This is a genomic window from Krasilnikoviella flava (genome assembly GCF_900167525.1).
Lineage (GTDB): Bacteria > Actinomycetota > Actinomycetes > Actinomycetales > Cellulomonadaceae > Isoptericola > Isoptericola flavus.
In genome coordinates this window covers 168787-224048 of record NZ_FUZQ01000005.1, presented here as the reverse complement: position 1 = coordinate 224048, position 55262 = coordinate 168787, and the positions used below count along the sequence as shown (strand labels likewise).

The window sequence follows — 55262 nt, the reverse complement described above, 5'->3', positions numbered from 1 at the left end:
TGGTCGTCTCCGGCCGAGTGGGCCTGGCCAAGCCCGACCCCGCGATCTTCCGGCACCTCGCCGCCACGCACGACGTCGACCCCGCCCGCGCCGTCTTCGTCGACGACAGCCCCGCCAACGTCGCCGCCGCCGCCAGCCTGGGGTTCCACGCCGTCCGCTTCACCGGCACGCCCACGCTGCGCACAGCGCTGCGCGCACGAGGTCTTCCGGTGGCCCCGCCGGAGTGACACCGGCCGGCCCGGTCTCCGGCCCGGTCTCCGACCCCCGGCGCCCGACTACGATCGGGTGGTGCGCCTGCTCTTCGCCGGAACCCCCGAACCCGCCGTCCCGTCCCTGCGCGTCCTCCTGGCGTCCCGTCACGAGGTCGTCGCCGTCCTGACCCGGGCGGACGCCCCCGCCGGGCGCGGCCGCCGCGTCGTGCCGAACCCGGTCCGTCTCGCGGCCGAGGAGGCCGGGATCCCGGTCCTCACCGAGCGACCGCGGGGGGAGGAGTTCCTCGCCCGGCTGCGGGAGCTCGACGTCGACGCCGCGCCCGTCGTCGCCTACGGGCACCTGCTGCGCCCCGACGTGCTCGCCATCCCCCGGCTCGGCTGGGTCAACCTCCACTTCTCGGTGCTGCCCGCCTGGCGCGGCGCCGCCCCCGTGCAGCACGCCGTCCTCGCCGGCGACGAGGTCACCGGGGCCACCACGTTCCTGCTCGACGAGGGCATGGACACCGGCCCCGTGCTCGGCACCGCCACCGAGACCATCCGACCCCGCGACACCTCGGGCGATCTCCTCGGCCGACTGGCCACCAGCGGCGCCGACCTGCTCGTCGCGACCCTGGACGCCCTCGAGGACGGCACCCTCGCCCCTCAGCCGCAGCCCGCCGACGGCGCGTCCCTCGCCCCCAAGGTCACGACCGACGACGCCCGCGTCCGCTGGGACGACCCCGCCCTCGCCGTCGACCGCCGCGTGCGCGCCGTCACCCCCGCCCCGGGGGCGTGGACCACCCTGCCGCCCACGTCCGGACCCGACGCCGCCCCCGGCGCCCGCCTCGGCATCGGCCCCGTCACGCCGCGCCCCGACGTCACCGACCTCGCCCCCGGCCAGGTGCGCGCCGGCAAGAAGGAGGTCCTCGTCGGGACCGCCACGCACGCCGTCGCCCTCGGGCAGGTGCAGCCCGTCGGCAAGAAGCCCATGGCTGCCGCCGACTGGGCACGCGGCGCCCGCGGCCTGTTCACCGGGGACGCCGACCTGCGTCTCGGGCAGGACGCCCGATGAGCGCCGACGGCCGCGAGCGCGGCCCGCGCCGGGACGACCACCGCGACAGCAAGGGCCGCCAACGCGGCGGTGCCCGCGCCCGGGGGGAGACGCAGCGCAGCGCCCAGGCACCCGGCGAGCGCCGCCGCCGCACCGACCCGGCGCGCACCGCCGCCTACGACGTGCTGCGACAGGTGGACGGCTCGGACGCGTACGCCAACCTCGTCCTGCCGCCCCTGCTGCGCGAGCGCCGCATCGCGGGCCGCGACGCCGCGTTCGCCACCGAGCTCGCGTACGGCACGCTGCGCCTGCGCGGCCGCTACGACGCGATCCTTGCGCGCTGCGTCTCGCGCCCCCTCGACCAGCTCGACCCGGAGGTGCTCGACGTCCTCCGTCTCGGTGCCCACCAGGTCCTGGGCATGCGGGTCCCCGCCCACGCTGCCGTCTCCGAGACGGTCGCCCTCGCCCGCGACCGCGTGGGCGCCGGGCCCGCCCAGATGGTCAACGCCGTCCTGCGCGCCGTCGGCCGCACTCCGCTCGACGGCTGGCTCGCGACCCTCACCGACGAGGCGCCCGACGCCGTCACCGGGCTCGCCACGGTCGGGTCGCACCCCGTGTGGATCACGCGGGCCCTGCGGGAGGCGCTCGTGGGCCACGGACGCAGCCCCGACGAGATCGCCGACCTGCTCGACGCCGACAACACCGCCCCCCGGGTCACCCTCGTCGCGCGGCCAGGGCTCGCCGGGCCCGACGTGCTCCAGCAGCAGGCCGAGGACACCGACGTGCGTCTGGAGCCGGGGCACTGGGCTCCCACCGCGCTCGTCCTCGCCGGGGGGAGCGACCCCGCCGGGCTGGCCGCCGTCGCCGACGCCCGGGCGGGCGTGCAGGACGAGGGCTCCCAGCTCGTGACCCTCGCGCTCGCGGGCGCCCCGCTCGACGGCGCCGACGCGCGCTGGCTCGACCTGTGCGCCGGTCCGGGCGGGAAGGCCGCGCTGCTCGCCGCACTGGCGGGGGAGCGGGGCGCCTCGCTCGTCGCCAACGAGCTGCAGCCGCACCGCGCGCGCTTGGTGGAGCGGGCACTGCGCGCCGTGCCCGAGGGCGTGGTGGAGCGGGTGCGCACGGGCGACGGCCGCGAGGTCGGCGCGGATGAGCCGGCCGCCTACGACCGGGTGCTGGTCGACGCACCGTGCACCGGGCTCGGTGCCCTGCGTCGTCGTCCCGAGTCCCGGTGGCGTCGTACCCCGGCCGACCTGGGCACGCTGAGCGCGCTCCAGCGTGAGCTGCTGGGGTCGGCGCTCGACGCGGTGCGCCCGGGCGGCGTCGTGGCCTACGTGACGTGCTCGCCCCACCTGGCGGAGACGCGGCTGGTGGTGGACGACGTGCTGCGCCGTCGCGACGACGCCGAGCGGATGGACGCGCGCGCTGCGGTGCGGGCCGTGCTCGTGCCGGGCGCCGACCTCGACCTCGGGGCCGCCGACGGCGGGGCGCACGGACTGGACGTGCAGCTCTGGCCGCACGCGCACGGCACGGACGCGATGCACCTCACGCTGCTGCGCCGCACCCGCTGACGCCGGCTGCCGGCGCCTCGCGGGTCAGGCGAGGGTGCGCTGCAGCAGCATCGTGCTGACGGTGCGGCCGTGCTTCACGCCGACGTCGCGCAGCACGCCCGCCACCTCGAAGCCCAGCCGGCGGTGCAGCGGCAGCGAGCCGGCCGCGGCGGGGTCGTCGGCCACGACGGCGACGACCTGCCGCACTCCGGCCAGGGCGCACGCGTCGAGCAGTGCCGAGAGGAGCCGGGTGCCGACGCCTCGCCCCTGGACGGCGGGGGCGAGGTAGATCGTGTTCTCCACCGTGTAGCGGTACGCGGCCTTGGGGCGCCACGGTGCGGCGTACGCATACCCGACCACGGCGCCGTCGAGCTCGGCCACGAGGAACGGCAGGCCGCGGGCGTCGAGGTCGGCGAGGCGCTGCCGCCAGGCGGTGGCGTCGGGGGCCTGCTCGTCGAACGTGACGGCCGTGCTTGTCACGTACGGCTCGAGGATCGAGGCGATCGTCGGCAGGTCGTCGGCGACGGCGGCACGCACGAGCGGGCCCGGTGTCGTCGTCGGGCCCGTGGGGGAGGGGAGCGGTGGCACGGGGCGAGCGTAGTGGCTGCCGCGCCTACGCTGGGCGCATGCCTGCGCTGATCAACCCGAGCATCCTGTCCGCCGACTTCGCGAACCTCGAACGCGACCTGGGGGCCATCGCCACTGCCGACTACGCGCACGTGGACGTCATGGACAACCACTTCGTGCCGAACCTCACGCTCGGCCTGCCGATCTTCGAGCGTCTCGCCCAGGTGTCGCCGGTGCCGCTCGACGCGCACCTGATGATCGACGACCCGGACCGCTGGGCGCCGGCGTACGCGGAGGCGGGGGCGGCGTCGGTGACGTTCCATGCGGAGGCCGCGGCTGCGCCGGTGCGCCTCGCGCGCGAGCTGCGGCGGCTGGGTGCCCGGGCGGGGGTGGCGCTGCGGCCGGCGACCCCGGTGGAGCCGTTCCTCGACCTCCTGCCGGAGGTCGACATGATCCTCGTCATGACGGTCGAGCCGGGCTTCGGCGGTCAGTCCTTCATCGACGGCACGCTGCCGAAGATCCGGCGCGCCCGCCAGGCGGTGGGGGAGTCGGGGCTGGACGTGTGGATCCAGGTCGACGGGGGAGTGTCGCGGGACACGATCGAGCGCGCCGCTGACGCTGGGGCGAACGTCTTCGTGGCGGGCTCGGCGGTCTACGGGGCGGACGACGTCCCCGGGGAGATCGCCGCCCTGCGGGACCTGGCATCGACGCACACGCACTGAGAACGCGCGGGCGGGACCGTCTCTCTCGTCTGCTCTTCTCTCGGAAAAATAGTGTGCCAAGCGTCCTGAACGGGTGGGACTCACCGTCCCGAGGACCGGAACCCTGCCCAGAACCCCGGGTCCCGGCGTCTAGGCTGGGCGGGTGAAGACGTTCGACTCCCTGTTCGCCGAGCTGACCGAGAAGGCCACCACCCGTCCCGCCGGGTCGGGGACCGTGGCCGAGCTGGACGCCGGCGTGCACGCGATCGGCAAGAAGATCGTGGAAGAGGCCGCCGAGGTCTGGATGGCCGCCGAGCACGAGACCGACGAGGCCGCCGCGGAGGAGATCTCCCAGCTGCTGTACCACCTGCAGGTGCTCATGCTGGCCAAGGGTCTGACGCTCGAGGACGTGTACGCGCATCTGTGAGCGCCCGGGCCGGGGCCGTACCACCTGGTGCGGCCCCGCTCGTCCGTTGCGCGCGCCCTGACGCCCGTCACGCCCCGACCTGATCAGAACGAGGTAACCGCAGTGCTCCGCATCGCCGTCCCCAACAAGGGATCCCTGTCCGTCCCGGCCTCCGACATGCTGCGCGAGGCGGGCTACCGCCAGCGGCGCGACACCCGCGAGCTCGTGCTCGCCGACCCGGACAACGGGGCCGAATTCTTCTTCCTGCGCCCGCGTGACGTCGCGGTCTACGTGGGGTCCGGCACCGTCGACGTCGGCATCACCGGCCGGGACCTGATGCTCGACTCGGAGGCCGACGCCGTCGAGCACCTCCCGCTGGGCTTCGCCGCGTCCACGTTCCGCTTCGCGGCGCCCGCGGGCACGATCACGGACGTCGAGCAGATCGCGGGGCGCAGGGTGGCGTCGTCGTACGACACCCTGGTCCGTTCGTATCTCCGGGAGCGGGGGATCGAGCCGGCGGCGGTGGTGCACCTGGACGGCGCGGTGGAGAGCTCCGTGCGCCTCGGGGTGGCGGACGTCATCGCCGATGTCGTCGAGACGGGCACGACGCTGCGCGCGGCCGGGCTCGAGGTCTTCGGTGAGCCGATCCTGCGCTCCGAGGCGCTGCTCATCCGCCGCAGCGACGTGGGGGAGCCCGCCGGCCTCGATGTCCTCACGCGCCGGCTGCAGGGCGTGATCACGGCGCACGAGTACGTGCTCATGGACTACGACGTGCCGATCGAGCTCGTCGACGCAGCCGTCGCGGTGACGCCCGGCTTCGAGTCGCCGACCGTGTCGCCGCTGCACAACGGCGAGTCGGCGGCAGTGCGGTCGATGGTCAAGCGGAGCGAGACCAACCGCGTGATGGACGCGTTGTACGAGGTGGGGGCGCGAGGCATCATCGTGACCTCCATCCACGCCAGCCGGCTCTGAGACCGTGCCGTCGGGCCGCCTGCCCGGCACCCGCCCTGTCGAGCGAGGACTGACAGTGGCAGCGTGGTGGGCATGAGGGACCCCCGAGTGCCGCGCGACGGCGTCGGCGCCGGGCCGGCGGCCGACCGGTTCCGCACGTTCCGGCCGCTCTGGGGGCAGGTCTCCGCCTGGTTCGTCTGGGTCGTCGCCGCCGTGGGCAGCGTGGTGGTGGGGCTGGCCGCGAACGGTCCGCTCGGTGCCGCCGCCGTGAACAAGGCGTCGTTCGTCGCCTTCGCCCTCGCCGTCACGTGGCTCCTGTGGCGCCTCGGCGGAGTGCACGCGGTGCCCTCGCCGGAGGGCCTGCGGGTGCGCAACCTCATCCGGTCGAGGACCCTCGCGTGGCCCGAGGTCGTCGAGGTGCGCATGGGCCCGAACGACCCGTGGGTGCGGCTCGATCTCGCCGACGGCGGCACCATCGCCGTGATGGGGATCCAGCGGGCCGACGGGGAGCGCGGCATGGCCGAGGCCCGGCGGCTGCGAGCCCTCGTGGTGAGCCTCGGTGAGGCACCCGACCGCACCTGACCGGCGCATCCGGGGACGCGAACGCCCGCGAGCCGTGCGGCTCGCGGGCGTCGCTGTGTCCTGGGCCTCGACCCCGGGCGGTGTCAGACCGTGCGGGCCGGACGACGGTCGGTGCGCGGGCGCTCCGTGCGCGGGGCACGGCGCTCGGGCGCGCCCTTGTCGAGGGAGATGCGGAGCGCCTTGCCGGCCACGTGGGCACGGCCGATGCGGTTCATGTCCGCGTCGTCGAGCGTGCGGCTGATGTCGACCAGGGAGAAGTTCCCGAAGATGTCGATCTTGCCGATGTCGCCGCCCGACAGGCCGCCCTCGTTCGTGAGCGCCCCGACGATGCCGCGCGGCTGCGCGCCGTGGGTGTGCCCGACGGAGATCCGGTAGCGCGTGCCGGCGGCGGGACGGCGGATGCCGCGCCCGCGGTCGTCACGGTCGGAGCGGGGGTGGCGGCCGGTGCGGTCGCCGTCGCGCTCGGTGCGCTCCGCGCGGTGGGTCTCGCGCGTGCGGCCGCCCTTCGCCTCGGCGCGCTCGCGCTCGTGCTCCTCCTGGGCGGCGCGCTGCTGCGGGCCGTCGTCCCCGACCGCGAGCGCCAGGAGGGCGGCCGCGACCTGCAGGGCGTCGTCGTCGCCCCCGGCGGCGACGGGGCTCTCCGTGGCGTCGTCCGAGGCCTCGACCGAGGCGTCGGCCGTGGCGACCCGCTCGCGGAGCATCCGGGCGTACAGGTCGAGACGGCCGGCCTCGATGCGCGAGCCGACGGCGTCGAGCAGGCGGCTGGCCCGGTGCGCGGAGACGTCCCGGGGCGAGGGGATCTCGACCTCGGTGAGGGAGGCACGGATGGTGCGCTCGATGTGCTTGAGCTTGCCGCGCTCGTGCGGGGTGACGAACGACAGCGCGCGGCCGGTGCGGCCGGCGCGGCCGGTGCGGCCGATGCGGTGCACGTAGGCCTCGGCCTCGCGGGGGATGTCGAAGTTGACGACGAGGCCGATGCGGTCGACGTCGAGGCCGCGGGCGGCGACGTCGGTGGCGACGAGGACGTCGAGGGCACCCGAGCGGAGGCGCTCGACGATCCTCTCGCGCTCCTTCTGGGCGACGTCGCCGGAGATGGTGGCGGCGGAGGTGCCGCGCTCCACCAGGGCGGCGCCCACCTCCTCGGCGTCCTTACGGGTGCGGGTGAAGACGATGGTCGCGTCGGCGTCGGAGGTGGCGAGCACGCGCACCAGGGAGCCGATCTTGTGCCGGAAGGGCACGACGGCGTAGTTCTGCTCGACGGTCGACACCGTGGAGGACTGGCGGGAGACGGCGATCGCGACGGGGTTGTTGAGGTGCGTCGCCGCGACGGAGCGGATCGCGGGCGGCATGGTCGCGGAGAAGAGCGCGACCTGACGCTCGGCGGGCGCCTGGCCGAAGATCGTCTCGACGTCCTCGGCGAAGCCCATGCGCAGCATCTCGTCGGCCTCGTCGAGCACGAGGAACTTGACGCCGTCGAGCGACATGGAACCGCGCTCGAGGTGGTCCATGACGCGGCCGGGGGTGCCGACGACGACGTGGACGCCCTCGCGCAGGGCGCGCTGCTGCGGCTGGTAGGGGGAGCCGCCGTACACGGAGGTGACGCGCACCCGGGGGAGGTGGGAGGCGAAGGACTCGACGGCCTCGGCGACCTGGAGCGCGAGCTCGCGGGTGGGGGCGAGGACGAGGGCCTGCACGTGGCCGCCGGCGACGTCGGCGTCGGGGTCGAGCGCGGCGAGCAGGGGGATTCCGAAGGCGGCGGTCTTGCCGGTGCCGGTCTGGGCGACGCCGGTGATGTCGCGGCCGGCGAGGAGCTCGGGGATGGCCTGCGCCTGGATGGGCGAGGGCGTGGTGAACCCGAGGTCGTCGACGGCCGCCTGCAGTGCGGCGGGCAGGCCGAGGTCCGCGAAGGTGGGACCGGTGGGGGCCGTCTGCTCGGGGGCGGACTGCTCGGAGATGGTCTGCTCGGTGGGCAGGGTGGAGTCAGGGATGCTCAAGGCGGTCACCGTTCTGTGGGTGGTGGGGGAAGGAGTCCTGCGTCGCCGAGATGGCGACGCGGTCGCTCTGTCCCGGACACACACCAGCCCCGTCTGAGACGGGGCGCAACGAACACGCGGGAGGCACGACGAACTCCGAAGGTTCCTCCAGTCTACCGGCCGGTTCGGGGTGCCGTCCGGCAGGGGCCGGTGAGTTCGGCCACTGAGCACGGGGGCCGTGCGTAGGATGTGCCCGTGCAGGAGGGCCAGGAGATCAGCAGCCGGGTCTTCACGATCCCGAACCTGGTGAGCTTGCTGCGTCTGGCACTGGTGCCGGTCTTCGCGGTGCTGATCGTGGTGGGCGAGGACGTGTGGGCCCTGGGCGTCCTGGCCTTCTCCGGCTTCACTGACTGGCTCGACGGCGTGCTGGCGCGCCGGCTGCACCAGGTGACGCGCCTGGGCCAGATGCTCGACCCGGCGGCGGACCGCCTCTTCATCTTCGTCACCCTGGCCGTGCTGACCTGGCGTGACGTGATCCCCCTGTGGCTCCTCGTCGTGATCGTGGCGCGGGACGTGATGCTCGTGTGCCTGCTCCCGCTGCTCGCTCGGCACGGGTACGGCACGCTGCCGGTGAGCCTCGTGGGCAAGGCCGGGACCTTCGCCCTCCTGTACGCGTTCCCGCTGCTGCTCCTGGCGACCGTGCCGGGCGCGGTCGGCGGCGTCGCGCACGTCGTGGGCTGGGCGTTCACCTGGTGGGGCGTGGGCCTCTATTGGGTGGCCGGCGTGCAGTACGTGCGGCAGGCGCGGGAGCTGGCGGGGTCCGCGAGCGCCGGGGGTGCCGTGTGACCGCCCCTGTGCGTGCGCCCGGGCAGCGTCGCCCGGACGAGTCGATGACCCTGCTGGTCGAGGTGATGGAGAAGCCTCTGGACCCGGGGTACGCGGAGGAGGCCGAGCGTCGTGCGGAGGCGGCACGAGCCGGGCACCCCGCGCGCCGGCGAGGGCTGGCCGTCGTGCTCCTGCTGCTGCTCGCGGCTCTGCTGGGGCTGCTGACGGTCTCGGCGGCCCGGCAGCTGCGAGCGCCGCAGGCGGACGTCGCCGCGGCGCGCGAGGTGCTGGAGAACCAGATCGTGGACCGGCGGGCCGAGGTGGAGTCGTTGCAGGGCCGGTCGGTGGCGTTGAGCGACGAGATCGAGGGTCTGCAGCACACCGCCCTCGCCAGCGAGGACCCGGGGTTGCTGCAGACCCTGCAGCGTGACGGCGTGGTGAGCGGCTCGGCCGCCGTCTCGGGCCCGGGCCTGGTCGTGTCGCTGTCGGACGGTGACGCCGCGCAGTCCGAGGCCGACCCCGACGCGAGCGCCCGGGTGCGGGACGCGGACGTGCAGACCGTGGTGAACGCCCTGTGGGCGGCGGGCGCGGAGGCGATCTCGGTGGACGACCAGCGGCTCACGTCGCTCTCGGCGATCCGGAACGCGGGGGACGCCATCCTGGTGGACCTGGTGCCGCTGCCGGGGCCGACGTACGTGATCCGTGCGATCGGCGACGCCGACGACATGCAGACCGCGTACGCTCGCTCCGGCGCCCCGGCGTACCTGCAGCTGTTGGGGTCGCGCTACGGGATCCAGTCGAGCGTCACCCCGCAGAGCGACCTGTCGCTGCCGGGCGTGGGGAACCAGACTCTGCGCTACGCGACGCCGTCGGGTGCGGGGCAGTCCGCGCCGGGCAGCGACCCGCAGGAGACATCGTCGTCGGACACCGAGGAGGAACGCTCATGATCGCCGCGATCGGGCTCGTGATCGGCGTGATCGCCGGTCTCGTGCTGCAGCCGACCGTACCGGTGGCGCTGCAGCCCTATCTGCCGATCGCGGTCGTGGCCGCGCTGGACGCCCTGTTCGGGGGCCTGCGGGCCAAGCTCGACGGTCTCTTCGACGACAAGGTCTTCCTGGTGTCGTTCCTGTCGAACGTGGTGGTCGCGGCGTTCATCGTGTTCCTCGGCGACCAGCTGGGCGTGGGTGCGCAGCTGTCGACCGCGGTCGTGGTGGTGCTGGGCATCCGGATCTTCTCGAACGCGGCGGCGATCCGCCGCCACCTGTTCAAGGCGTGAGCGGCGGATGACCGACCAGACGGGCGAGCGCCCCGACGTCCCCGGCGACGAGGACGCGCCGCCGAGCACGCCGTCGCCGGAGGTCCCGGAGCTGGACGCCGCCGTGGACGGCGGGCCGACCGACGAGCCCCGGGGGCCGGAGGAGCCTGGCGACGGTGCGGACGACCAGGAGGCCCCCGCGGACGACGCGGCCCCGGTACCCGATGCGTCCGGGGCCCCGGACGCGACCCGTGACACGGCGCACGAGAGCGACGCCCCGACGGCGGACGACACCGATGTTCCGGACACGCCGTCGGCCGACCCCGAGCAGGCCGCGGACGACGCCCGGGGAGCGCATGAGCCCACCGTTGAGACCACGGACGAGGTCACCGACGAGGCCGACCGACCCAGCCCCGGCGGAGGGGCCGAGCCGGAGGACCACGCCCCGGTGCAGGGTGGGTCGTCCCCGAAGACCCCGGCCGTCCCCGGGCCCACGGACGGCGGCCGGGCTTCCTCCGCGACGACGGGGACGACGGACGCCGGACCGGTCGCGACGGAAGGGGCCGCGGAGCCCGCGGCCGCCGTGGAGATCGAAGAGCCCGACGTCGAACCCGGGAGCGCCGCCACGACGGCGTCCCCGACGAGCGGGTGGCGCCGGTTGGGTGCGGCGCTGCGTCCCCGGGCCAGCCGGTCCCAGGTGCTCGCGGGCGTGCTGTGTGCCGCACTGGGGTTCGCGCTCGTCGTCCAGGTGCAGCAGTCCGCGTCGGACCAGCTGTCGTCGGCGCGGCAGGAGGACCTGGTGCGCCTGCTGGACGAGGTCACGGACCGTGCGCAGCAGCTGGGCGACGAGGTGTCCGGGCTGGAGTCGACGCGTGACGAGCTGGAGTCCGGGTCGGGGCAGGCAAGGTCGGCGCTCGAGCTCGCGGAGCAGCGGGCGGAGTCCGAGGGCATCCTGTCGGGCCGGCTGCCGGCGCAGGGTCCGGGGGTGCACGTCACGATCCAGGACCCGGGCGGGTCGCTGAAGGCGTCACAGATGTTCAACGTGCTGGAGGAGCTGCGGAACGCGGGGGCGGAGGTCGTCGAGCTCAACGGGGTACGGCTCGTCACGTCCACCTGGTTCGAGGACGAGCGTGCCGCGATCGTCGTCGACGGGACCGCGCTGTCCTCACCGTACGAGTGGACCGTGATCGGCGACCCCGAGACGATGGACCGTGCGCTGGAGATCCCCGGCGGCGCCCTGGCGACGGTGCGCACGGCGGGCGCCGAGGCGTCGACCACCCGCGAGGACGAGGTGAAGATCACGGCGGTCACGCCACCGCAGGACCCCGAGTTCGCCCAGCCGGAGCGCGAGCACGGCTGACGTGCTCCGACGGGGCGGGACGGCCGGCGTCGGGCTTCCCGCCCGCGCCCTGGTCGGGGTAGGTTTGTCGGACGACGGCGCACGTCGGACGCACAGCCGGCCATCGGTGGTCACCGGTGGGCACCGGGTCAACGGGGTCCGCTCCGGCCGGCAGCGTCGCCCGACCCACCGGCCCCACCTCACAGGAGGACTGATGACGGACCCCCGCTCTCTTCCGCCCCACCAGGCGTCCGCGGACACCACCGCGCACCTGGGGCGCGTGGGCGCGCCCGCGGAGGAGCAGGCGTTCCGGATCCCGCTCACGGCGGAGGAGGCTGCCGCCGTCGCGGCGCTGCCGCGTCACTCGGCGCTCCTGGTGGTGCAGTACGGCTCCGGCGCGGTCGGGGAGCGCTTCCTGCTCGACTCCGACCGTGCGGTCGCGGGCCGCAGCGAGCAGGCGGACATCTTCCTGGACGACGTGACCGTGTCGCGCAAGCACGCGGAGTTCGCCCGGGAGGGCGACCGGTTCGTCGTCCGCGACATCGGCTCCCTCAACGGCACGTACGTGAACCGGGAGCGCATCGACGCGACGCCGCTGACGACCGGCGACGAGGTGCAGATCGGTAAGTTCCGCATGTCGTTCCACGCCAGCCCGCAGGCGCCGCGGGACCCGCAGGCGCCCGCGTCGTGACGGCGGCGCAGGCCGCGCACGGCGAGGAGCCGGCCGGCGCGCCCGAACCCTGGCCGCGGGGGATCTCCCGTCAGGCGACGATGCGGATCTCGGACGTGCTCGCCCAGCTGGGGTCGGAGTTCCCGTCCGTCTCGCACTCCAAGCTGCGGTTCCTCGAGGACCAGGGGCTGATCGACCCGCTGCGCACGCCGTCGGGCTACCGCCAGTACAGCCCGGCCGACGTGGAGCGGCTGCGTTTCGTCCTCACGGAACAACGCGACTCGTACCTGCCGCTGAAGGTCATCAAGGAGCGCCTGGCGGAGATGGACGCGGGGGAGCCCGCCCCCGGGCCGGCGCCGCGGCTCGCCGACGGCGGTGACGTGACCGAGACGGCCCGTCGCCGGTGGACGGCGGAGACCGTGGCGGAGGCGACGGGCACGTCGGCCGGCTTCGTGCGGGACCTCGTCTCCGCGGGCGTGCTGCAGGCCCGCGGAGGCGACCGGCTGGACGCCGGCGCTCCCGACGTCGTGCGGATCGCGGTCCGCCTCGCGGAGCACGGGATCGAGCCCCGGCACCTGCGGTCGCTGCGAGCCTCGGCGGACCGGCACGTCGGGCTGGTGGACCAGCTCGTGGCGCCGTACCGCAGTCAGCAGACCCCGTCGGCGCGCGCCCAGGGTGCGGAGCTGGCGGCAGAGGTGGGGGAGCTGCTCGCGCGCCTGCACTCGACGTGGGTGCGTCAGGGGTCGGGCGACCTCGTCTGACGGGACCTCCGGGACCGGCGTTTCACCGGCATCTGGCCGGTCTTGATCCGCTTCGCCCCCGGGGGCGACGTGCGGGACGTTCCGGACGTACCGTGGATCGGTGGAACCCGACGAGCCGAGCGACGCACCGATGGTCCCGGTCGAGGTCCTCGGCGTGCGTCAGCAGCAGCACGATCAGGAGATCGTGGTCCTGTTGCTGGACGCCGCCGCGAACCTCGCCGTCCCCATCGTCATCGGTGCGCGGGAGGCGTCGGCGATCGCGATGGCGCAGGCCGGTCTCGTCACGCCCCGCCCCATGACGCACGACCTGTTGCGGGACCTGCTCGGCGCCGTGGGGGTGGAGCTCGAGCAGGTCGAGATCGTCGCCCTCGACGGCGGCGTGTTCTTCGCCGAGCTGGTCCTGTCCAACGGCAGCCGCTTGGACTCGCGGGCGTCCGACGCGATCGCGCTGGCCGTGCGGACCGGCAGCCCGGTGCTGTGCTCGGCGGAGGTGGTGGCCGTGGCCGGGGTCGAGGTGGTCGACGTCGAACAGCAGCGGGAGGTCGAGAAGTTCCGCGACTTCCTCGACCACGTGACCGCCGCGGACTTCACCACGCCCGGCGGGCCGCCCGAACCGGGGCCGCCGCCCGACGACGTCCCGCCCTGACGGCAGCAGACCCCGGGAGGCGCCACGCCGGGAAAACCTTCGACCTCCGGTCGACGGTCGGGCTCGGCTACGGTAGGGGCGAACCTTCAAGTCGTGGTCGAAAGTTGAGGGTCGGCGCGAGGTCCCCGGACGTCAGGATGGCGCGACACGCGGTCGCGCTCGACGCCGACGTCGTTGACGGCTCCCCAGGGGCGTCTTAGCGTGGAGTCCAACACCAGGAGGCACAGTGAACAGCAGCGGTGAGGCAAGCGTCCCCACGGGTGCTTCGGTGCCGCACGGCGCCCAGGGGCTCCTCTTCGGCGAGGACCTCACAGAGCAGGACGCCGCCACCGGGTACCGCGGCACCACGGCATGCCGGGTCGCGGGGATCACCTACCGCCAGCTCGACTACTGGGCGCGCACGGGGCTCGTCGAGCCATCCATCCGGCCCGCGACCGGGTCCGGCACGCACCGCCTGTACAGCTTCCGCGACATCCTCGTGCTCAAGGTCGTCAAGCGGCTCCTCGACACCGGGGTCTCGCTGCACCAGATCCGCAGTGCCGTCACCCACCTGCGCGAGCGCGGCGTGGAGGACCTGGCGCAGATCACGCTCATGAGCGACGGCGCCTCCGTGTACGAGTGCACGTCACCCGACGAGGTCGTGGACCTCGTCCAGGGCGGCCAGGGCGTGTTCGGCATCGCCGTCGGACGCGTGTGGCGCGACATCGAGGGCACGCTCTCGGAGATGCCCACGGAGTCGCTCGACGACGAGGAGCCCGCGCCCCACGAGGACGACGAGCTCGCCGCCCGGCGGCGGGCCCGCACCGCTGGCTGACCCCGCTCGCGGGGTCAGAGGAGCGGGCGCAGCGGCGACATCAGCCGCTCGGCGACCTTCGACAGCGGGTGCCGGTGCTGCCACTCGGCGAGCGTGAGCTCGCGGGAGTTCGACTGGTCCATCCGGAACGCGTCCTCGAGCTGCGCGGCCAGGCCGTTGTCGACGACCTCGAGGTTGATCTCGTAGTTCCCGGTCAGGCTCAGGCGGTCGATGTTGGCCGTGCCGACCGTGGTCCAGCGACCGTCGATCGTCGCCGTCTTCGCGTGGATCATCGCCCCCTGGTAGAGGAAGATCCGCACCCCGCCGCGCAGCAGCGTCGAGTAGTGCCCCCGAGCCAGCCAGTCCGCGACCACATGGTTCGACCGCTCCGGCACCAGGACCCGCACGTCCACCCCGCGTGCCGCCGCGGCGAGGAGGCCGGCCTGGATGTCCTCGTCCGGGATGAAGTACGCCTGCGTGATGTAGATGTGGGAGCACGCCCGGTCCATCGCGTCGAGATAGATCCCGCGGATGGGGAAGACGAGCTCTGACGGCGCGTTACGCGCCGCGCGCAGCCCCGGCAGCCACAGCGGCGAGCCGACGTCCTGCAGCACCGGCAGGTGCGGCCCGCGCCACCGGTTCCAGAAGTCGACGAACGCGTTGCGCAGCTCCCATGCCGACGGGCCGGTAAGGCGCAGGTGGGTGTCGCGCCACTGCGTCGCGTACAGGGAGCCGATGTTGTAGCCGCCGACGAACGCGGTCTCGTCGTCGACGACGAGGATCTTGCGGTGGTCGCGGCCCGAACGTCGCACGTCGAGCATCAGCAGGCCCGGCCGCATCGCGGGGAAGCGCAGCACGTGCACGCCCGGCAGGTCGTAGAAGCGCCGGGAGATCACGAGGTTCGCGAACCCGTCGTACACGACGTAGACGCTCACCCCGCGCGCAGACGCCTCCACGAGAGCCTGCTTGAACTGTCGGCCGACCTCGTCGTCCTTCCAGATGTACGTCTCGAGGAAGATCTCGCGCTGCGCCCCGCGGATCGCCTCGAGCATCCCCGCGTAGAGGTCCGCGCCGTACGTGTAGAGGGTCGCCGTGGTGTCCTCGACCTCGGTGGACGACGGCGGGGCCGTCGGGAACGGCTCGTCCAGGGGGTACTGGTGGCGCCGGAAGCGTTCGAGGCCCATGACCGTCGCGGCGGCGGCGACCGGGACCGCCGCGGCGAGAACGGCCCCGCGGGTCGCGTAGCGGCGCAGGGCGGGCCAGTCGAACTGGACACGGACGGGCTTGCGGAGGCGGGGGAAGCGAGGCGGCACGAGCCTCACCGTAGCCACGCGCCGCCCGAGCCGCTCGCCGAACTGTCGGGTACGTCGGTGATGTCACCCGCCCGGCGGAGGCCCTGCCACGGTCGCCTCGGGCGCGGTGAGGCCGGCCGAGAGAGGGTGCGACCGGATCGCGGCGGCCAGCTCCCCCTCGATGCGATCCAGGTACACGCCCGTGGTCGCGATCGACCGGTGCCCGAGGAGCTCGGCCACGACCTTGACGTCCCAGCCCTCGGCCACGAGCAGGGTGGCGGTGGTGTGCCGCAGCGCGTGCGGCGTCGCGGGACGACGGTAGGGGGCCGGCATCCGCTCGACCGCCCGCGCTAGGAGGGCCCGTACCGTCTGGGTGTCGACGCGCCGCCCGCGCCAGGTGAGCAGGAGGGCGCGCTGGGCGTCGGGGTCGTCCGGCCGCCTGTCGGCGAGGCGCGGCCGGAGCTCACGCAGGTACTCCTCGAGCGCGGCCGCCAGCGGCGCCGAGAGCGCGACCGTGCGGATCGATCCGCCCTTGCCGACGATGCGCCAGCGCGTCTCCTCCGGCTCGCGCGTGAAGTCCGCGACGTCGGCGCGGGCGAGCTCCGACACCCGCGGACCGAGGACGAGGAGCAGGGCGACGACGAGACGGTCGCGCAGCGCGAGCGCCTGGTCGGACCGCGGCGAGCGCACAGGCCCGGCACGCGACGGGCCCGCGGCAGGGGCCACCGCGGACGCCTGCAGGAGTGCGCCGGCGGCCGACGCGGAGAGCGCGGTCCTTTCGACCCGCAGACGGTCGCGGGACCGGGCGGGCGGCGCCGCCCACTGCATCGGGTCCGCCTGCACCCAGCACTGCCGGGCGGCGTGGGCGAAGAACCTGCTGATCGACTGCCGGAAGCGGTTGACCGTGGCCACCGACCGGCCCGGCGCGCCCTTGCGGGAAGGGTCGGAGAAGCGGCCGTCAGGGCTGGCCTGGTAGCGAACCAGCGCGTCGTCGACGTCCTCCCCGGTGACGTCGTCGAGCACGCGCCCGCTCCCCACGAGCTCGGCGAACTCCCGGACGTCGCGCTCGTAGCTGCGGGCGGTGGCGGGGGAGAGGACCCCGCGGACGCTCTCCACCTGCACCGACGTGAGATAGCGGTCGGCGGCCTCGGCGACGGCGAGGCGATTCAGGCGAGGAGGAGCGACCACGGCGACAGGCTAGGCGGGCGCACCGACACGGCCACCCGCGCCCCGTCGTGCCACCGGCTCCGCCACCGACGCCCGGGGACGTCAGGCCGCGACGCCGACGCCGGACACCCCGCTCGTGCCGGCAGCGCCGGGGTGGGCCGCGAGCGCCGAGGGGTCGCCCGGGAGCAGGTCGCCGCGCCAGGTGACGTGCTGGTCCTGGCGCACGATGACGAACCGGGTCGTGTAGGAGTCGGGGACAGCGTCGTCGGGCACCACGACCACGTCGATCGGCAGCCTCGCGGACCGGGCGGCTCCCACCCAGTCCGCCAGCCCGCCGTCCAGCGCGCCGGGCCCGCCCGCGACGACGAGGCAGTATCACGGTCCCAGCCGGTCGTGGAGGGAGACGCGTCGCCGTCGGGAACGATGATCGGGGAGCCGGTGTACGAGTAGCCGAAGTTCAGCCCGGTGGCGGCGAACTGCTGCACATTGAGGTCGTACACCAGCTCGCCGAGCTCCTGGCGTGCGGCTGCGCCCGCAGCGCACGCGTCGAGGACGGCCTCGTCGGCCCACCCCGTCACGACGGCGCCGAGGAGCCACGCGAGGTCGAGCCCATCGGCGATCCCGGCATTCATGCCGTACCCCCCGTACGGCACCCACAGGTGGGCGGCGCTCGCGGAAGGTGTCGGCGACGAGCCGCCGGGCGACCCAGTCCTCCTGCGACAGCGTCTCGAACGTGAACTCGTCGTCCACCCCGAGGATGTCCCGGATCCGGATCGCTCGGTCCCGGTCGACCGAGGCGTGCGCCGCCTCCTCGGTGAAGCCGGCGCCGATAGCGGAGGCGCCCTGGAACGCCAGGAAGGAGCCGGTGAAGCGCACCGACGTCGGGAACAGCTCCGCGAGGAACGCCGCGAGCGGGCCGAGGATGATGCCCTGGATCGCCCGGCCGCCCACCACGGCGACCGCGAAGCTCACGTTCTCGCCCGTCGCGACGAGCACCACCAGGGGGTACGCGAACAGGGCGACGGCGACAATGCCGACGGCGATCACGGGACGCCGGCCGAACCGGTCGCTGAGCCGCGCCGACAGGATGGCGCAGGCGAAGAGCGCGACCGCCGAGAGCACCTTGGCGTTGAGCGCGAACGTCTGGTCCGCGCCGTGCGCGGTGGCATAGCTCAGCCCCCAGACGCTGGCCATGCCGGAGATCGTCAGCTGTGACATCGCGACGAGCCGACCGAGGAGCAGGACCCACGGCGACCGGGTCAGCACCTGCACGAGCGGCACCCGACGATCCTCCGCCTCGCGGTCGAAGCTGCGGAACAACGGGCTCTCGACAACCTTGGGGCGCACGAAGAGGCCGATGAGCATCAGAACGATGCGCCCAACGGACGCGCGACGTATCCCGCCGCGAGCGTCCCGAACGAAGCGAGGGTGGCCCGCGCCGAGTCCAGGCCGGCGACGGCGGGCCGGCAGTGTACGAGCACGCCAGGGAGATCGCGGAGAGCCTGCAGGACATCCGCCGCGTCGAGGCCGCCACGCGCGGCGACCTGACGGGCACCCTGCGCCTCGGCCTTTTCACCACCCTCTCCCCGTGGCTCTTCCCGCCGATCGCCGAGCACTTCGACCGAGCCTTCCCCGACGTCGACCTCGTCGAGGGCGGCTCGACGCAGCCTTCCTGTACGAGAACCACGTGAGCGCACCGCTGGAGACCCACCGCCTCGCCGCCGTCCGTCTGCAGCTGGCGCTCGCGGCCACACACCCCCTCGCGGCGTACGACGCGGTGCCGCTCGCTCGTCGCACGCGGGCTGGGTGACACGATCATCATGGGCCGCCCGTACGGCGACCTCACCTGCGAGGGGATGCCCGTCGTCTACCGGCCCATCGCCGACGACCTGCCCGCGAACGCCCTGGTGCGCGCGACGCCCAAGGGAGGGCGGCCCACCGCGAAGCGCCGCGCGCTGCGTTCCCTCTGCGACGCGGGCGTCGGGGAGCAGGTCCCGGTGGGCCCGGGTGAGCCCAACAGCCGCGTGGGCCGGCTCTCCTGACCTGCGCCGACGAGTGGGCGGGTCAGAGGTCGAAGAGGGTGGGGTGCTCCAGGTGGACACCCTCCCGCTCGAGCATCCGGAGCTTGGTGCGCCGGCCACCGCGCGCGGAGAAGCCGCCGACCTGCTTGCCCGCCGCGAGCACGCGGTGGCACGGGACGATCGGGGGGAACGGATTGCGACCGAGGGCCTGACCCACGGCCTGGGCGGCCCCGGGCGCCCCGAGCCGCGCCGCCACCTCGCCGTACGTGAGCGTGGCCCCGGGCGGGATCATGCGCACCACGTGGTAGACGCGGCGGTCGAAGGCGGGCACGACGTCGAGGTCGAGCGCGATGCCGGACAGGTCTCCGGTCCCGGACTCCAGCAGCGTCGTGACCTCCGCCATGGCGGTCACGATCACGGCGTCGGGCGTGGTCTCCCGGGCGGCCGGGTACCAGCGGGCGACGGCGTCGCGGGTACGGTCTGCCGACCCGTGGGGGAGGGCGGAGCCCACGATCGTGCCCGGCGCGCGCCACACGAGGGCGCAGTGCCCGATCACCGTGGGGAAGACGCAGAACGCGAGCCCCGCCGGGGGAGTGGCCATGCGTTCACCGTAGACGCCCGGTCCGACAGCGCTGTCGACGACGAGGGCGACGGCAGACGTGAGGTCGGCGGTGCCGTCGGACGGCGACGGGACCAGGGGAGCGGTCCCGGCAGGGACGGCGATGGCGACGGCGACGTCGCAGAGACGGCGGAGAGGGGCACCCGACCCGGGATGCGCGAGACCACTGTGTTGTGTCATACACAATGGTTTGGGGCCTATGTCCGTTCTATCCTAGCGCGAGGCGCGCCATGTGGCGAGAGCTGTCATGGAGCCCGTCCGCCGCGCCGCCCGCATGACGGAGCGACCGGCCACGGCTGCCAGCGTCAGCGGATCGCGCCTCGATGGGCTCCTACGCGGCCCTCAACGGGGGATAGGGCAAACGCGGGGCCACCTGACGCGGTCGACACCTGCACCGGCGCACACATGCCGGGTGGCGCTGCGACGTGGTGCGCGGTGCGGATCGTCGTCGACGTGTCGTCGACTCGACGCCACCAGGTGTGGCGCCGGTGGCGTCCAGGCACGTTGCGGCAGCACGCCGACCCTTGAGGTCCAGCAGTTCGTCGAGCTGCCCAGCGCGTCATGGACGACGTCCGGGCATCAGCGAACGCTGCAGCGTGGGAGCTCACCGGCCGTGCTCGACCCGCCTGTCGACCGACCTGACGGAGCCTCGCGGTCAGTGGTCGTTCCGTGTCGGTCGACCGCCTCGAGGGAGGGGCTCCGGGGCCGGCTCGTCCCACGTAATGACATAATGTGCATTATCGGTTAGCGACTGGTGCGAGTGGCATCCGATACGTCGGGCTCCCGTGCGGCGACGACGATCGCGGCGTCCGGCCCGGCAGGATCGGGTCCATGTCTGACGACCGCCTGCTCGTTCACGAGCTGATCAACCTCCACGGACACCTCGTCGACGAGGCGGCATTCGAACGCCTCGACGACGTGTTCACCGCAGACGTCGTGTACGACGTCACCGCGTTCGGCGGCGGCGAGCTGATCGGGCCGGCAGCGATCGCGGATGCTGGCCGGACCCTCGGGGCCGGCAACCCGGTGGGTCACCACGTCACCAACATCGTCGTCACGACTCTTGGGCGTGACGACGCCACGGCGGTGAGCAAGGGCATCGGCGTCATGACGGACGGAACCGTGGGTTCGGTCGTCTACGAGGACTCCCTCGTTCGGACCTAGAGCGGGTGGCGGATCGCTCGTCGCCGGATCCTGCCGCGCACGGAACCGTTGCACTCCAGCGGCGCGTAAGGGTCGACGAGGACGTCGAGTTCTTGCATCTGAAGACGTGGCTGACGGCGATGCGTGACTCCCATGGCATTCGAGGTCTGCTATGCCTACGGGCTGCACCGCCGCGAGTTGGTCATGCTCGACCTGACTGACTTCGGCCCCAACCCCCACGTGCCGGACTACGGGCACTTCGGCGCCATGACCGTGTGCTGGGCCAAGGGAGTGGCCGGAACCGGACCACGTCGTCGAACGGTCCTGGCCACACCGCAGTTCGACTGGGTCACCAGCGTGCTCCAGGCGTGGCACTCCCCCGGTGGCCGCGACCAGTTCGCTACCGCCGCCCGCTCGAACGCGCTGTAGCCGTCCGAGCGCGGCGACCGCATCACGATGAGCGCCTCACGGGTGACGAGTCACGGTTCGCGGGGGTCACCAGACTCGGGGTCGTCGAGCACACCTGGCACCACGGCGACCGGCGCACCAAGGAGCCCAAGGAACTGACCGGGATGGTCGACGTGACCCGCGACGACCAGGGCAGGGTGCACGCCCGGCTGCTGGACCTGGCCCCAGGCCGGGCGAAGAAGGCGGTCGCTATCTGGCCAGGCCTGGGAAGGTCCAGATACCGTCAGTGATCTCGGCGCGCGGCCGGTACAGGCGTACCAGGTAGTTCCAGCCCGGGGTGATCGGGATCGTGTTCGGCACCTCGGGCGGGTAGTCCCCGAATCGGACGGTCGTGGAACCGTCAGGGTTGCGCACCCCGGTGATGTTGTTGACGGTGTAGGCGCCGCGCTCGTTCGGCTCGAAGTAGCCCTTGGCGTTGTAGACGGAGACCGACCAGAACCCGTCGACCGGGACATCCGTAACCGTGAGCTCGTAGTTGCCGACCGGCAGTCGCGGGTCTATGCCGATATACGCGGCCTCGCTACCCGGCAGACCACCCCAACCAGCCGCGGTTCCGACGAGGTGGCGCACCGGATCGACCTCGTCCTTCGCGCCGAACATGCGGTCGAAGCCGGTGAGGTTGCGGGCGAGCGCGAGCAGCGCGTCGCGGGTCTCATCGAACGACGCGGTGTCGTAGTCGGGGTACTCGAACGGCGTCGCCGACGCGGCGGACGACAACGAGACCTGGTCCTGCAGTGCCGCGACCGCGGCGATGTCCGCGGGGTCGGCCGGGTCGACGCGGATCCGGACCGCGATGACGACGTAGGGCGTACCGAACCGTTCAGCGGTGATCTCGTACTCGCCGGGCTCGTGGAAGATCGCATCGACGAAATGATCTTCGTTCACGACCATCGCGGAGAGGTACCGATCGCCGGCCTCGGGGAGCGTCAGCGTGCCTCCCGCCCTGGCGTCGAGGACAGCGAAGCTGTAGAGAGTGTCACGGTTCAGCCGGATCACGGTCTGCTTGTCGATCGCGGCCGGCTCTCGGTGATGCAGGAACTGGCCGATCCCGCCAGCGCTCTGTTGCAGGTCGTGGAACATGCGGTCGGTCTCGGCGCGGGCGAAGTTATCGACATTCACGTGTGTGGGCACGTCGCTGATCGTCGCACCCGTTCAGGGGTGCCACCAGTGCTGACAGCCATCGGGAGAAGGGTGGCTGCGAGACCCAGGTCCATGCGCCGCCTCCTCGGCGCGCCGACGTCGAAGAGCCCGCGTGTGACTCCCCTGCCCGACCCGGCCTTTCGCGATGCGAGACATCCGCCCCGGCCCAGCCTGCGCCCTGTCGCGGCGGATCGCCACGATGCGGTGCTCACCGGCCCGGGTGCGTCCTCCAGTGACCGACGACGGAGCGGCCGGCGCGCTCGTGCGCGGGCACCCAGGTGGCGCCCCCGGGCCGGGCGGAGGCCTCTCCCCCGCCGGCTCGCACCCTGAGCGCCCGGACGACGTCGGCGCCACGGGCGGCGGCGCGGTCCACGAACTGCCCGGCGACGTCGCCGGGCAGGAGGTCGTGCTCGCCGGCGGCCGCGTCCCGCACGGTGTCGGGCCAGGCCGTCGCGTACGAGACCGCGACGTCGGCGAGCCAGACGGCGTCGACCCCGAGGTCGGCCGCCGCCCGCTCGAGGTGCCGTGCGCCCAGCGCCCGCAGGCGGTACTCGCCGCCGAGCTTCATGGCGAGGCGCGCCTTGTAGCGGACCTCGTCGGCGGGCCACAGGAGGCTCGCGCTCACGAGGTCGTACAGGGGCGCCAGGACGGTGCGCGCCCCGACATGCAGGAGGGCCAGGTTCTTGGCGTGCGCGTCCGTGCCGGCGGCGACCCAGTTGAGGACGACGGCGCGCGCGAGGTCGTCACGTGACCGGGCGAGGTCGCGACGGTCGACGGCGCGCGCCACGAGCTGGGCGACGTCTCGCACGCCGGGGCCGCCGTCCGACTCGTACTTGGCGGAGCGCCACAGCCCGAGGGCCTGGCACATGTCCTCCTGGTGCAGCCGCCGCGCCCGGCTGCCGTCGGCGGCGAGCCGGTCGAACCGCTCGACCACGACCGCCGCCTGGTCCTCGAACCAGGCGGACTCGACGGACGCGACCGACAGCCCGAGGGCGCGTGCTGCGCGCATGGTGACGAGCTCGGCGGCCGCCGAGTGCGCGACGCCGTCGACGCCGATCTTGAAGATGTGCGTGCTGGCCCCACGGCCGGTGGGCTGGTGCCAGGACCCGTCGGCCCCGCGGGCGAGCGCGAACTTGCCCTGCTGTCCGCCGAGGGAGAACCGCCCGCCGTGCTGCTCGAACGCCCACGAGCTGTCGTCGGCGCGCAGTTCGCGCAGATGGGCGGCGATCTCGGCCTCCGCCAGGGGCGTGCTGCCCGCCCCGTCCTGGGGCTGCTCCCCTGCCGGCACGACCTGGACGGCGCCGGCGCAATCCGCCCCCATGTGCCGTAGCAGGTTGAAGGCCGTCGGCCGGCGCTCGTCGAACTGCGCGGCCCAGCGGGCCCGCACCGCGTCGTTGTCCGGCAGGAGGTTGTCGATCCAGGGCATGGTCACCTCCGGGGCGTGCTCGGTGACGTGCCGGGGCATGCTCACGGACAAGGACGGCGCGGCGCGCAGGGCCTGGTAGGACGCCGCGTAGGCGAACGTGACGTCCCCGCCCCGGGCGCGGTGCAGCGTGCCCGCGTGCGCCCCGTCGAGCCAGACGTCGTGCCGGTCGTCCGCGCGGTCAGCCACGCGCCCGACCCAGCACGGCGTCGAGGGCGTCGTCCGGCTCGTCGGGCACGACGTCGACGACGAGGTCGACCGCCCGCAGCGCGTCCAGGACGAGGTCGAGCCGGGCCGTCGGCGCACCGGCCTCGGCCGCGATGACCCACTGCCGTGAGACGTCGACGGCGGCGGCCAGCTGCGCCTGCGTCATCCCCTTGTCCTTGCGTGCACGGCGCAGCATCGAACCGAGCTGCTCGGCGTTCGCGACGATCACGGTCTCCGCTCCCCTGTCCTCCGGTCGAATGTCAGCCGCCGTTGACATTCGACGGAATGTCAACGCTAAGCAACATTTCTTCTCGTGTCAACGATCAGTGACATTTCCACTCGCGGCGACAGTCCCGATCCACCGCCGGACAGCGCACAGATGAAACTTCCTTCACCACGTCGAGCAATCGGCGGCAAGTCTTGACGTCGTTCCGTGACGGTCCTAGCGTCCAGCACAGGCGCACCCGGACAACGACGTCCCACGGTCCCGCACCGTCGCGCCGTCCGACACCGAGGAGGACCTCGTGAAGGATCCAGCAGACAGGCGCCTCGTGCGCGCCACGGCGGCGGTGGCGGGCGCGGGCCTGCTGTTCGCCGGCACGGCACCCGCCCAGGCGGACACCGACGCTCCGAGGACGGTCGACGTCACGACGACGGCCGACGTCGGGGCGATGGTCGAGGCGATGACGCTCGACCAGAAGATCGGCCAGATGACGTGGACCCACGTCTACGGCTCGTCCGCGAACGACACGTCCATGGCGGCCAACAACCAGGCCCGCTACGGCGTGGACACCCCGGCGCAGGTCGTCCAGAAGTACGACCTCGGCGGCGTGCTCTACTTCGCCTGGTCGGGCAACACCGCCACCCCGCAGCAGGTCAACGGCCTGTCGAACGGGCTGCAGGACGCCGCGCTGGCCGACGACGGTCCTGGCATCCCGCTCGCCGTCACCATCGACCAGGAGGGCGGGCTCGTGGCCCGCGTCGGGCCGCCCGCCACCCAGCTGCCGGGCAACATGGCGCTCGGCGCCACGTTCGACGCCGGCCTTGCCCGGGCGCAGGGCGACATCCTCGGGTCCGAGCTGAAGGCGATGGGCGTCAACGTCGACTTCGCCCCGGTGCTCGACCTCAACACCAACCCCGACAACCCGGTGATCGGGATCCGCTCGATGGGCGCCGACCCGGACACCGTGAGCAAGCTCGGGGTGGCACAGATCGAGGGGATCCAGCAGCACATCGCCGCCACCGCGAAGCACTTCCCCGGGCATGGCGACACCGAGACGGACTCGCACTACGGGCTGCCCGAGGTGACCTACGACCGCGCGACCCTGGAGAAGCACCTGAGGCCGTTCCAGGCCGCGATCGACGCGGGGGTCGACATGATCATGACGGCGCACATCGTCGTCGACGCGATCGACCCCGAGCTGCCCGGCACCCTCTCCCCCGCCGTCCTCACCGGGTTGCTGCGCGAGGAGATGGGCTTCGACGGCATCATCACGACCGACGCCCTCGACATGGAGGCGATGACCGACAACTGGTCCCAGGAGGAGATGTCCGTGCTGGCTGTCCAGGCCGGCTCCGACATCCTGCTCAACTCCCCCGACGTGGACGCCTCGATGGCCGGGGTGAAGCAGGCCGTGGCCGACGGGACGATCACCGAGGAGCGGATCGATGCGTCCGTGACCCGCATCCTCGAGTGGAAGGCGGAGCGCGGCATCCTCGCCGACCCGTACGCCGACCCGTCGCAGGTCGGGGACGTCGTGGGCTCGCCCGCACACCTGGCGACGGCGGCCACGATCGCGGACCGGTCGATGACGTTGCTGCGCAACGAGGACCGCCCGCTGCCGCTGCAGCCGGGCGAGGGCTCGGTCCTGGTGGTCGGCGCAGGGGCGGCCTGGCCCGAGCGCCTGGCGCCGATGCTGGCCGCACGCGGGTTCGACGTGACGACGGAGCTCGAGAACGGCAGCTCCCCGTCCGCGGCCTACCGGGCCCGGGCGGTCGCCGCCGCCGCGAGCGCCGACGCGGTCGTCTTCACGTCGTACAACGCGAGCGGCAACGTGGCGCAGCAGGCGATGGTAGAGGCGTTGGCGGCGACGGGCCGGCCGGTGATCGTGGTGGCGGCGCGCAACCCGTACGACGTCAACGTGCTGCCGGGGGCGGATGCGGTGCTGAACAGCTACGGGTACAACGTGGTCAACTACGCGGCCGTGGTGCGTGCGATCGCGGGTGACATCGACACCCGGGGGAAGCTGCCGGTGGCGGTGCCGACGGCGGACGGTGGTGACGTCCTGCTGCCGCTGGGGTTCGGTCACCGGTACCCGGCGTGGCCGCGCGTGCCGGGGTCGGGCAAGCCCGGGCGGTGACGGGGAGCCGGCGAGCGCGGGTCGCGCCCGCCGGCTCTGGTCGCCGTGCTCGGGTCAGTGCTCGGGTCAGTGCTCTGGTCGGTGCTCTGGTCGGTCCTCAGCGTGCCCGGCGTCGTCCGGGTGCCGCTCTCCTCCGCCCCCGAGGGCTTCGAAGCTTGCGAGGGGGCCGGCCAGGATGCCGCCGTCGACGGGCAGCGTGACGCCGGTGATCCAGGCGGCGTCGTCGGAGGCGAGGAACGCGACGGAGGCGGCGACGTCCTGGGGTTCGCCGATGCGGCCGAGGGGGTAGAGGGCCGCGAGGCGGTCGGGGTCGGACCGCTGGCCCCAGGACCGGGTGCGGATCGTGCCCGGGGCGACGACGTTGATGCGGATGCCGCGTCCGCCGAGCCGCACCGCGAGGTTCTGCGCCAGGGACACGAGGCCGGCCTTGGCGGCGGAGTAGTCCTCGTCGCCGAAGGCCTGCAGGCCGTTCACGGAGCCGACCAGCACGACGGAGCCGCCGCGGGGCAGGTGCGGGGCCGCGGCCCGGACGCACCGGGCGGGTCCGGCCAGGTTGAGGTCGAGGCCGGCGGCCCAGGTCGCGTCGTCCATCCCGTCCAGGAGGCCGGGGTGCACGCCGGTGCCGCCCGCCACGCCGACGAGGACGTCGAGGTGGCCGTGGCGTCCGAGCGTCGTGGCCACGGCGGCCTCGACGGACGTGGTGTCCGTGATGTCGCAGGCGACCGCGGACGCGGGCGGTCCCGCGTCGGGGAGGTCCTCGGCGGTGCGGCGCGCCGCGTCGGCGTCGAGGTCCGCGACCACCACGGTCGCGCCCTCGGCGTGCAGTCGCCGCACGGTCGCCGCGCCGATGCCGTGCGCGCCGCCCGTGACCAGCACCACGCGGTCGTCGAAGCGTCCTGCTGTCGGTCCTGTCACTTCCGTCCTCCTGGTCGAGCGGTCCTCTGACGCGACGGCGTCAGAGCGTGAGCCGGTAGTAGTGCTCCTCGCCGTACCGCTCGAACCCCGCCTTGCGCAGGATGCGGGCGGAGGTGCTGACGCGGCCCTTGACGAGGGCGAGCGACGCGCCGGCGGCGGCCGCCAGCCGGAGCCGCTCGGAGAGCAGGGCCCGGTAGGCGCCGCGACCGCGACGGTCGGGCAGGGTGCCGGCGCCCCAGAGGCGGGCGACGGTGCCCAGCTCGGGCAGGGGCGCGGGGGCGAGCGTGAGGCCCGCGGTGGCGACGGGCTCCTCGCCCAGGTAGGCCACGACGCGCGCCTCCCGGCCGCCCGCGGCCGGCAGCAGTCGCGCCGCCTCGGCGAGCCGGTCGTCGTCCAGGGGCTGCTGGTCCCACACGACGGTGTCGACGCGGTCGGCGTCGCGCAGCCCGTCCGCGTCGACGACCTGCCGCACGACGAGGCGGCCGTCCGGCGCCTCCGGCTGGTCGCGCGGGTCGCTGAGGTCGCGGGCGAGCACGTCCACGGTGTCTTCGAGGCGGGCGCCGCGCTCGAGCAGCGTGTCGGTGAGGTCGGGGATGCTGCTCGCCGAGACCCAGACGCCGAGGGTGTCGCTGCCCCAGGCGCGCGACCGTTCGACGGCGTCGCGCAGGACGTCCTCGGGCGTCCGGGTGGACGCCAGCCCGGTGAGCACGACCCGGCCCTGCGCCCAGGCGGGCCACCGGGTGAGGGTGACGTCGGTGACGACGCACTCCGCGTCGGGCGGCACCCACGACCACTCGGCGGCGGCGCGCAGCACGGTCGGCGGGTCCCAGTCGGCGGTCATGACGGCAACCTAGCGAACCCGGCCGGTGCGGCCGCGGCGCCGCGCGCGGGCCTCACAGGCCGGCGGCCAGGGCGTGCACGACGTGGGCGGCAGGTCCCGTGGCGGCCGCGCGGTGGCCGGTGCCGGCCCACAGGTGCAGCCGCTCGGCGTCGCCGGCCGCGGCCGCGCGGCGCCGCAGCTCGCGGGTGAGGTGGTGCACCTGCGGGTAGGCCACGGGGGCGTGCGCGTCGTGCCGGGCCAGGAAGCCGTTGCGCAGCGCGCGGGCGGGGCGGCCCGTGAAGGCGCGTGTCACCGCCGTGGTGGTGTACCGCGGGTCGGCGAGGGCGTCGCGGTGGGTCGCCGAGGTGCCGGCCTCGTCGGTGCGCAGCAGCAGCGTGCCCACGGCGACGGCCTGCGCCCCCGCGCGCAGCAGTCGGACGACCGCAGACGGGCCGTCCACTCCCCCGGCGGCGACCACCGCCAGGTGCGAGCGCGCGACGACCGCCGCGACCGTGTCCGAGGTCACCTCGTCGCCGACCGCGCGGGCGGGGTCCCAGGTGCCGTGGTGACCGCCCGCGCCCGGCCCCTGCACCACGAGGCCGTCGGCCCCGAGCTCCTCGGCGGCGGCCGCCTCCTGCGGCGTCGTGACGGTGACGAGGACGACCGAGCCGGCCGCGCGCAGGGCCACGACGTCCGCCGCCGGCGGGGGCCCGAAGGTGAACGACACCACGGGCACGGGGTCGCGGCGCAACAGGTCGATCTTCGCCGCCCATCCGTCGTCGTCGGCCACCGGTGCCGATCCCGGTGCGGAGCCCTGTGCCGCGTCGAGCAGCGTCTCGAGCGACAGGTCGTGCGCGGCGGCGTCCGGCGCGATCTGCCGGGCGTAGGCCGCGAGCGTCGCGGGTTCGGGGGCGGGCCCGGCGGAGGGGACGAAGAGGTTGACGCCGAAGGGGCGTCCGCGGTCGCGGGCGTGGTGGACCTGGTCCGCGAGGGCGTCGGGGGTCTGGTAGCCGCCGGCGAGGAACGCGAAGGCGCCGGCGTCGGTGGTGGCGGCGAGGAGGTCGAGGGTGGTGGGTCCCCCGGCCATGGGGGCGGCGACGAGGGGCAGGTCGGCGTCGAGGAGCGGTGCGGCGGGGCTGGTGCGGGCCATGCCTGGCATGGTGCCACCGGGCGGGCGCGGTCTCATCTGCCCCTCATGCGGGCCTGGCACGCTGGGCGCCCCGCCGGGCGGCGGGGTGTCGGAGGAAATGTCGGTACGGAGGGGGTGAGGGCGCCGCATGACGGCGGTGGTGCGGGAGCGCACGACGGGGCGGTCGGCCGAGGAGGCGACGTTCGTGCTGGTGGGTGGCGTGCCGGGGGCGGGCAAGAGTACGGCGCTCGCGTGGGTGGCGGCGCTGCTGCCCCGGGCCCGGGTGCTGGACAGCGAGGCGGCGCGTCGTGACCTGCGGGGGCGCGTGCCTCGCGGGGTGCCGTACGCCGTGTACCGGCCCGTGGTGCACGCGCGGCACCTGGCGGGTGTGGCGCGGGCGGTGCTGGCGGGGCCGCCGGACGGCGCACACGGGGACGGTGCGGGAGTCCTGGTGGTGCACGACCCGGCGACGTCGCGCGCGCGCCGGTGGTGGTGGGCGTTCCTGGCGCGGCGGGCGGGATGGCGGCCGGTGCTCGTGATGGTGGACGCCGAGCGCGCGGAGGCGCTGTCCGGGCAGGAGGCGCGCGGCCGGCTGGTGCGGGCGCGTGCGTTCGCGCGCCACTGGCGGCGGTGGGCGGCGCAGCGCGCGGGGCTGGTGGCGGCCTCGGGCGGGTCGGCCGGCGGGTGGTCCCAGGTGCTCGTGGTGGGCCGGCAGGAGGCGGTGGGAGCCCTGCTGGGGGTGGTGGTCGAGGCGGCGCCGGTCCCGGTGCGCGACGCCCGCTAGGGTCCCGTCCATGACGTCGAGGCTGTCGGGTGCCGCCCTGGAGCGGATGGTCGAGCATGTCCGTGCGGTGGGCGACGGGGTGGTGTCGACCCTGGGCCCGGACGGCGGACCGCAGTCGGCGTACCTGACGCTGGCGGTGACGGCCACGGGCGAGCTGGTCTTCGACGCCCGGGCGGGCTCGCGCAAGGTCGCGAACCTGCGGCGCGACCCTCGGGTGGCCGTGGTGGTCGGTGGCCCGGGCGGGACGACGCTGCAGGCCGAGGGGCTGGCGGACGAGCCGACCGGGGCCGACCGGGAGCGGTGCGCGGAGGCGTACGGGGCGGCGTTCCCGCGGTTCGCCGCGTCGCTGACGGACCCGGGGATCGTGGTGGTGCGTGTGGCGGTGCACTGGGCGCGCTGGGGCGACTTCCGGATCTCTCCCCCGGTCGTCGAGGACCTCGTGGTCGGTGAGCGTGCCTGAAGCGGCCCGCGTGGCGCGGCTGCGCGACGTGGAGGGGGTCCGCGTGCTGCCGCCCGGGGAGCCTCCGGTGTCGACGGGGATGCCGATGCGCCGCGGCGCCAGCGAGGCCGCCGACCGGCGCCTGGGCGAGGCCGCGTGGCCCGCCGTCCGCCGGGCGCTGCGCCTGCCGGCCGGCGACGCCGTGTGAGAGGACACGGCGACGCCGCCGGGCCGGTGCTCAGCGCCAGCCGAGGGCGGGCGCCACGTGCCGCACGACGTTCTCGATGACGTGCGCGTTGTACTCGACGCCGAGCTGGTTGGGCACGGTGAGCAGCAGGGTGTCCGCGGCGGCGACGGCCTCGTCGCCCGCGAGGTCCGTCACGACGTCGTCGACCTCCCCGGCGTACGTCTTGCCGAACCGGGCGCGCACGCCCTCGAGGACCCCGACCTGGTCGGTGCTGAGGGCCTCCATGCCGAAGTAGGCGCGGTCGCGGTCGTCGGTGATCGGGAAGATGCTGCGCGACACGGAGACGCGGGGCTCCCCGTCGTGGCCCGCGACGGCCCAGGCGTCGCGAAAGCGCTGGATCTGTTCGGCCTGGAGCTGGTGGAACGGCACCCCGGTGTCCTCGGTGAGCAGGGTGGAGCTCATGAGGTTCATCCCCTGGGCCGCCGTCCACTCGGCGGTGGCCCGCGAGCCGGCGCCCCACCAGATGCGCTGCCGCAGCCCGTCGGAGTGCGGCTCGACGCGTAGCAGCCCGGGCGGGTTGGGGAACATGGGCCGCGGGTTCGGCTCGGCGAAACCCTCGCCGTCGAGCAGCTCGAGGAACCGGGCCGTGTGGCGACGGGCCATGTCGGCGTCGGACTCCCCCGGGCGTGGCTCGTGCCCGAAGTGGCGGAACCCGTCGATCACCTGCTCGGGCGACCCGCGGCTGATGCCGAGCTGCAGCCGCCCGCCGGCGATCAGGTCGGCGGCGCCGGCGTCCTCCGCCATGGACAGCGGGTTCTCGTAGCGCATGTCGATGACGGCGGTGCCGATCTCGATGCTGCTCGTCCGCGCGCCGACAGCGGCGAGCAGCGGGAACGGGGACGCGAGCTGGCGGGCGAAGTGGTGCACCCGGAAGTACGCGCCGTCCGCGCCGAGCTCCTCCGCCGCGACGGCGAGGTCGATCGACTGCAGCAGCGCGTCGGCCGCCGAGCGGGTCGCGGACTGCGGGTGCGGCGTCCAGTGGCCGAAGGAGAGGAACCCGAGGTGCTTCACGTCCTCAGTCAAGCCCACGGGCGACGTCCGCGCCCGACGGCCGGCGCGGCGGGTCGCCGGGACGGCCGATGTCGGTCCAGGTCGGTCCAGGTCGGTGCACGTCAGTCCAGAGGTCGCACCGGTGGTCGGCCGCGAACGGGGTCGGGCGGATCCCCTGGGTCGAGAGCCCGACGACGGTCTGCCCGGGCCCGAACCGGGCCCAGTGCGGCCGGCCGGGTCCGTTGACGTCGCCGGTGCGCGCGAACGCCGCCCAGTAGTCGATCATCGTCGCGGACAGCCTTCGCTGCGCGGGGCCGAGCGGCGGGTACTGGTCGTCCCCGACGAGGGTCCACAGGTACGGCAGCTCGAGGCCGTGATAGGCCCCCCGGGGGAACCCGTCGTCGGGGTCGGGGCCCGCGTCCTCGGCGAACTCGTACACGTGGACGGGCTGATGGGGCGCGGCGGCCCGGGCGGTGCGCAGCACCGGGCACGCCCCGATCTGTGCGCCCCGGTCGCCCAGGACGGCCGCGAGCGCCAGCGTCGGGCTGTCGTGGTCGGTGAGGGGGTAGGCGTCCAGGACGGCCGGGGTGTCGGCGCCGAAGGTCTCCGCGAGGAGGGAGCGGTAGCCCTCGGCGGTGAGGGCGGGCTGCGCGCGGTGGACGAATCCGCGCATCTCGTCGCGCGTGGCGCCGATGAGGAGCGGGACCCGTGCGGCGGCGCCACGGCGGATGGCGTCGATGGGCTGCTGCGGGAGGAACGGCGTCCCCGCGACGGGGTTCCACGGGCGGTCGCCGGAGTGTTCGGTGAGCCCGTAGCCGACGCCGTCGAGGGTGCCGACGAGGGAGGGCAGGTCGCTGCGGCGCAGGCAGGCAGCGACGTCGTCGGCGTCGGTGCAGCCGAGGTGCTCGACGGCACGGTCGCCGAACGCCTGCGCCCGGGCGCGGTCCGGGACGGGGTTCGCGCAGGCGCCGCTCTGCACGATCGCGCGGTCGAAGAGCGTCCGGGACGTCGGGGCGGCGAGCTGCGCGCAGACGGACCGTGCGCCGCCCGACTGCCCGGCGAGGGTGATGCTGCCAGGGTCGCCGCCGAAGGCGGCGGCGTTGCGCTGCACCCACCGCAGCGCGGCGGCCTGGTCCATGAGGCCGTAGTTACCACGGTGGGGGCCCAGCTCCGACGTCGACAGGAACCCGAGCGCACCGAGCCGGTAGTTCACGGTCACGACGACCAGCCCTCCCTCGGTCGCGAGCCGCGCCCCGTCGAAGCGCACGGCGCCGCCGGAGTCCAGGCCCCCGCCGTGCAGCCACACGAGCACGGGCAGGCGGTCGCCCCGACGGGCGTGGGCGGGAGCGGTGACGTCGAGCACCAGGCAGTCCTCCTGCCCTCGGAGGTCGTTCGACCGTCCCTGGGGACACAGCGGGCTCGGGGCGGTCGCGTCCCGCGTGCCGGCCCAGTCCCGTGGGGGTGCCGGCGGACGCCATCGGCGCTCGCCGACGGGCGGTGCCGCGTAGGGCACGCCCGAGTAGGCGACGTGGTCCCCGTCGGCGTGCCCGCGCAGCCACCCGGAGTCGACCCGCACGACGGTGGTCCCCGGAGGTCGCGCCGGCGCCGGCTCGGGCGCGTGGCGGGCTGTCGCCCCGGGCGCCCAGGACAGGAGCAGGGCGAGGGCGGCGACGAGGGCGGCGACGGTCCGTCGCCGGAGCGGTCGGGTGCTGGTGTCGTTCATGGGATCGCTCATGTCGTTCCTCGGTGGCGTGTCGTTTCCTCGGTCGGCGAGCGACGGACGAGCGCGCACGTGCTCGGCGGGACGTCGCGCGTGCCTGCTCGGCCCCGCGCGGCGTGGCCCGTCAGCGCGCCCGCCGGTGGACGGTGACCAGCACGCCGTCCCCGTAGGTCGTGGCGTCGACGAGGCGCCACGCGGTCTTGTCCGGGGTCGGCGGCCACAGGGTGCGGCCGTGCCCGAGGACGACCGGGAAGGTCATGAGGTGGATCTCGTCGACGAGGTCGTGTGCCAGCAGCCCCTGCACGAGGCGGATGCTGCCGGGCACGGAGATCTCACCGTCGACGTCCCGCCGGAGCCGGGTGACGGCGTCGACGAGGTCACCCGCCAGGACGGTCGTCCCGGACCACCGCGGGTCGCCGAGGGTGCTCGAGACGACGTACTTCGGCATGCCGTTGTACTTGTCGGCGAGCTCGCCCTCGTATTGCGGCCAGGCCTCGGCGAACCCCTCGTAGGTGCGGCGGCCCAGCAGGAGGGCGGCGGCCCCCAGCGCCTCGGTCTCCTTGAAGCGTTCGCCCTCGGGGCCGCGGTCGACCTCGAAGCTCCAGTCCGGGTAGCGGAAGTCCTCACCGCCCGGCGCCTCGACGACGCCGTCCAGCGAGATGAACTCGGTGACCACGATCGTTCCCATGTCAGCTCTCCTCGGGTCGGGCCTGGTCGTGTCGGTGGGAGGCGAAGGCGCGCAGCTCGGCGGCGAGCACCTCGGGCGTGGTCGTGTGGTCCTCGCCCGGCACGGGGCGCAGGGTCGCGGTGGGCAGGTGTGCGCTGATCGCGCGGGCCGCGGAGGAGAGGAACGGCCAGGTGCCGGTGCCGTGCATGACCAGCACGGGGACGTCGACCCGGTCCCAGAGGCCCGGGCGCAGCGGCCGGCCCGACATCGCGTCGCCGACGTGGCGGCCGTCGTAGGCGATGGTGGGCGCCACCGCCTCGAGCGCGGACCACGTCGCGGCGTCCTGCCGCAGCCCGGCGACCGCCTCCTGCGGCAGGCCCACGGCCGCGGTCAGGAACAGCGCGACGGCGTCCCCGGGCCGCCCGGAGGTGACGGCGTCGTCCAGCCGCTCGACGTAGTCCACGGGCAGCGGGGGCCGCCCGTCGTCGACCACGGCGTTGGGCTCGAACAGGGCGAGGCGCGCCACCGGGACGCCCGCCTGGGCGGCGTTGAGCGCGAGGTTGCCGCCGGAGGACCAGGCGAACACCGTGGTCGCCGGGCTGCCGCCGGCGGCCTGGTCGATGACGGCCGCGAGGTCGTCGAGCTCCCGCTCGACGGCGAAGGGCGGGGTGTCCCCGCTCTGCCCGCGCCCGCGGCGGTCGTAGTTGATCACGAGGAACTCGTCGGCCAGCAGCTCGGCCGTCGCGGCGTTCTCGGGGGTGGTGGCGCGATGGGCGGTCGCGCCGTCGACGATGACGATCGGGTCGCCGGAGCCCCACGTCGTGCAGGCGATCGTGGTGCCGTCGGCGGACCTGACGGTGCTGGTGGTCATGCTGGTGGACACGGCGCTGCCTCCCTGGTCGGTCGCTCGCGGCGGGAACCGCGACGCGTCCACGCTAGGAAGACGAGGGGTGTTCCGGCTTGTACAGGAGCGACATGGCGTCGGGCATGCTGCCGGTGCCCGACGCCGCCGCGCGGGACGGCAGGAGCTGCGTCGCGGTGCGCCCGATGAAGCGGCGCAGGGCTCGGGCGAGGTGCGGCTGGTCGAAGTATCCGAGCCCGTGCACGACGTCGAGCGGCGCGGCACCCTCCCGGAGCAGCACAGCGGCCGTGCGGGCCCGGTCGATCTGCCGGATCGCACCCTGCGTGAGCCCGGTCGCCGTGGCGACGCGGCGCTGGACCGACCGCGACCCCACCCGGGCGGCCCCGCCCCACACCACCTCGTCGACGAGCGGGTCCCGCACGAGCACGCCGGCCCGGACCAACCGGTCGACGAGCAGCTCGGCGTCCTCGACCCGCGGGATCGGCCACTCCTCGCCCCGCAGGAGGAAGCGGCGGGCCGTGACGCACGGGCTCTCCAGCTCGCTGTCGACCAGGGCGGACGCCGGCAGGTGCGGCATCGTCGTGCCGTGCGCGAAGGTGATGCCGAACGAGTCCGACTCGCCCGCGATCCGCGCCGTCGTCGCCGCCGTCTCGGGTCCGCGGACCGCGGCGTGCGTCGTGCGGCCGTCCCGCCAGAAGACCAGCTCCCACTGCGACGTCGCGACCGACGTCATGGTCTCGGCGCCCGACGCGCGGCCGCGCCAGACCCGCGAGACGTAGCGCGAGTCCGATGGGCGGTGAACGCTCTCGACCGGCATGCTGCTCCTTCGGCGAGCTCGACCCCAATGTAGCCACGCGCGGGATCGCGTGCCTCCCGCGGCGCCGGACCCCGGTGCGGGACGTCTGTGCTCGTCGAGCCCTCGGTCCGCGCGCGGGCCGGAGGCGCTCCGGGGCGGCCACCTGCAAGAATGGTCCGGTGAACGCCACCGTCGGGTATGCCCCGGCCATTCAAGGCCCGCACCACGGGCCGCAGGACCTCCGGTGCAGGCTCGCGCCCTGCGAGGCACGCGCGGGGGGCCAGGCATGACGGCCTCCCGGGACGATCTCCGCCCGCTCCCGGCCCTCGCCCACGACGTCGCCGGTGACGCCGGCGCACCTGCCGTCCTGCTGCTGCACGCCGGGGTGGCCGACCACCGCATGTGGGACGCCGTCGCGCCCGCGCTGGCGCACGCGTTCCGCGTGATCCGCCCGGACCTGCGCGGCTACGGCGACTCCCCGCTGCTCGTGGACGGCACGGAGTACACCAACGCGGGCGACCTCGCCGACCTGCTGGACGAGCTGGGCGTGGCCGACGCCGTCGTCGTCGGCGCGTCGTTCGGGGGCAAGGTCGCGCTCGAGCTGGCCACCGCCCACCCGGGGCGCGTGCGCGAGCTCGTGCTGCTGTGCCCCGCCGCGCCCGGCGTGCCCGACACGGCGGCGTCCGACGCGTTCGACGAGGAGGAAGCACGTCTGCTGGGGGCCGGCGACGTCGAGGGGGCCGTGCGGCTCAACGTGACGACCTGGCTCGGCCCGGACGCGGACGACGCCGCACGCCAGGCGCTCACCGTCATGCAGCGGCGGGCGTTCGAGGTGCAGCTCGCGGCCGACGCGGCCGCGAGCGCCGCGGGGCTGCCGGAGCCGGGCCCCCGGCCGGTCGAGATCGACCTGGGGGCGGTGCACGTGCCGACGGTCGTCGTCGAGGGGGCGCACGACATGGACCAGCTGCGCGCGTGCGCCCGGCACGTGGCCGCGTCGGTGCCGGGGGCGGAGCTGTCGGTGCTGGACTGGGCGGGGCACCTCCCGGTGCTGGAGCGGCCGGACGCGATGCGGGCGCTGCTGCTGGACGTGCTGCGCGACGACCCGACGGTGCACGCCCCCTGACGGTCCAGGTGGCACGGCCGCGCAGCACGGGCAGGCGGCGCGGGTCAGGCGGCGAGCCACTGGTCGCAGACGATCTTGGTCACGAGCGCGACGACGACGAGCAGCAGGACGGCGCGGACGAAGCCGGCGCCGCGGGCGAGGGCGGTGCGGGCGCCGACGATGCCGCCGGCGACGTTGGCGACCGCCATGCCCGCCCCGAGCAGCCACAGGACGTGCCCGAGCGCGCCGAACAGGGCGAGGGCGCCGAGGTCGCTGCCGATGCTGACGACCTTGGCCATGGCGGACCCGCGCAGGAAGTCGGTGCCGAGGGCGGAGACGAACAGGGCCACGAGCAGGACGCCGGTGCCGGAGCCCACGACGCCGCTGTAGAAGCCGACGACGGACGCCCCGGCGGCGAGGACGAGGGCGGGCCGCCTGGCGGGGACGCCGTCGGCCGCGGGCGGGGCGGGCGGCACGCACCCCGTGCCCGGCGGGCCCTCCGCCGCAGCGGTGCCGGCGGACGCGCGCCCCGGCCGGGCGACGACGGCCCACACACCGACGCCCACGAGGGTGGCGGCCACGACGAGGGTGATGACGTCCCGCGGTAGGTGGGACGCCGTGACGGCGCCCACCAGGGCTGTGGGCAGGCCGAGGGCGGCGGCCGCGAGCGCCCTCCGGCGGTCGAGGCCGACGCGGCTGACGTAGGTGACGGCGGCGCCAGAGGTGCCGGTGATCGCGACGAGCTTGTTGGTGCCGAGCACGGTGGCCACCGGCGCGCCCGGCAGGACCAGCATGAGGGCGGGCACCTGGACCAGTCCCCCGCCTCCGACGACGGCGTCGAGCCACCCGGCGGCGAACGCGACGGCGACCAGCAGGCAGACGGCGGCGGGGTCGACGTGCAGGCCCATGGCTGCTCCTCGGGTGCGGGGCGGCGCGGGCTCGGTCGTGCAGGGTGTGCAGGAATGTGCCCAGGAGTGCAGGGCCGTGCCGACCGGTGGTGCCCGGGCGACCGTGGGGCCGCCGCCGCCGTACAGGACAGGCAGAGGGGCGGGACGGGCGCGACGACACCGCGCGGGTCAACATTCGACGAGGACGCAAACTCGGGTGCCGGGTGCTGGGGACGACTAGCGTGGGTCGTCGGACACCAGGGTGGTGGCGCGTGCTCACGATCGACCTGTCGGCGGAGGACCTGACGCGGTTGCGTGCGCCCGGCCGTCCGGACCCCATGTGGGACACGGTGCTGAGCCTGCATCTGCTGCAGAACCGGCAGGCGGCGCTCGCGTTCGACCCGTGGCGGCGCCAGGTGCGGGCACGGTTCGTCGAGGCGGGCCTGACGACGACCGTGGCGGCGTTGGCGGGGCTGGCCCCGTTCGCGTCGTACTTCCCGGACTTCCTCACCCCGACGCCGGAGGCCGGGTCGGGCGTCGGGGGCGGTTCTGACGGGGACGCGGGGATCGAGGCGGCGGCCGACCGGGTGGCGAGCACTCCCCGGCGGCGGCTGGCGCGCGAGCTGGCCATGACGTTCCCGTCGGGCGCGCCGCCGTGGGTGCGGCGCATCGCGAGCGGCGAGGCGGAGGCGATGCGGTGGCTGGCGGGCGCGTTACGCCGCTATCACGACGTCGCGGTGGCGCCGTACGTGCCGGTGACCCGGGCGGCGCTCGCGGCCGATCAGGAGGCGCGGGGGGCCGCGCTGCGCCGGGGCGGGATCCAGGGGCTGATGGGCAGCTTCGACCCGTTGCTGCGGCGCGACGGCCGGGGGTGGACCGGCTGGTACCCGGTGACGCGGACGCTGGCGCTGCACGGGCGGCCGCTGACCGTGGTCCCGTCGGTGTTCTGCGTGCTGGCGCCGGTGGTGCTCGAGGACGACGCCCTGGACCCGGTGCTGGTGTACCCGGTGGACCCGGCGCTCGGCTGGGTGGCGCGCGGCGGTGACGCCGCGGACCACCAGGCGCAGGTGGCGCACCTGATCGGCCCGACGCGGGCGCGGGTGCTGGAGGTGCTGGAGGTGAGCCGCACGACGACGGAGCTGGCGCGGGTGCTGGACCTCACGCCGGCGACCGCGAGCCGGCACGCGACGGTGCTGCGGGAGGCGGGCCTGGTGTCCTCCGAGCGGCAGGGTAACCGGGTGCTGCACACCCGCACCCGGCTGGGGGACGCGCTGCTCGCGGGCCGCGTCGGCTGAGCCGTCCGAGCCGGCCGTCGCCCCCGGGGTGTGCGTTACGTGCGCGTCACATCGGCGCGCGAGGATGCCCGCGTGATCATCGTCGCCCCCGAGTCCCCGGCCGCCGCGGAGGTGCGCGCGCTGCTGGACGAGCACCTCGCCGACATGTACGCCACGTCCCCCGCGGAGTCGGTGCACGCCCTCGACCTGACGGCGCTGCTGGCGCCGACGGTGACGTTCCTGACGGCGCGCGGCGACGACGGCAGGCTGCTGGGCTGCGGCGCGCTGAGCGAGCTGCCGCCGTCGACCGGGGACGCCGCGGGCACCGTGCGGGCGGGCGAGGTGAAGTCGATGCGCACGGCCCGCCCGGCCCGCGGGCGCGGGGTGGCCGCGGCCGTGCTGGACCGCCTGGTGGGTCTGGCCCGCGAGCGCGGGTACGCGTCGGTCAGCCTGGAGACGGGCCCGCAGGAGTTCTTCGCGCCGGCTCGCCGCCTGTACGCCCGGCACGGGTTCGTGCCCTGCGGGCCGTTCGGCGACTACGCCGCCGACCCGTGCAGCGTGTTCCGCACCCTCGACCTCACGCACGCGGGTGTCGGGCCCGCCGCCTAGCCTCGCTGGATGGGTCAGACCAGCACTCCGGGAATGCTCCTCGACCGACGGTTCGCCTGGCGGGGACGTGAGGTCGCGTGGACGGCGTTCGGCTCCGGTCCGCCGCTGGTGTTCTGCCACGGCACGCCGTGGTCGTCGTGGCTGTGGGAGCCGTACGCCCGCGCCCTGGCGGCCGAGTTCACCGTGCACCTGTGGGACATGCCGGGCTACGGGGCGTCGTCGAAGGACGCCGGGCACGACGTCGACCTCGGGGTGCAGGGCGAGCTGTTCGCCGACCTGCTGGAGCACTGGCGCCCCGCCTGGTCGGGCGGTCCCGACGACGGCCCGGCGCCGCTGCCCCACGTCGTCGCGCACGACTACGGCGGCGCGGTCGCCCTGCGCGCCGCCCTGCTGCACGGCGCCCGGTACGCGTCGCTGTGCCTGGTCGACGTGGTGGCGCTGCGCCCGTGGGGCTCGCCGTACTTCGCGCTCGTGCGCGAGCACGCCGCCGTCTTCATGAGCACCCCCGCCACGGTGCACCGGGGTGCGCTCGAGGCGTACGTGCGCACCGCGGCGCACCGGCCGCTGCGCGACGAGGACCTGGCCGCGCTCGTCGCGCCCTGGACGGGCGAGGCGGGTCAGGCGGCGTTCTACCGGCAGATCGCCCAGGCCGACGAGCGGTACACCGCGCAGCTGGAGCCCCTGCTGGGCGGCCTGGACGTGCCCACCCGGGTGCTGTGGGGCGAGCAGGACACGTGGATCCCCGCGGACCGGGCGCAGCGGCTGGCCGACGCGCTCCCGGATGCCGACGTGCGGCTGCTGCCTGGCGCCGGGCACCTGGTGCAGCTCGACGCGCCGGTCGCCCTCGCCGTCGAGCTGCAGCGCTGGCTGACCGACCGGCGCTGACGACGCACCGTCGGCGAGGCGGGCTGACGGCGCTCCCCCGGGTCAGTACCAGCCCGCCCGCGCGTGCTGGAAGATGAGGTTGGTCTCGGTCAGCGCCACGTCCGGGTCCGTCGACAGGTGCTCGATCACGAAGTCGTTCAGCGCGTCGGAGTCGGCCGCGGCCACGTGGATGAAGAAGTCGTGCGCGCCGCCCAGCAGGAAGACGTTCAGCACCCCCGGCAGCTCGGCGAGCCGCTGCAGGTAGCCGCTGAGGCGGGTGCGAGCGACGCCGCGCATCTGCACCGCGATCATCGCCTGCAGCGGGTGCCCGGCGAGCGCCGGGTCGACGTCCGCGTGGAAGCCGCGGATCACGCCCCGCTCCCGCAGCTGGCGCACCCGGGTCAGGCAGGTGGACGGGGCGATGCCCGCCCGCGCGGCGAGCGCGTTGTTGGGGATGCGGGCGTCCTCCGCGAGCGCCGTGAGGAGCCGCTGGTCGACGTCGTCCAGCCGGGCGGGCGCGGGGCCGCGCCGCTCCAGGCCCCACGACGGGTCCGGTCGAACATCCTTCGGTCGTGGCTGGCGCGATGCGGGCTGAGCCGGGCCTCGTGTCGACATCCTCGCAATCTACCGAAGGATGTGCGGATTTGTGGCGCGGGACAGAATCTCGCCGCCAGACTGGGACGTGAGCGGGGTCACGCGCCCCGCGCCACGCACCCCGAACCCGCCCCCGGCCACGAGCCGCGGGCGACGGGCACGAGCCACGAAGGCGGACTCACCATGCGCATCGGCGTCCCGAAGGAAGTCAAGAACCACGAGTACCGGGTGGCGATCACCCCGGCCGGTGTGCACGAGCTGGTCTCCCGCGGGCACGAGGTCGCCGTGCAGGCCGGGGCGGGGCTCGGCTCCGCGATCACCGACGAGGAGTACCGCGCCGCCGGGGCGGACGTCGTCGCCGACGCCGACGAGGTGTGGGCCGGCGCCGAGACGGTGCTCAAGGTCAAGGAGCCCGTGGCGCAGGAGTACCACCGCCTGCGGCCCGGGCTGGTGCTGTTCACCTACCTCCACCTCGCGGCCGACAAGGCCCTCACCGAGGAGCTGCTGGCCCGCGACGTCACCGCCGTCGCGTACGAGACGGTGCAGAGCCTCGACGGGCGGCTGCCCCTGCTGGCTCCCATGTCGGAGGTCGCGGGCCGGCTCGCCCCGCAGGTGGGCGCGGCCACCCTGCTGCGCGCCGCGGGCGGGCGCGGCGTCCTGCTCGCCGGGGTGCCCGGGGTGCCCGCGGGGCACGTGGTGATCATCGGCGCCGGGGTCTCGGGGATGAACGCCGCGCGCATCGCCGTCGGGCTCGGCGCCCGCGTCACCCTCCTGGACACGAGCGCGGACGTCCTGAAGGCCGCGGACCGCGAGCTCGGCGGCAGGGTGCAGACCCTCGCGTCGAACCGGCTCACGCTCACTGAGGCCGTGCTGGAGGCCGATCTCGTGATCGGCGCCGTCCTGGTCCCCGGCGCCAAGGCCCCGGTGCTGGTGCCGAACGACGTCGTGGCCCGCATGCGGCCCGGCGCCGTCCTCGTGGACATCGCGATCGACCAGGGCGGCTGCTTCGAGGGCTCGCGCCCCACCACGCACGCCGACCCCACCTTCCGCGTGCACGACACGGTCTTCTACTGCGTGGCGAACATGCCCGGCGCGGTGCCCCGCACGTCGACCTACGCGCTGACGAACGTGACGCTGCCCTATGTCGTGGCGCTCGCGGACCACGGCTGGCGCGAGGCGCTGCGCCGCGACCCGGTGCTGGCGCACGGCCTCAACGTGCACGGGGGTCGCGTCACCAACGCCAGGGTCGCCGAGGCGCACTCCCTCGAGCACGTGGACGTCACCGCCGTCGTCTGAGACCGGGCGGCGCGTCGGGTCACGCGGGCCGGCGGCGAGGCGGCAGCGGGACCCGGTCGAGGTCGGCCGCCACGGTGAGGCCGCCGTCGAACACCTCGCGCGCCTCGCGCTCGAAGGCGTCCGGCAGCTCGTCGGGCACCCGGTAGCGCTGGGAGAAGTGCGTGAGCACGAGATGGCGCACGCCCGCGCGGGCGGCGACGATCGCAGCCTGCCGACAGGTCAGGTGCGCCCACCGGGCGGCGAGGTCGGCGTCCCGGTGCAGGAACGTCGACTCCACGACCAGCAGGTCCACGCCGTCGGCGAGCTCGAGCACGGCGTCGCACAGCCGGGTGTCCATGACGAACGCGGCGGACTGCCCGGGCCGTGGCACCGACACCGCGTCGCGGTGCACGGTGCGGCCGTCGTCGAGCACCAGGATTCCGTCGCGCAGCAGCCGCCCCACCGCGGGGCCGTTCGGGACCCCGGCGGCTGCGAGCGCCACCGGGTCCAGGGAGACGCCGTCCGGCTCCTGGAGGCGGTACCCGACGGTGTCGACGCGATGGTCGAGCGGGCGGGCCGACAGGACGGGGGCGCCGGGGGCTGAGCCGCGCTCGCCATCCACCCGTGGCAGGGTCACCACCCGTTCGGCGCGCGCGGACGCGTCGGGGAACGCGACGGGCTGCAGGGCGACCCGCTCGTGGTGGTCGTAGGCGCTCGCGTCGAGCAGGTGGCGCACCTGCTCCTGGCCCGACGCGGGGAACGAGATCGGCACGGTGTGGCGCACCTGGTCTCCCGAGAGCCGCTGGGCGACGCCGGCCAGTCCGAGGGAGTGGTCGCCGTGCAGGTGGGTGATCGCGATGCGGGTGAGGTCGGTGGCGGAGACGCCCGCGAACGCCATCTGCCGCTGCGTGCCCTCTCCCGGGTCGAACAGGATCGCGGCGTCGTCGAAGAACAGGACGTACCCGTTGTGGTTGCGCGTGCGGGTGGGCACCATGCTGGCCGTGCCGAGCACGACGAGCTCACGTCGGGTCACGCGGCCCGCTCAGCGCGCCAGGGCGCGCCCCACGACGCGCACCAGACCGGTGGTGACGTGCTGCACGGGGCGCCACAGGTCCCGGTCGAAGACGGCGGTGCGGGCGGCCGGCCCGCGGCGCAGCCGTCCGGCGAGGCGGTGGGCCTGCGGAACGGGCGCGGCGGGTGCCGGCTTCAGCGCGGGCTTCAGCGACGGCAGGCCCGCGAGCACGGACGGGCGGTACCGGGCACCGGGGTCCCAGCGCAGGTCGGGCCGCTCGCGCGCGTCGTCGCGGACGCGGTGTGGCATCCGCTGGGGGGTCCGGTCGGGCATGCCGTCATCGTGGCCCGGCGCACCCCGGCCCGCAAGGTCACGCGCCGGGGAAGCCCTGCGGGTTGGCCGACTGCCAGCGCCAGGTGTCGGCGCACATGTCGTCGATCGTCTTCTCCGCGCGCCACCCGAGCTCGGTCTGCGCCCGCGTCGGGTCCGCCCAGAACGCGGCGAGGTCACCGGCGCGCCGCGGCCCGACCTCGTACGGCAGCTCCCGCCCGACGGCGCGCTCGAACGCGTGCAGCATCTGCAGCACGGAGGTGCCGGTCCCGGTGCCGAGGTTGAACGCGCGCACCGGCTCGGCCATCGCGTCCAGGTGCTGCAGCGCGGCCACGTGCCCGGCCGCGAGGTCCTCGACGTGCAGGTAGTCGCGCTCGCACGTGCCGTCGGCGGTCGGGTAGTCGTCGCCGAACACGACCAGCTTGTCGCGCTTGCCCACGGCGACCTGCGCCAGGAACGGCATGAGGTTGTTCGGGATGCCCTGCGGGTCCTCCCCGATCTGCCCCGACGGGTGCGCGCCCACGGGGTTGAAGTAGCGCAGCAGCGCCACCTTGAGCCCGTCGGTCGCCGCCGCGGCGTCCGCCATGATGCGCTCGATCATCACCTTCGTCTGCCCGTACGGCGACGAGGAGGACAGGAAGTCGTAGTCCTCGCGGTAGGGCACCGGCGCCTTCTCGCCGTACACGGTGGCCGAGGAGGAGAACACCAGCCGCGGCACGTCGTGGCGGCGCATCGCCTCCAGCAGGGACAGCGTGGAGTCGAGGTTGTTGCGGTAGTACGCCAGCGGCTTGGCCACCGACTCGCCGACGGCCTTGAGGCCGGCGAAGTGCACCACGGCGTCGAACCGCTCGTGCGCGAAGAGGCGCTCGGTCTTCTCCGCGTCGGTGAGGTCGATCGCGTGCACCGGCACATGCGTGCCGGACAGGGACTCCACGCGACCCATCACCGTGGGCTTGCTGTTGGAGAAGTCGTCCACCACGACGACGTCGTGCCCGGAGGCGACGAGGGACAGAACCGTGTGGGAGCCGATGTACCCGGCGCCGCCGGAGACGAGAACGCGCATGGGCCCAGCCTAGGACGTCGGGGCGCCGTCCTCGGACGGCGCCCGCACCCCGGGCCGGGCCCCTGCGCGTGGTGGTGGCGTGCGGCGCGGTCAGCTGCCGCCGAGGAGCTCGGTGAAGCTCGGCGTCGCGGCGAACGGGTCGACCGGGCCCTCGTTCTCCCGGTGCGACATCCGGGCGGCGAGCTCGCGCCCTGCCCGGGAGATGCGCTTCGGCAGACCGCCGACGTCCGGCCCCCCTGAGCCTGTCGAAGGGTCGGCGCTCGCGGCCCAGTCGTCCGTGGCGGCGAACACGCTGGTCGGCACGACGTCGGCCCGCAGGTAGGTGAACAGCGGGCGCACCGCGTACTCGAGCGCCAGCGAGTGGCGTGCGGTGCCGCCGGTGGCGCCCAGCAGCACGGGCATGCCGGTGAGCGAGTCGGGATCCACGACGTCCCAGAAGGACTTGAACAGCCCCGAGTAGCTGGTGGTGAACACGGGCGAGACGGCGATGAGGCCGTCCGCGCCCGTCACCGTCTCCAGCGCGCGGGCCAGGTCGCCGGTCGGGAACCGGGTGAGCATCGCGTCGACGACGGCGTGGGCGAGGTCGCGCAGCTCGATCGTTTCCACGCGCACCGTGTACCCGGCGTCCTCGAGCTCGCGCACGGTGGCGTCCGCGAGCCGGTCGGCGAGCAGCCGCGTCGAGGACGGCTGCGACAGCCCCGCCGAGACGACGGCGAGGGTGCGCTCGCCGCCGGCCCCTGCGGGGGTGAACGGGGTGGTCATGCGCGTGCCTCCTGCTGGGTGGTGCGTGCGGTGCTCGTGGCGGAGGGCTGGGTGCCCTCGGCAACGGTACCGGTGTACGGGTCGGCAGTGTCGCCGACATGGGTGGCGCCGGCCTCCCCCGCGGCGCGGGCCGCGGTGACGCGCTCGGCGTGCGTGGGCGGGTTCAGCGGGACGTCGTCGGCGGGGCGCTTGGCCTCGACGATCTTGCGCAGCTCGGGCACGACCTCCTCGCCGAGCAGGTCGATCTGCTCGAGCACCGTCTTCAGGGGCAGGCCCGCGTGGTCCACGAGGAAGAGCTGGCGCTGGTAGTAGCCGACCTCGTCGACGAACGACGCGTACCGGTCGATGACCTGCTGCGGCGACCCGACGGTCAGCGGCGTCTCGCGGGTGAAGTCCTCCATCGACGGGCCGTGCCCGTACACGGGCGCCTCGTCGAAGTAGGGGCGGAACTCGTTCCACGCGTCCTGCGACCGCTTGCGCATGAACACCTGGCCGCCGAGCCCGACGATCGCCTGGTCGGCGCGGCCGTGGCCGTAGTGCTCGAAGCGCTGGCGGTAGAACCGCACCATCTGCCGGGTGTGGTGCATGGGCCAGAAGATGTTGTTGTGCAGGAACCCGTCGCCGTAGAAGGCCGCCTGCTCGGCGATCTCCGGGCTGCGGATCGAGCCGTGCCACACGAACGGCGGCACGCCGTCCAGCGGACGCGGGGTCGAGGTGAAGCCCTGCAGCGCGGTGCGGAACTTGCCCTCCCAGTCCACGACGTCCTCGGTCCACAGGCGGCGCAGCAGGGCGTAGTTCTCGACCGCCAGCGGGATGCCCTGGCGGATGTCCTGACCGAACCACGGGTAGACGGGGCCGGTGTTGCCGCGGCCCATCATGAGGTCCATGCGGCCGTCGGAGACCACCTGGAGCATCGCGTACTCCTCGGCCAGGCGCACCGGGTCGTTCGTGGTGATCAGCGTGGTCGCCGTCGACAGGGTGATGTGCTTCGTGACGCCGGCGAGGTAGCCGAGCATCGTGGTGGGCGAGGACGCGACGAACGGCGGGTTGTGGTGCTCGCCCGTGGCGAAGACGTCCAGGCCGGCCTCGTCCGCGTGCCGGGCGATGGTGAGCATGTCGCGCACCCGCTCGGTGTCGTCCGGGGTGTGGCCCGTCGTGGGGTCGGTGGTGACGTCGCTGACGGAGAAGATTCCGAACTGCACGGCTGCGCTCCCTGCTCGGTGAACTCTGGCGCGTGGACCTGACACGCACCCTGGTCCATGCGTTTGCATGTACATGGCGGTGAACCGCGGTACCCGCCCCGTTGTTCCCGCCCGGGGCACCGCGCGCGTGACGTCGCGCACAAAGGGTGCCCGCAGGGCGGTCTCGAGTTGCGCACGGCGCGCCGACTGGCCAGCCTGAGGGGGCAACCGCTACGTCCACCGCCATCCTGCCCGGTCACCCGCTGACCGCCGGCACCCGGTGTGGCCGTGCTTCACGGAACCTGCACGGACCGCCGGAACATCCGCCGGTAGGGCCGCGTTGGAACCTCAGGCCCCTTCCCACCGACCTCCAGGAGGACGACATGCCCGACCGGTCCCTGCGCGGCATGAGCATCGGCAGCAAGAGCATGGAGTCCGACGAGGGCGTGGACTTCGCCCCGCGGTTCCAGGCGCACTACGACTGCCCCAACGGTCACACCATCATCCTGCCCTTCTCCACCGAGGCCGAGGTGCCGCCGGTGTGGGAGTGCCGCTGCGGCGAGGAGGCGCTCCTGCGCGACGCCGAGCGCCCCGAGGTCAAGCCCGGCAAGCCGCAGCGCACCCACTGGGACATGCTGCTCGAGCGCCGCACCGTCGCCGAGCTGGAGGAGCTCCTCGACGAGCGCCTCGAGCTGCTGCGCGCCGGCAAGCTGCGCCGCAGCGCCTGACACGGACGTACACGAAGGGCGGGCACCCCACCGGGTGCCCGCCCTTTCGTCGTCCCGCCGCCTCGTCGCCAGCCCGTCCGCGCGTCAGCCGCGCCGCGCCCGCACCGCGGACGCGACGCCGCCGACGACGAGGACGACCGCCGCGGCGCCCACGGCCCAGCCCGGCCAGTAGCCCGCCCGCACCGCCGGCGTCAGCTCCGTGCGCAGCGGCAGGTCCGCCACCAGGTGGTCCGGGGTGAACAGCTGCGTGCGCGCCACCAGGGTCCCGTCCGGCGCGACGACGCCGCTCACCCCCACGGTGGACACCTGCACCGCCGCCCGGCCCGTCGTGATCGCCTGCACCCGCGTCATCGCGAGCTGCTGCGTCGACTCCGCCGTGTACCCGAACGACGCGTTGTTCGTCGGCACGACCAGCACCTGCGCGCCCCGCTGCACCGCGTCGCGGATGATCTCGTCGTACGCCACCTCGAAGCAGATCACCGTGGCCATCGGCACCGTCGCCGGCCCCGTCCCCCGCCCGATCGCCGCGCCGTCCACCGGCAGGTCGACGACCGCCGGCTCCGTGCCGGGGATCATGTCCGTGGTCACCCGGTCCACCTGAGAGCTGAACAGCCGCACGAACCCGCGGATCGGGATGTACTCCCCGAACGGCGCCGGGTGCTGCTTCGCGTACCGCTGGGTGACGCCCTCACCCGGCTCCCACAGCAGCGCCACGTTGTAGCGCCCGCCCGAGTCCGGGAACTCCTGCGCGCCCACCAGGATCGGCGCACCCACCGTGGTCGCCGCGTCGTCGATCGCCGCGCCGACCTCCGGCGTGGTCTGCGGGTCCAGGTCCGAGCCGTTCTCCGGCCACAGCACCACGTCGACCGCGTCGCCCGGGTCGTCGCCGTACGCGCCCGCGGCCTGCTCGTCCGCGATGGCGTAGGTGCCGGCCAGGTGGTTGTTCAGCACCTCCGCCCGGTTGGCGAAGGACCCCTCCCCCGGCTCGGACACGTTGCCCTGCACCGCGCCGGCGCGCAGCACCCCCGCCTGCGCCGTCGCCGCGCCCGCGTCGACCACGGTGCCGACGTGCCCCGGGTCCTCGGCGTCGGTCACCTCGCGCGTCCCGGGGTCGTGCGCCAGCGGCAGCAGCAGCGGACCGGTCACCAACGCGCCCGCCGCCAGGACGAACGCGCCGGCGCTCGCGGCCGCCCGGGCGCGCCGTCCGGCGTCGGTGCCGGCGTCGCGCCACGGGGTGCGCACCAGGCGCCCGACGGCGAGGGCGAGCAGCACGCCCGCCGCCGCGACCAGGAACGACACGAGGGTGGTGCCGCCGAGCCAGGCGGCGCGCCCGGTGGGGGCGCCTGCCACGGTCCACGCGAGGCGGCCCCACGGGAAACCGCCGAAGGGGATCTCAGAGCGCCACTGCTCGACCGCGACGAAGACGACCGCGAACACCGCGGCCTGCGCGACCGCGTGCCGGCGCACCCACGCCCAGCGCCGCGCCCACGTCCACAGTGCGCCGAAGGCGGCGAGGAACAGCGTCTCCAGCACCGACAGTGCCACCCAGGGCACCGTGTCCGTGGCGAAGTTGGCCCACCAGATGTGCGGCAGCCAGAACGTCAGGCCGGCCACGAGGCCCACGAGGAAGTTCCAGCCCGCGGCCCGGCGGCCCTCGCGGCGCAGGGCCGTGAACAGGAGCGCCACCCCGACGAACGCGAGCGGCCACGCCCCGACGTCGGGGAACGACGCCCACAGCGCGGCACCCGCCGCCACGGCCAGCAGGAGGGTCGCGGGGCGGCTCGCCCACCGGTCGGCCGGCGCTGCCTGCCCGGCAGGCTCGGCCGTCGCGGTCCGGGAGGCGTCCGGGCCGCGGCCGGCCGGCTCGGCCGGGGCGTGCTGCGGTGCCGGGTCGGACCCGCTGTCAGAGGGCTCCTCGATCGGGGTCGAGCTCACGTGCGACACCCCCGCAGGGTACGTGACCTCAGGCCACGCCGGTTCGACGCCCGGGGCCCGTCGAGCGTGCGACGGCCAGGGTCGGAGGTGGTGCCGGATCAGCCGAAGGTGTCGTGCAGCACGACGCCGTCGCGCACGGTCTGCAGGCAGACGGGCTCGGGCTCGCCCGCGGAGAGGTCGGGCAGCAGGGGCTGGCCGGCACGCGCCTCGGGGTTCCACGCCGACAGGCGGTCCCCGGGCGCCTGGACGGACAAGGTGTCCGCGCGCCACACCGCCAGGTGCGCGGGGGCGCCGACGCGCAGCTCGCCCGCACCGGTGTGGTCGAGGCCGGCGAGCCGCCACCCGCCGCGGGTGTGGGCGCGGAACGCGGCCCGCGCGGAGATGCGCTGCATGGCGTCCTCGTGCGTAAGGGTGGCGCGCACCGCCTGCCACGGGTCGAACGGGGTGACGGGCGTGTCGGAGCCGAACGCGAGCGGCACCCCGGCGCCCGCCAGGTCGGCGAACGGCGACAGCGTCGACGCGCGCCCCGCGCCCAGCCGGGCGGCGTACATGCCGTGGCTGCCGCCCCACGCGGCGTCGAACGCGGGCTGCACCGACAGCGCCACCCCGTACAGCAGCAGCGCGGCCAGCGCGGCCGCGTCCACGAACAGGGCGTGCTCGATGCGGTGGTGACCGGAACGCAGCGCGCCCGGGCCGAACTGGGTGGCGGCGAGCTCCAGCCCGCGCACCACCTCGTCCATGGCCCGGTCCCCGATGACGTGGAAGCCGCCCTGCGTCCCGGCAGCGGAGCACGCGGCCAGGTGCGCGGCGATGTCCTCGCCCGTGAGGAAGAGCCGGCCCGTGGGCTCGGACCCGCCCGGCCGGGCGATCAGGTCGCTGTACGGGTGGCGCAGCGCCGCCGTGCGGGAGCCGATCGAGCCGTCCGCGCACAGGTCGCCGGCGATGCCGGTCAGGAACGGCAGCTCGACGAGCATCTGCCGCGCGTCGTCCGCCGTCGCGCACAGCTCGCCCCGGTACGCGACGACATGCGGCAGCGCGCCCGCCGGGTCCGCGGTGAGCTCGACGAGCTCGCGCAGCCCGTCGCGGGTGTCCATGTTGGGCTCGCTCATCTCGTGCACGCCGACGATGCCGCGGGCGGCGGCGTCCGCGAGGGCGCGCCGGTAGGCGCGCGTGCGACGGGCCGGCGACACCCGCCGCACGGCGTCCGCGGCGGCGTGGTGGGCGTCGGACGTCACCATGCCGGACGGCTCCCAACCGGGCGTGCGGTCGATCCCCGCGGCGCGCGCGAACGCCCCGGACACGACGGCCGAGTGGCCGTCGACCCGCGCGGCGTACACGAGGCGGCCGCCGCAGGCGGCGTCGAGCTCGTCCGCCGTGGGGGCGCGCCGCTCCGGCCAGGCCTGCTCGTCCCACCCGAACGCCAGCAGCACCTCCTGGCCCCCGGGATCGGCTGCGTCGAGCGCGCGGGTGCCGCGGGCCAGCGCGTCGAGCGCCGCCGCCAGCGAGGTCACCCCGCCGGCGGCGGTGAGGTCGACCGACTCGGCGGCGAGCCCGGTCTCGAGCAGGTGCACGTGCGCGTCGACGAACCCCGGAGCCACCAGCGCGCCGTCGAGGTCGATCACCCGGTCGGCACGGGCCGCGAGGCCGGCGGCGGTGTCCTCCGCGCCGACCCAGGTCACGACGCCGTCGTCGACGAGCAGGGCCTCGGCGAACGGGTCGGCGGGCGAGTGGACGACTCCGTTGCGGTACAGGGTGGACGTCACGGCCTGCACTCTATGGCACCACCCCGCCCGGTCGCCCACCCCGCCCCCACGCGGGCCTCACGGGTTCGTCACATCCGGCCCGCGGGCCGCGGCGTCGCCCGCCGATGCCTCACACGCTGGAGTAGGCGACGACGCCGCGCAGCACCGCGGTCTGCGCCTTGCGGGCGGTGGCCCGCAGCGCGGGGCGTGGCGCGGCCTTCGCCAGCTGGTCGAGCACGTCGAGCACCTGCTTGCACCAGCGCACGAAGTCGCCCGCCGCCACATCGGTGCCGCGCAGCACCCCGTCCAGGGTCTTGCCCGACGCCCACCGGTGCACGGGCGCCACCAGGCCGAGGTCCAGGGGACCGGTCGCCTCCAGGTGGTGCTCGGCCTCGAGCCGGGTCACCTCGGACCAGACGCGGGTCGTGGCGTCCAGCACCTGCGCCAGGCGCCCGTGCGGGCCGCCCGGCACGAACGGCTCCGACGCCTCCTCACGGCGGCCCGAGTACACGACCGTCGACACCGCGGCCGCCAGCCCCGCCGCGTCCAGCTCGTCCCAGGTGCCGCGGCGCAGGCACTCCGCGAGCAGCAGGTCGTCCTCCGCGTAGAGCCGGCCCAGCCAGCGCCCGTCGTCGGTGACCCGCAGCGACCCCGGCACCCCGTCCTCACCCCGCTCCGCACGGCTCCGCGCCAGGTAGCCGAGCCGGGTCAGGACGTCGCACGTGAGGTCGAAGGTGCGCGCGATCGAGCCCGTGCGTCCCTCGACGCGCCGCACCAGCTGCTCGTGCTCCCGGTGCAGCCGCTCCCAGCGCTCCGCCCACCGGGCATGGTCGTCCCGCTCCGGGCAGCCGTGGCACGGGTGCGCGCGCAGCGCGGCCCGCAGCCGCTGCAGCTCGGCGTCCGAGGCCGCGTCCGGGCGGCGTCCCGCGCGACCGCCGGACGACGCGCCCCCGCCGCGGCGCCCCGGGTGCTGGCCGGTGCCGCCGTCGCCCGAGAACGCGCCGAGCGCGTTGCGCATGCTCGACGCCAGGTCGCGCCGCTGGTCCGGGCGCCGCGGGTTGAACGACTTGGGGATGCGCACCACCCCGACCACCTGCACGCCGTCGGGCGCGTCCGCGAGCGTGAGCTTCTTGACCTGCTTCTCCTGCGTGAGGACGGTGGGGCGCGGCCCGTCGAAGCCGCGGTCGTCGCGCCCCGGGTCCAGCACGACGACGTGCCCACGACGGCGCCCCGACGGCACCTCGATCACGTCCCCGCGCCGGAGCTTCTCGAACGACGCGACGGCGTCCGCACGCCGCGCGCCCGTCGCGGCCCGGGACAGCTCCTTCTCCCGCTCCGAGATCGCCCGGCGCAGCCCCATGTACTCCGCGAAGTCGCCCCGGTCGCAGGACATCGACGCGGCGTAGCCCTCCATGGCCTCCGCGTGCGCCTGCGCCTGCTTCGCCAGGCCCACCACGCCGCGGTCGGCCTGGAACTGCGCGAAGCTCGTCTCCAGCACGTCGCGCGCCCGTTCGCGGCCCACCTGTCCCACGAGGTTGACCGCCATGTTGTACGTGGGGCGGAAGCTGGAGCGCAGCGGGTACAGCCGCTTGGACGCGAGGCCTGCCAGCGCTACCGGGTCCAGCCCCGCGTGGTCCACCACGACGGCGTGCCCCTCGACGTCGATGCCGCGCCGGCCCGCGCGCCCGGTGAGCTGCGTGTACTCCCCCGGCGTCACCGGCTGGTGGGCGGTGCCGTCCCACTTCACCAGCTTCTCCAGCACCACCGACCGGGCCGGCATGTTGATCCCCAGGGCCAGCGTCTCGGTCGCGAAGACCACCTTGACCAGGCCGCGGGAGAACAGCTCCTCCACGGTCTCCTTGAACACCGGCAGCATCCCCGCGTGGTGCGCCGCCACGCCCCGTGACAGCGCCTGCGCCCACTCCCAGTACCCCAGGACGTCCAGGTCCTCCGTCGGGATCGTCGCGGTGCGCTCCTCCACGATGCGGCGGATCTCGGCCTCCTGGGCGGCGTCGGTGAGCCGCAGCCCCGCGCGCAGGCACTGCTGGACGGCCCCGTCGCACCCGGCGCGGGAGAAGATGAAGAAGATCGCGGGCAGCAGCGCGTCCGCGTCGAGGGAGTCGACGACGGCGAACCTCGGGGGCGTGCGGCGGTGCCCCGCGGGACCCGACGCGCCCGGCCGGTTCCCGCCGCGGCCCCGGTAGCCGCGGTCGCCCTTGCCGCGGTGCCCGTGCCGGCCGTGCGGGGACTCCGCCCGCGCCGCGGCGCGGAACATCGCCTGCAGGTCGGGGTTGATCGGCGGGTTCGTGCCCGGGTCTGTCGGGTCCACGTGCCCGGCGTACAGGTCCATGAGGCGCGGTACCCCGCGCGGCTCCGGCGCCGACACGACGACGTGCTGCCACAGCGGCACCGGTCGGCGCTCGCTGACCACCACGGCCGTGTCCCCGCGCACGGTGGCGAGCCAGTCGCCGAACTCCTCCGCGTTCGACACCGTCGCCGACAGCGACACGAGCTGCACGTGGTCGGGCAGGTGGATGATGACCTCCTCCCACACCGGGCCGCGGAACCGGTCGGCCAGGTAGTGCACCTCGTCCATGACGACGTACGCCAACCCGTCCAGCGCGGACGACCCGGCGTACAGCATGTTGCGCAGCACCTCGGTGGTCATCACGACCACGGGCGCTCCCGCGTTGATCGACGTGTCCCCCGTGAGCAGCCCGACGTTCGCCGTCCCGTGCCGCGCGACCAGGTCGGTGTACTTCTGGTTGCTCAGCGCCTTGATCGGCGTCGTGTAGAACGCCTTGCCCCCGCGGGCCAGCGCGAGGTGGACGGCGAACTCCCCCACGACCGTCTTGCCAGCCCCGGTGGGCGCGGCCACCAGCACGCCGCGCCCCTCCTCGAGCGCGACGCACGCGTCGACCTGGAACGGGTCGAGCTCGAACCCGACGACCTGGCGGAAGAGCCGCAGCTCGCCCTCGGCGTCGAGGCGGTCGCGGGTGCTGCGCGCCCGCGCCGCGGCGTACCGCTCGGCGGGGCTGGGTGCGTCCGCTCCGGCGGGCACGCCGGCGTCGGGACGGGGGTCGGCGGTCATGCCGTCAGCCTAGGCGCCGGGCCCGACGACCGAAGATCGCCTCCCGGCGCGGCGGGCCCGCCCGACGTCCCCGGTCAGCGGGGCTCGACCAGCACCTGCACGGCGCGTGCCCGCGCCTCCACGCGCAGCGGCAGCGGCCCGAGGCGCTCGCCGTCGGCGTGCGCGACCGGCAGCGCACGCTCGTCCGCGGCCCAGGCGTCCGGTCCGGGCTCGATCGTCACCGCGCGGGCCCGCACGACGTGCACCTTGCGGCGCCGCACGTGCCCGCCGGTGAACATGCTGGGGAAGACGACGGCGGCACCAGGCCGGGACAGGTCGGTGGCGACCAGCACGTCGAGCAGGCCGTCGTCGAGGGACGCCGCCGGGGCGACGCGGATGCCGCCGCCGATCTGCGGGCCGTTGGCCGCGGTGACGAGCGCCGCGCGACCCGTCCACGTCGCCGTGCCCGCGGGGCCGGGGCGCAGGCGCAGTCCCGCACCCGCCCGCCCGGGACGGGCACCGTCGCGCGGGGGGACGCCGCCGGGGGGACCCGACGGGGCGGGGGCGACTGCGGCGACGGGGTCGGCGACGCCGTCGAACGTGAGCCGGTACGACCAGGGCCGGTAGTGCAGCAGCTCGAGCGCGGCCGCGATCGTGTACCGGGCGCTGCCGCGCGGGTGCCGCAGCCGGTTGGCGCGCGCGTTCACGGCGGCGTCGAGCCCCGCCGAGACCGCGCCGGCCACCCACCGGGGGCCGTCGGGGAGCCCGGGGCCGGTCGCCAGCGCCGCGTCGACGGGGCGGCGTCCGGCCACGCCGGCGTCGAGGGCGCGGCACACTGCGGCCCCCGCGGCGGCCGGGTCCCGCACGGGCAGGCCGAGCGTCGCCGCGAAGTCGTTGCCCGTGCCCACGGGGACGATGCCGAGGGGGACGTCGGTGCCGGCGACGGCCTGCACCCCGAGGTGCACCATGCCGTCGCCGCCCACCACGACGAGCGCGTCCACGCCGCCCGCCGGCACGCCCCTGCCCGCGACGGCGTCGTGTGCCCGGGCGAGCGCCGCATCGGCGTCGGGACCGGACAGGTCGACGACGTGGTGCCCCGCGCGCCGGAGGCCGGCGAGGACGCCGGTGCCCGCGGACGCGGCACGCCCTTTGCCCGCCGTCGGGTTGACGACCACGCCCAGACGACGTGGACCCGGGGCCTGCTCAGACAGTGGAGGCGACCCGTTGCTTGTCGACCCTCCGGTCGTGCAGCACGCACAGCCCGAGCGCGCCGAAGTACAGCACGCAGATCGGCGCCGCGACGAAGATCATCGTGAGCGCGTCCGGCGTCGGCGTCATCACCGCCGCGAACACGAAGGCGACGAGCA

Annotated in this window: 59 protein-coding genes and 3 pseudogenes (2 of these 62 only partly in view); 31 read left to right on the top strand and 31 right to left on the bottom strand. The window is 74.8% G+C overall.

The genetic code is table 11. The features are described 5' to 3' along the window. The 3 genes from B5Y66_RS14590 to B5Y66_RS14580 all read left to right on the top strand — a co-directional run. Positions 1-227, top strand: the final stretch of a protein-coding gene (locus B5Y66_RS14590) for an HAD family hydrolase (protein ID WP_079575220.1). The gene continues 400 nt to the left of window position 1, outside the view; 227 of the gene's 627 nt are visible here — the last part of the coding sequence; its start codon lies beyond the left edge, outside the window; its stop codon occupies positions 225-227. Between the two features lie 61 nt (positions 228-288). Next, entirely contained in the window at positions 289-1263 is a 975-nt protein-coding gene (gene fmt, locus B5Y66_RS14585; RefSeq protein WP_079575511.1) for a methionyl-tRNA formyltransferase, read from the top strand. Further along, the gene (locus B5Y66_RS14580) at positions 1260-2810 is read left to right on the top strand and encodes an RsmB/NOP family class I SAM-dependent RNA methyltransferase (protein WP_079575219.1); all 1551 of its coding nucleotides are present in this window, start codon (positions 1260-1262) and stop codon (positions 2808-2810) included. Before fmt ends, B5Y66_RS14580 begins: the two co-directional genes overlap by 4 nt. A 24-nt stretch (positions 2811-2834) precedes the next feature. Here the strand turns inward: B5Y66_RS14580 and B5Y66_RS14575 are convergent, their stop codons facing one another. After that, entirely contained in the window at positions 2835-3377 is a 543-nt protein-coding gene (locus B5Y66_RS14575) for a GNAT family N-acetyltransferase (RefSeq protein ID WP_176168880.1), read from the bottom strand. Positions 3378-3415: 38 nt separating this feature from the next. On the opposite strand from B5Y66_RS14575, the gene rpe reads away from it, so the two are divergent. The 4 genes from rpe to B5Y66_RS14555 all read left to right on the top strand — a co-directional run bounded on the left by rpe (position 3416) and on the right by B5Y66_RS14555 (position 5996). Then, the gene (gene rpe / locus B5Y66_RS14570) at positions 3416-4078 is read left to right on the top strand and encodes a ribulose-phosphate 3-epimerase (RefSeq protein WP_079575217.1); all 663 of its coding nucleotides are present in this window, start codon (positions 3416-3418) and stop codon (positions 4076-4078) included. A 142-nt stretch (positions 4079-4220) separates the two neighbouring features. Continuing rightward, positions 4221-4484, top strand: coding sequence for a phosphoribosyl-ATP diphosphatase (locus B5Y66_RS14565; protein ID WP_079575216.1), 264 nt, complete (start codon positions 4221-4223; stop codon positions 4482-4484). Positions 4485-4586: 102 nt separating this feature from the next. Then, a complete protein-coding gene (gene hisG, locus B5Y66_RS14560) occupies positions 4587-5435 on the top strand; it encodes an ATP phosphoribosyltransferase (protein ID WP_079575215.1) in 849 nt (282 codons plus the stop codon). Positions 5436-5507: 72 nt separating this feature from the next. Next, positions 5508-5996: a PH domain-containing protein gene (locus tag B5Y66_RS14555; protein ID WP_079575510.1), complete on the top strand. Its 489-nt coding sequence runs from the start codon at positions 5508-5510 to the stop codon at positions 5994-5996. An 83-nt stretch (positions 5997-6079) separates the two neighbouring features. Here the strand turns inward: B5Y66_RS14555 and B5Y66_RS14550 are convergent, their stop codons facing one another. Then, positions 6080-7990 carry a DEAD/DEAH box helicase gene (locus B5Y66_RS14550; protein ID WP_079575509.1) on the bottom strand — a complete coding sequence of 637 codons (1911 nt, stop codon included), beginning with the start codon at positions 7988-7990 and terminating at the stop codon, positions 6080-6082. 234 nt (positions 7991-8224) lie between these two features. On the opposite strand from B5Y66_RS14550, the gene B5Y66_RS14545 reads away from it, so the two are divergent. From B5Y66_RS14545 to B5Y66_RS14510, 8 genes are all read left to right on the top strand, one after another. Further along, positions 8225-8815, top strand: a complete 591-nt coding sequence (locus B5Y66_RS14545; protein ID WP_079575214.1) for a CDP-alcohol phosphatidyltransferase family protein — start codon at positions 8225-8227, stop codon at positions 8813-8815. 44 nt (positions 8816-8859) lie between these two features. Continuing rightward, on the top strand, positions 8860-9741 hold the full coding sequence (locus B5Y66_RS14540; RefSeq protein ID WP_079575213.1) for a DUF881 domain-containing protein: 882 nt from the start codon (positions 8860-8862) through the stop codon (positions 9739-9741). Beyond that, complete coding sequence (locus B5Y66_RS14535; protein ID WP_079575212.1) at positions 9738-10070, top strand: small basic family protein; 333 nt, start codon at positions 9738-9740, stop codon at positions 10068-10070. The genes B5Y66_RS14540 and B5Y66_RS14535 overlap by 4 nt, the downstream gene beginning before the upstream one ends. Before the next feature lie 7 nt (positions 10071-10077). Beyond that, complete coding sequence (locus B5Y66_RS14530; protein WP_079575211.1) at positions 10078-11409, top strand: DUF881 domain-containing protein; 1332 nt, start codon at positions 10078-10080, stop codon at positions 11407-11409. Between the two features lie 193 nt (positions 11410-11602). Then, positions 11603-12079 carry an FHA domain-containing protein gene (locus B5Y66_RS14525; RefSeq protein ID WP_079575210.1) on the top strand — a complete coding sequence of 159 codons (477 nt, stop codon included), beginning with the start codon at positions 11603-11605 and terminating at the stop codon, positions 12077-12079. Continuing rightward, a complete protein-coding gene (gene ftsR / locus B5Y66_RS14520) occupies positions 12076-12819 on the top strand; it encodes a transcriptional regulator FtsR (RefSeq protein WP_079575209.1) in 744 nt (247 codons plus the stop codon). The genes B5Y66_RS14525 and ftsR overlap by 4 nt, the downstream gene beginning before the upstream one ends. A 130-nt stretch (positions 12820-12949) precedes the next feature. Further along, positions 12950-13465: a bifunctional nuclease family protein gene (locus B5Y66_RS14515; RefSeq protein ID WP_079575508.1), complete on the top strand. Its 516-nt coding sequence runs from the start codon at positions 12950-12952 to the stop codon at positions 13463-13465. 226 nt (positions 13466-13691) lie between these two features. Then, positions 13692-14279: a MerR family transcriptional regulator gene (locus B5Y66_RS14510; protein ID WP_079575208.1), complete on the top strand. Its 588-nt coding sequence runs from the start codon at positions 13692-13694 to the stop codon at positions 14277-14279. Between the two features lie 14 nt (positions 14280-14293). Here B5Y66_RS14510 and B5Y66_RS14505 read toward each other — a convergent pair whose 3' ends face one another. The 5 genes and pseudogenes from B5Y66_RS14505 to B5Y66_RS23170 all read right to left on the bottom strand — a co-directional run. Next, positions 14294-15571, bottom strand: coding sequence for a phospholipase D-like domain-containing protein (locus B5Y66_RS14505; RefSeq protein WP_245807132.1), 1278 nt, complete (start codon positions 15569-15571; stop codon positions 14294-14296). Between the two features lie 63 nt (positions 15572-15634). Continuing rightward, on the bottom strand, positions 15635-16738 hold the full coding sequence (locus tag B5Y66_RS14500) for a tyrosine-type recombinase/integrase (protein WP_079575207.1): 1104 nt from the start codon (positions 16736-16738) through the stop codon (positions 15635-15637). Positions 16739-16819: 81 nt separating this feature from the next. Beyond that, positions 16820-16990, bottom strand: a complete 171-nt coding sequence (locus B5Y66_RS23010) for a hypothetical protein (RefSeq protein WP_245807131.1) — start codon at positions 16988-16990, stop codon at positions 16820-16822. Between the two features lie 314 nt (positions 16991-17304). Continuing rightward, positions 17305-17349: pseudogene (locus B5Y66_RS23280) on the bottom strand (hypothetical protein); the annotation flags it as partial. A 202-nt stretch (positions 17350-17551) separates the two neighbouring features. Next, positions 17552-18082 (bottom strand): annotated as a pseudogene (locus B5Y66_RS23170) (MFS transporter); the annotation flags it as partial. Positions 18083-18186: 104 nt separating this feature from the next. Between B5Y66_RS23170 and B5Y66_RS14490 the strand changes: the two are divergent. Genes B5Y66_RS14490 through B5Y66_RS14485 form a run of 3 tightly spaced genes read left to right on the top strand, consistent with a single transcriptional unit; the run spans position 18187 to position 18759 of the window. After that, positions 18187-18408 (top strand): LysR family transcriptional regulator, encoded by a 222-nt coding sequence (locus B5Y66_RS14490; RefSeq protein ID WP_079575206.1) that lies wholly within the window; start codon positions 18187-18189, stop codon positions 18406-18408. Further along, a complete protein-coding gene (locus tag B5Y66_RS23165; RefSeq protein WP_281252014.1) occupies positions 18405-18527 on the top strand; it encodes a hypothetical protein in 123 nt (40 codons plus the stop codon). The genes B5Y66_RS14490 and B5Y66_RS23165 overlap by 4 nt, the downstream gene beginning before the upstream one ends. A gap of 10 nt (positions 18528-18537) precedes the next feature. After that, a complete protein-coding gene (locus B5Y66_RS14485) occupies positions 18538-18759 on the top strand; it encodes a type 2 periplasmic-binding domain-containing protein (protein WP_079575205.1) in 222 nt (73 codons plus the stop codon). 22 nt (positions 18760-18781) lie between these two features. Here B5Y66_RS14485 and B5Y66_RS14480 read toward each other — a convergent pair whose 3' ends face one another. Continuing rightward, on the bottom strand, positions 18782-19339 hold the full coding sequence (locus tag B5Y66_RS14480; protein ID WP_079575506.1) for a methylated-DNA--[protein]-cysteine S-methyltransferase: 558 nt from the start codon (positions 19337-19339) through the stop codon (positions 18782-18784). A gap of 849 nt (positions 19340-20188) precedes the next feature. Here B5Y66_RS14480 and B5Y66_RS14475 point away from each other — a divergent pair. From B5Y66_RS14475 to B5Y66_RS23315, 3 genes and pseudogenes are all read left to right on the top strand, one after another. Then, the gene (locus B5Y66_RS14475; protein ID WP_079575204.1) at positions 20189-20521 is read left to right on the top strand and encodes a nuclear transport factor 2 family protein; all 333 of its coding nucleotides are present in this window, start codon (positions 20189-20191) and stop codon (positions 20519-20521) included. A 183-nt stretch (positions 20522-20704) separates the two neighbouring features. After that, entirely contained in the window at positions 20705-20929 is a 225-nt protein-coding gene (locus tag B5Y66_RS14470; protein ID WP_217700811.1) for a hypothetical protein, read from the top strand. Positions 20930-20958: 29 nt separating this feature from the next. Then, positions 20959-21165: pseudogene (locus B5Y66_RS23315) on the top strand (ISL3 family transposase); the annotation flags it as partial. Here the strand turns inward: B5Y66_RS23315 and B5Y66_RS14460 are convergent. The 3 genes from B5Y66_RS14460 to B5Y66_RS14450 form a co-directional block, all read right to left on the bottom strand. Continuing rightward, the gene (locus B5Y66_RS14460; RefSeq protein ID WP_245807130.1) at positions 21158-22099 is read right to left on the bottom strand and encodes a DUF1214 domain-containing protein; all 942 of its coding nucleotides are present in this window, start codon (positions 22097-22099) and stop codon (positions 21158-21160) included. The pseudogene B5Y66_RS23315 and the gene B5Y66_RS14460 overlap by 8 nt on opposite strands. 217 nt (positions 22100-22316) lie before the next feature. Then, positions 22317-23720: a type II toxin-antitoxin system HipA family toxin gene (locus tag B5Y66_RS14455; RefSeq protein ID WP_079575202.1), complete on the bottom strand. Its 1404-nt coding sequence runs from the start codon at positions 23718-23720 to the stop codon at positions 22317-22319. After that, positions 23713-23967, bottom strand: a complete 255-nt coding sequence (locus tag B5Y66_RS14450) for a helix-turn-helix domain-containing protein (protein WP_079575201.1) — start codon at positions 23965-23967, stop codon at positions 23713-23715. Before B5Y66_RS14450 ends, B5Y66_RS14455 begins: the two co-directional genes overlap by 8 nt. A gap of 295 nt (positions 23968-24262) precedes the next feature. Between B5Y66_RS14450 and B5Y66_RS14445 the strand changes: the two genes are divergently transcribed. After that, entirely contained in the window at positions 24263-26098 is a 1836-nt protein-coding gene (locus B5Y66_RS14445; protein ID WP_079575200.1) for a glycoside hydrolase family 3 protein, read from the top strand. A gap of 66 nt (positions 26099-26164) precedes the next feature. Here the strand turns inward: B5Y66_RS14445 and B5Y66_RS14440 are convergent, their stop codons facing one another. Genes B5Y66_RS14440 through B5Y66_RS14430 form a run of 3 tightly spaced genes read right to left on the bottom strand, consistent with a single transcriptional unit; the run spans position 26165 to position 28983 of the window. Further along, positions 26165-27013, bottom strand: coding sequence for an SDR family NAD(P)-dependent oxidoreductase (locus B5Y66_RS14440; protein ID WP_079575199.1), 849 nt, complete (start codon positions 27011-27013; stop codon positions 26165-26167). A gap of 40 nt (positions 27014-27053) precedes the next feature. Continuing rightward, positions 27054-27854 carry a GNAT family N-acetyltransferase gene (locus tag B5Y66_RS14435; protein WP_079575198.1) on the bottom strand — a complete coding sequence of 267 codons (801 nt, stop codon included), beginning with the start codon at positions 27852-27854 and terminating at the stop codon, positions 27054-27056. 52 nt (positions 27855-27906) lie between these two features. Next, a complete protein-coding gene (locus B5Y66_RS14430; RefSeq protein ID WP_079575197.1) occupies positions 27907-28983 on the bottom strand; it encodes a nitronate monooxygenase in 1077 nt (358 codons plus the stop codon). Between the two features lie 127 nt (positions 28984-29110). On the opposite strand from B5Y66_RS14430, the gene B5Y66_RS14425 reads away from it, so the two are divergent. From B5Y66_RS14425 to B5Y66_RS22285, 3 genes are read left to right on the top strand one after another with little or no spacing between them, the layout of a single operon-like run. Continuing rightward, on the top strand, positions 29111-29746 hold the full coding sequence (locus tag B5Y66_RS14425) for an AAA family ATPase (protein WP_079575196.1): 636 nt from the start codon (positions 29111-29113) through the stop codon (positions 29744-29746). Between the two features lie 10 nt (positions 29747-29756). After that, positions 29757-30206, top strand: coding sequence for a pyridoxamine 5'-phosphate oxidase family protein (locus tag B5Y66_RS14420; RefSeq protein WP_139820900.1), 450 nt, complete (start codon positions 29757-29759; stop codon positions 30204-30206). Continuing rightward, a complete protein-coding gene (locus tag B5Y66_RS22285) occupies positions 30193-30393 on the top strand; it encodes a hypothetical protein (RefSeq protein ID WP_139820899.1) in 201 nt (66 codons plus the stop codon). Before B5Y66_RS14420 ends, B5Y66_RS22285 begins: the two co-directional genes overlap by 14 nt. Before the next feature lie 30 nt (positions 30394-30423). Here B5Y66_RS22285 and B5Y66_RS14415 read toward each other — a convergent pair whose 3' ends face one another. From B5Y66_RS14415 to B5Y66_RS14395, 5 genes are all read right to left on the bottom strand, one after another. Further along, positions 30424-31443 (bottom strand): LLM class flavin-dependent oxidoreductase, encoded by a 1020-nt coding sequence (locus tag B5Y66_RS14415; RefSeq protein WP_079575195.1) that lies wholly within the window; start codon positions 31441-31443, stop codon positions 30424-30426. A 4-nt stretch (positions 31444-31447) separates the two neighbouring features. Then, positions 31448-33157, bottom strand: a complete 1710-nt coding sequence (locus tag B5Y66_RS14410; RefSeq protein ID WP_217700810.1) for a carboxylesterase/lipase family protein — start codon at positions 33155-33157, stop codon at positions 31448-31450. Positions 33158-33266: 109 nt separating this feature from the next. Further along, positions 33267-33830: a dihydrofolate reductase family protein gene (locus B5Y66_RS14405; RefSeq protein WP_079575193.1), complete on the bottom strand. Its 564-nt coding sequence runs from the start codon at positions 33828-33830 to the stop codon at positions 33267-33269. Between the two features lies 1 nt (position 33831). Continuing rightward, the gene (locus tag B5Y66_RS14400; RefSeq protein WP_245807129.1) at positions 33832-34692 is read right to left on the bottom strand and encodes an alpha/beta fold hydrolase; all 861 of its coding nucleotides are present in this window, start codon (positions 34690-34692) and stop codon (positions 33832-33834) included. A gap of 52 nt (positions 34693-34744) precedes the next feature. Further along, the gene (locus B5Y66_RS14395; protein ID WP_079575192.1) at positions 34745-35488 is read right to left on the bottom strand and encodes a helix-turn-helix transcriptional regulator; all 744 of its coding nucleotides are present in this window, start codon (positions 35486-35488) and stop codon (positions 34745-34747) included. A 265-nt stretch (positions 35489-35753) separates the two neighbouring features. On the opposite strand from B5Y66_RS14395, the gene B5Y66_RS14390 reads away from it, so the two are divergent. Further along, the gene (locus tag B5Y66_RS14390; protein ID WP_079575191.1) at positions 35754-36590 is read left to right on the top strand and encodes an alpha/beta fold hydrolase; all 837 of its coding nucleotides are present in this window, start codon (positions 35754-35756) and stop codon (positions 36588-36590) included. 44 nt (positions 36591-36634) lie between these two features. On the opposite strand, the gene B5Y66_RS14385 is transcribed toward B5Y66_RS14390, so the two are convergent. Next, a complete protein-coding gene (locus tag B5Y66_RS14385; protein ID WP_139820898.1) occupies positions 36635-37477 on the bottom strand; it encodes a sulfite exporter TauE/SafE family protein in 843 nt (280 codons plus the stop codon). A 251-nt stretch (positions 37478-37728) separates the two neighbouring features. Between B5Y66_RS14385 and B5Y66_RS14380 the strand changes: the two genes are divergently transcribed. The 3 genes from B5Y66_RS14380 (at position 37729) to B5Y66_RS14370 (ending at position 40224) form a co-directional block, all read left to right on the top strand. After that, entirely contained in the window at positions 37729-38751 is a 1023-nt protein-coding gene (locus B5Y66_RS14380) for a helix-turn-helix domain-containing protein (protein ID WP_079575190.1), read from the top strand. 72 nt (positions 38752-38823) lie between these two features. Further along, complete coding sequence (locus B5Y66_RS14375; RefSeq protein WP_079575189.1) at positions 38824-39339, top strand: GNAT family N-acetyltransferase; 516 nt, start codon at positions 38824-38826, stop codon at positions 39337-39339. Between the two features lie 9 nt (positions 39340-39348). Then, positions 39349-40224 carry an alpha/beta fold hydrolase gene (locus B5Y66_RS14370; RefSeq protein WP_245807128.1) on the top strand — a complete coding sequence of 292 codons (876 nt, stop codon included), beginning with the start codon at positions 39349-39351 and terminating at the stop codon, positions 40222-40224. A gap of 42 nt (positions 40225-40266) precedes the next feature. Here B5Y66_RS14370 and B5Y66_RS14365 read toward each other — a convergent pair whose 3' ends face one another. After that, positions 40267-40818, bottom strand: coding sequence for an Lrp/AsnC family transcriptional regulator (locus tag B5Y66_RS14365; protein ID WP_079575187.1), 552 nt, complete (start codon positions 40816-40818; stop codon positions 40267-40269). A 162-nt stretch (positions 40819-40980) separates the two neighbouring features. Between B5Y66_RS14365 and ald the strand changes: the two genes are divergently transcribed. Continuing rightward, entirely contained in the window at positions 40981-42093 is a 1113-nt protein-coding gene (gene ald, locus B5Y66_RS14360) for an alanine dehydrogenase (protein WP_079575186.1), read from the top strand. A 19-nt stretch (positions 42094-42112) separates the two neighbouring features. Here the strand turns inward: ald and B5Y66_RS14355 are convergent, their stop codons facing one another. The 5 genes from B5Y66_RS14355 to B5Y66_RS14335 all read right to left on the bottom strand — a co-directional run bounded on the left by B5Y66_RS14355 (position 42113) and on the right by B5Y66_RS14335 (position 46441). Then, the gene (locus B5Y66_RS14355; protein WP_079575185.1) at positions 42113-43105 is read right to left on the bottom strand and encodes a ribonuclease Z; all 993 of its coding nucleotides are present in this window, start codon (positions 43103-43105) and stop codon (positions 42113-42115) included. 9 nt (positions 43106-43114) lie between these two features. Further along, positions 43115-43417 carry a hypothetical protein gene (locus B5Y66_RS14350; protein ID WP_079575184.1) on the bottom strand — a complete coding sequence of 101 codons (303 nt, stop codon included), beginning with the start codon at positions 43415-43417 and terminating at the stop codon, positions 43115-43117. 37 nt (positions 43418-43454) lie between these two features. After that, entirely contained in the window at positions 43455-44477 is a 1023-nt protein-coding gene (gene galE / locus B5Y66_RS14345; RefSeq protein ID WP_079575183.1) for a UDP-glucose 4-epimerase GalE, read from the bottom strand. Positions 44478-44567: 90 nt separating this feature from the next. Then, positions 44568-45239 (bottom strand): FMN reductase, encoded by a 672-nt coding sequence (locus B5Y66_RS14340; protein WP_079575182.1) that lies wholly within the window; start codon positions 45237-45239, stop codon positions 44568-44570. Next, positions 45236-46441: an LLM class flavin-dependent oxidoreductase gene (locus B5Y66_RS14335; RefSeq protein WP_079575181.1), complete on the bottom strand. Its 1206-nt coding sequence runs from the start codon at positions 46439-46441 to the stop codon at positions 45236-45238. The genes B5Y66_RS14340 and B5Y66_RS14335 overlap by 4 nt, the downstream gene beginning before the upstream one ends. Positions 46442-46803: 362 nt before the next feature. Here B5Y66_RS14335 and B5Y66_RS14330 point away from each other — a divergent pair, with 362 nt between their 5' ends. Further along, on the top strand, positions 46804-47148 hold the full coding sequence (locus B5Y66_RS14330) for an RNA polymerase-binding protein RbpA (RefSeq protein ID WP_079575180.1): 345 nt from the start codon (positions 46804-46806) through the stop codon (positions 47146-47148). Positions 47149-47232: 84 nt separating this feature from the next. Here the strand turns inward: B5Y66_RS14330 and lnt are convergent, their stop codons facing one another. The 5 genes from lnt to tatC all read right to left on the bottom strand — a co-directional run. Next, a complete protein-coding gene (gene lnt / locus B5Y66_RS14325; protein WP_245807127.1) occupies positions 47233-49092 on the bottom strand; it encodes an apolipoprotein N-acyltransferase in 1860 nt (619 codons plus the stop codon). 89 nt (positions 49093-49181) lie between these two features. Further along, positions 49182-50846: an amidohydrolase gene (locus B5Y66_RS14320; RefSeq protein WP_079575500.1), complete on the bottom strand. Its 1665-nt coding sequence runs from the start codon at positions 50844-50846 to the stop codon at positions 49182-49184. A gap of 109 nt (positions 50847-50955) precedes the next feature. Further along, positions 50956-53916 carry a DEAD/DEAH box helicase gene (locus B5Y66_RS14315; protein ID WP_079575179.1) on the bottom strand — a complete coding sequence of 987 codons (2961 nt, stop codon included), beginning with the start codon at positions 53914-53916 and terminating at the stop codon, positions 50956-50958. 74 nt (positions 53917-53990) lie between these two features. Beyond that, the gene (locus B5Y66_RS14310; protein ID WP_245807126.1) at positions 53991-55070 is read right to left on the bottom strand and encodes a diacylglycerol/lipid kinase family protein; all 1080 of its coding nucleotides are present in this window, start codon (positions 55068-55070) and stop codon (positions 53991-53993) included. Between the two features lie 28 nt (positions 55071-55098). Further along, on the bottom strand, positions 55099-55262 hold the end of the coding sequence (gene tatC, locus B5Y66_RS14305) for a twin-arginine translocase subunit TatC (protein WP_079575177.1). The gene runs 577 nt beyond the window's last position; 164 of the gene's 741 nt are visible here — the last part of the coding sequence; the start codon falls outside the window, past its right edge; its stop codon occupies positions 55099-55101.

Bases quoted from the DNA above. Each gene is read 5' to 3' on its own strand.
- B5Y66_RS14470 (WP_217700811.1), top strand. From the start codon at position 20,705: ATGCTCGACCTGACTGACTTCGGCCCCAACCCCCACGTGCCGGACTAC.
- B5Y66_RS14555 (WP_079575510.1), top strand. From the start codon at position 5,508: ATGAGGGACCCCCGAGTGCCGCGCGACGGCGTCGGCGCCGGGCCGGCG.
- B5Y66_RS14330 (WP_079575180.1), top strand. From the start codon at position 46,804: ATGCCCGACCGGTCCCTGCGCGGCATGAGCATCGGCAGCAAGAGCATG.
- B5Y66_RS14340 (WP_079575182.1), bottom strand. From the start codon at position 45,239: ATGACCACCCCGTTCACCCCCGCAGGGGCCGGCGGCGAGCGCACCCTC.
- B5Y66_RS14515 (WP_079575508.1), top strand. From the start codon at position 12,950: ATGGTCCCGGTCGAGGTCCTCGGCGTGCGTCAGCAGCAGCACGATCAG.
- B5Y66_RS14410 (WP_217700810.1), bottom strand. From the start codon at position 33,157: ATGAGCGATCCCATGAACGACACCAGCACCCGACCGCTCCGGCGACGG.
- B5Y66_RS14525 (WP_079575210.1), top strand. From the start codon at position 11,603: ATGACGGACCCCCGCTCTCTTCCGCCCCACCAGGCGTCCGCGGACACC.
- galE (WP_079575183.1), bottom strand. From the start codon at position 44,477: ATGCGCGTTCTCGTCTCCGGCGGCGCCGGGTACATCGGCTCCCACACG.
- B5Y66_RS14430 (WP_079575197.1), bottom strand. From the start codon at position 28,983: ATGGCCCGCACCAGCCCCGCCGCACCGCTCCTCGACGCCGACCTGCCC.
- B5Y66_RS14395 (WP_079575192.1), bottom strand. From the start codon at position 35,488: ATGCCGGTCGAGAGCGTTCACCGCCCATCGGACTCGCGCTACGTCTCG.
- B5Y66_RS14475 (WP_079575204.1), top strand. From the start codon at position 20,189: ATGTCTGACGACCGCCTGCTCGTTCACGAGCTGATCAACCTCCACGGA.
- B5Y66_RS14390 (WP_079575191.1), top strand. From the start codon at position 35,754: ATGACGGCCTCCCGGGACGATCTCCGCCCGCTCCCGGCCCTCGCCCAC.
- B5Y66_RS14535 (WP_079575212.1), top strand. From the start codon at position 9,738: ATGATCGCCGCGATCGGGCTCGTGATCGGCGTGATCGCCGGTCTCGTG.
- B5Y66_RS14480 (WP_079575506.1), bottom strand. From the start codon at position 19,339: ATGGCCACTCCCCCGGCGGGGCTCGCGTTCTGCGTCTTCCCCACGGTG.
- B5Y66_RS14365 (WP_079575187.1), bottom strand. From the start codon at position 40,818: ATGTCGACACGAGGCCCGGCTCAGCCCGCATCGCGCCAGCCACGACCG.
- B5Y66_RS14530 (WP_079575211.1), top strand. From the start codon at position 10,078: ATGACCGACCAGACGGGCGAGCGCCCCGACGTCCCCGGCGACGAGGAC.
- B5Y66_RS14425 (WP_079575196.1), top strand. From the start codon at position 29,111: ATGACGGCGGTGGTGCGGGAGCGCACGACGGGGCGGTCGGCCGAGGAG.
- ald (WP_079575186.1), top strand. From the start codon at position 40,981: ATGCGCATCGGCGTCCCGAAGGAAGTCAAGAACCACGAGTACCGGGTG.
- B5Y66_RS14420 (WP_139820900.1), top strand. From the start codon at position 29,757: ATGACGTCGAGGCTGTCGGGTGCCGCCCTGGAGCGGATGGTCGAGCAT.
- B5Y66_RS14580 (WP_079575219.1), top strand. From the start codon at position 1,260: ATGAGCGCCGACGGCCGCGAGCGCGGCCCGCGCCGGGACGACCACCGC.
- rpe (WP_079575217.1), top strand. From the start codon at position 3,416: ATGCCTGCGCTGATCAACCCGAGCATCCTGTCCGCCGACTTCGCGAAC.
- B5Y66_RS14540 (WP_079575213.1), top strand. From the start codon at position 8,860: ATGACCCTGCTGGTCGAGGTGATGGAGAAGCCTCTGGACCCGGGGTAC.
- B5Y66_RS14350 (WP_079575184.1), bottom strand. From the start codon at position 43,417: ATGCCCGACCGGACCCCCCAGCGGATGCCACACCGCGTCCGCGACGAC.
- B5Y66_RS14435 (WP_079575198.1), bottom strand. From the start codon at position 27,854: ATGACCGCCGACTGGGACCCGCCGACCGTGCTGCGCGCCGCCGCCGAG.
- B5Y66_RS14405 (WP_079575193.1), bottom strand. From the start codon at position 33,830: ATGGGAACGATCGTGGTCACCGAGTTCATCTCGCTGGACGGCGTCGTC.
- B5Y66_RS14370 (WP_245807128.1), top strand. From the start codon at position 39,349: ATGGGTCAGACCAGCACTCCGGGAATGCTCCTCGACCGACGGTTCGCC.
- B5Y66_RS14485 (WP_079575205.1), top strand. From the start codon at position 18,538: ATGGGCCGCCCGTACGGCGACCTCACCTGCGAGGGGATGCCCGTCGTC.
- B5Y66_RS14315 (WP_079575179.1), bottom strand. From the start codon at position 53,916: ATGACCGCCGACCCCCGTCCCGACGCCGGCGTGCCCGCCGGAGCGGAC.
- B5Y66_RS14385 (WP_139820898.1), bottom strand. From the start codon at position 37,477: ATGGGCCTGCACGTCGACCCCGCCGCCGTCTGCCTGCTGGTCGCCGTC.